This window comes from Agrococcus jejuensis, from assembly GCF_007679035.1.
Classification (GTDB): domain Bacteria; phylum Actinomycetota; class Actinomycetes; order Actinomycetales; family Microbacteriaceae; genus Agrococcus; species Agrococcus jejuensis_A.
The window spans coordinates 399365-457035 of record NZ_VEFR01000001.1; the positions used below are offsets into that span (position 1 = coordinate 399365).

Annotated in this window: 52 protein-coding genes (2 of these 52 running past the window's edge); 39 read left to right on the forward strand and 13 right to left on the reverse strand. The window is 71.9% G+C overall.

What is annotated here, in order from left to right; all coding sequences use genetic code 11:
• The 7 genes from FS793_RS01825 to rpsA form a co-directional block, all read left to right on the forward strand.
• Positions 1–413 carry the end of a TIGR03560 family F420-dependent LLM class oxidoreductase gene (locus tag FS793_RS01825; protein WP_260979975.1) on the forward strand. Its footprint begins 592 nt before the window's first position, so the window shows 413 of its 1005 coding nt (coding positions 593–1005); the start codon falls outside the window, past its left edge; it ends in the stop codon at positions 411–413.
• Positions 414–458: 45 nt separating this feature from the next.
• On the forward strand, positions 459–2141 hold the full coding sequence (locus FS793_RS01830; protein ID WP_144717958.1) for a DUF885 domain-containing protein: 1683 nt from the start codon (positions 459–461) through the stop codon (positions 2139–2141).
• Positions 2142–2478: 337 nt separating this feature from the next.
• Positions 2479–2973 (forward strand): hypothetical protein, encoded by a 495-nt coding sequence (locus tag FS793_RS01835; protein WP_144717960.1) that lies wholly within the window; start codon positions 2479–2481, stop codon positions 2971–2973.
• 72 nt (positions 2974–3045) lie between these two features.
• Positions 3046–3579, forward strand: coding sequence for a hypothetical protein (locus FS793_RS01840; RefSeq protein ID WP_144717962.1), 534 nt, complete (start codon positions 3046–3048; stop codon positions 3577–3579).
• Positions 3576–4142 (forward strand): hypothetical protein, encoded by a 567-nt coding sequence (locus FS793_RS16060; RefSeq protein ID WP_186329275.1) that lies wholly within the window; start codon positions 3576–3578, stop codon positions 4140–4142. Before FS793_RS01840 ends, FS793_RS16060 begins: the two co-directional genes overlap by 4 nt.
• Complete coding sequence (locus FS793_RS01845; RefSeq protein WP_186329276.1) at positions 4142–5968, forward strand: LamG domain-containing protein; 1827 nt, start codon at positions 4142–4144, stop codon at positions 5966–5968. Before FS793_RS16060 ends, FS793_RS01845 begins: the two co-directional genes overlap by 1 nt.
• A gap of 156 nt (positions 5969–6124) precedes the next feature.
• A complete protein-coding gene (rpsA, locus tag FS793_RS01850) occupies positions 6125–7582 on the forward strand; it encodes a 30S ribosomal protein S1 (RefSeq protein ID WP_144717966.1) in 1458 nt (485 codons plus the stop codon).
• A 73-nt stretch (positions 7583–7655) separates the two neighbouring features.
• Here rpsA and FS793_RS01855 read toward each other — a convergent pair whose 3' ends face one another.
• Entirely contained in the window at positions 7656–8276 is a 621-nt protein-coding gene (locus FS793_RS01855) for a DUF4126 domain-containing protein (RefSeq protein ID WP_144717968.1), read from the reverse strand.
• Positions 8277–8358: 82 nt separating this feature from the next.
• Here FS793_RS01855 and coaE point away from each other — a divergent pair, with 82 nt between their 5' ends.
• The 3 genes from coaE to uvrB are packed head-to-tail and all read left to right on the forward strand — an operon-like array spanning position 8359 to position 12489.
• The gene (gene coaE / locus FS793_RS01860; protein WP_144717970.1) at positions 8359–8961 is read left to right on the forward strand and encodes a dephospho-CoA kinase; all 603 of its coding nucleotides are present in this window, start codon (positions 8359–8361) and stop codon (positions 8959–8961) included.
• Complete coding sequence (locus FS793_RS01865) at positions 8955–10427, forward strand: serine hydrolase domain-containing protein (RefSeq protein ID WP_144717972.1); 1473 nt, start codon at positions 8955–8957, stop codon at positions 10425–10427. Before coaE ends, FS793_RS01865 begins: the two co-directional genes overlap by 7 nt.
• Positions 10428–10437: 10 nt before the next feature.
• Entirely contained in the window at positions 10438–12489 is a 2052-nt protein-coding gene (gene uvrB, locus FS793_RS01870; protein ID WP_144717974.1) for an excinuclease ABC subunit UvrB, read from the forward strand.
• Between the two features lie 19 nt (positions 12490–12508).
• Here uvrB and FS793_RS01875 read toward each other — a convergent pair whose 3' ends face one another.
• Positions 12509–13144 carry a GntR family transcriptional regulator gene (locus FS793_RS01875; RefSeq protein ID WP_144717976.1) on the reverse strand — a complete coding sequence of 212 codons (636 nt, stop codon included), beginning with the start codon at positions 13142–13144 and terminating at the stop codon, positions 12509–12511.
• 159 nt (positions 13145–13303) lie between these two features.
• Here FS793_RS01875 and FS793_RS01880 point away from each other — a divergent pair, with 159 nt between their 5' ends.
• From FS793_RS01880 to FS793_RS01955, 16 genes are all read left to right on the forward strand, one after another.
• A complete protein-coding gene (locus FS793_RS01880) occupies positions 13304–14584 on the forward strand; it encodes an NRAMP family divalent metal transporter (RefSeq protein WP_144717978.1) in 1281 nt (426 codons plus the stop codon).
• Between the two features lie 9 nt (positions 14585–14593).
• A complete protein-coding gene (locus tag FS793_RS01885) occupies positions 14594–15361 on the forward strand; it encodes a LamB/YcsF family protein (RefSeq protein WP_144717980.1) in 768 nt (255 codons plus the stop codon).
• Positions 15358–16152, forward strand: coding sequence for a putative hydro-lyase (locus FS793_RS01890; protein ID WP_144717982.1), 795 nt, complete (start codon positions 15358–15360; stop codon positions 16150–16152). Before FS793_RS01885 ends, FS793_RS01890 begins: the two co-directional genes overlap by 4 nt.
• Positions 16149–17708 (forward strand): urea amidolyase family protein, encoded by a 1560-nt coding sequence (locus tag FS793_RS01895; RefSeq protein WP_144717984.1) that lies wholly within the window; start codon positions 16149–16151, stop codon positions 17706–17708. Before FS793_RS01890 ends, FS793_RS01895 begins: the two co-directional genes overlap by 4 nt.
• Before the next feature lie 2 nt (positions 17709–17710).
• On the forward strand, positions 17711–19426 hold the full coding sequence (locus FS793_RS01900) for an acetyl/propionyl/methylcrotonyl-CoA carboxylase subunit alpha (protein ID WP_144719718.1): 1716 nt from the start codon (positions 17711–17713) through the stop codon (positions 19424–19426).
• 100 nt (positions 19427–19526) lie between these two features.
• Complete coding sequence (locus FS793_RS01905; RefSeq protein ID WP_144717986.1) at positions 19527–20105, forward strand: Dps family protein; 579 nt, start codon at positions 19527–19529, stop codon at positions 20103–20105.
• A gap of 139 nt (positions 20106–20244) precedes the next feature.
• Positions 20245–23103 carry an excinuclease ABC subunit UvrA gene (gene uvrA / locus FS793_RS01910; protein ID WP_144719719.1) on the forward strand — a complete coding sequence of 953 codons (2859 nt, stop codon included), beginning with the start codon at positions 20245–20247 and terminating at the stop codon, positions 23101–23103.
• Between the two features lie 48 nt (positions 23104–23151).
• The gene (gene uvrC / locus FS793_RS01915; RefSeq protein ID WP_144717988.1) at positions 23152–25044 is read left to right on the forward strand and encodes an excinuclease ABC subunit UvrC; all 1893 of its coding nucleotides are present in this window, start codon (positions 23152–23154) and stop codon (positions 25042–25044) included.
• Positions 25041–25901, forward strand: a complete 861-nt coding sequence (gene rapZ / locus FS793_RS01920; protein ID WP_260979977.1) for an RNase adapter RapZ — start codon at positions 25041–25043, stop codon at positions 25899–25901. Before uvrC ends, rapZ begins: the two co-directional genes overlap by 4 nt.
• 1 nt (position 25902) lies before the next feature.
• Positions 25903–26868, forward strand: coding sequence for a DNA-binding protein WhiA (gene whiA, locus FS793_RS01925; protein ID WP_092501428.1), 966 nt, complete (start codon positions 25903–25905; stop codon positions 26866–26868).
• Between the two features lie 95 nt (positions 26869–26963).
• Positions 26964–27587 carry a superoxide dismutase gene (locus tag FS793_RS01930; protein WP_144717990.1) on the forward strand — a complete coding sequence of 208 codons (624 nt, stop codon included), beginning with the start codon at positions 26964–26966 and terminating at the stop codon, positions 27585–27587.
• A 78-nt stretch (positions 27588–27665) separates the two neighbouring features.
• On the forward strand, positions 27666–28670 hold the full coding sequence (gene gap / locus FS793_RS01935) for a type I glyceraldehyde-3-phosphate dehydrogenase (protein WP_144717992.1): 1005 nt from the start codon (positions 27666–27668) through the stop codon (positions 28668–28670).
• On the forward strand, positions 28670–29881 hold the full coding sequence (locus FS793_RS01940; RefSeq protein WP_144717994.1) for a phosphoglycerate kinase: 1212 nt from the start codon (positions 28670–28672) through the stop codon (positions 29879–29881). The genes gap and FS793_RS01940 overlap by 1 nt, the downstream gene beginning before the upstream one ends.
• The gene (tpiA, locus tag FS793_RS01945) at positions 29875–30657 is read left to right on the forward strand and encodes a triose-phosphate isomerase (RefSeq protein ID WP_144717996.1); all 783 of its coding nucleotides are present in this window, start codon (positions 29875–29877) and stop codon (positions 30655–30657) included. Before FS793_RS01940 ends, tpiA begins: the two co-directional genes overlap by 7 nt.
• A 78-nt stretch (positions 30658–30735) precedes the next feature.
• A complete protein-coding gene (gene secG / locus FS793_RS01950) occupies positions 30736–30987 on the forward strand; it encodes a preprotein translocase subunit SecG (RefSeq protein ID WP_092501423.1) in 252 nt (83 codons plus the stop codon).
• On the forward strand, positions 30987–31346 hold the full coding sequence (locus FS793_RS01955; RefSeq protein ID WP_092501422.1) for an RNA polymerase-binding protein RbpA: 360 nt from the start codon (positions 30987–30989) through the stop codon (positions 31344–31346). The genes secG and FS793_RS01955 overlap by 1 nt, the downstream gene beginning before the upstream one ends.
• Positions 31347–31429: 83 nt before the next feature.
• Here the strand turns inward: FS793_RS01955 and pgl are convergent, their stop codons facing one another.
• Genes pgl through tkt form a run of 6 tightly spaced genes read right to left on the reverse strand, consistent with a single transcriptional unit; the run spans position 31430 to position 39491 of the window.
• Positions 31430–32149, reverse strand: coding sequence for a 6-phosphogluconolactonase (gene pgl / locus FS793_RS01960; protein WP_144717998.1), 720 nt, complete (start codon positions 32147–32149; stop codon positions 31430–31432).
• Positions 32146–33123 carry a glucose-6-phosphate dehydrogenase assembly protein OpcA gene (locus FS793_RS01965; protein ID WP_144718000.1) on the reverse strand — a complete coding sequence of 326 codons (978 nt, stop codon included), beginning with the start codon at positions 33121–33123 and terminating at the stop codon, positions 32146–32148. The genes pgl and FS793_RS01965 overlap by 4 nt, the downstream gene beginning before the upstream one ends.
• Entirely contained in the window at positions 33120–34655 is a 1536-nt protein-coding gene (gene zwf / locus FS793_RS01970) for a glucose-6-phosphate dehydrogenase (protein ID WP_144718002.1), read from the reverse strand. The genes FS793_RS01965 and zwf overlap by 4 nt, the downstream gene beginning before the upstream one ends.
• Positions 34652–36241, reverse strand: coding sequence for a glucose-6-phosphate isomerase (locus tag FS793_RS01975; protein WP_144718004.1), 1590 nt, complete (start codon positions 36239–36241; stop codon positions 34652–34654). Before FS793_RS01975 ends, zwf begins: the two co-directional genes overlap by 4 nt.
• Positions 36238–37359, reverse strand: coding sequence for a transaldolase (tal, locus tag FS793_RS01980; RefSeq protein WP_144718006.1), 1122 nt, complete (start codon positions 37357–37359; stop codon positions 36238–36240). The genes FS793_RS01975 and tal overlap by 4 nt, the downstream gene beginning before the upstream one ends.
• Complete coding sequence (gene tkt, locus FS793_RS01985; protein ID WP_144718008.1) at positions 37356–39491, reverse strand: transketolase; 2136 nt, start codon at positions 39489–39491, stop codon at positions 37356–37358. Before tkt ends, tal begins: the two co-directional genes overlap by 4 nt.
• Before the next feature lie 147 nt (positions 39492–39638).
• On the opposite strand from tkt, the gene FS793_RS01990 reads away from it, so the two are divergent.
• Both FS793_RS01990 and FS793_RS01995 read left to right on the forward strand, forming a co-directional pair.
• Positions 39639–40550, forward strand: coding sequence for a heme o synthase (locus tag FS793_RS01990; protein WP_144718009.1), 912 nt, complete (start codon positions 39639–39641; stop codon positions 40548–40550).
• A gap of 38 nt (positions 40551–40588) precedes the next feature.
• Positions 40589–41407: an SDR family NAD(P)-dependent oxidoreductase gene (locus tag FS793_RS01995; RefSeq protein WP_144718011.1), complete on the forward strand. Its 819-nt coding sequence runs from the start codon at positions 40589–40591 to the stop codon at positions 41405–41407.
• Position 41408: 1 nt separating this feature from the next.
• On the opposite strand, the gene FS793_RS02000 is transcribed toward FS793_RS01995, so the two are convergent.
• A complete protein-coding gene (locus tag FS793_RS02000) occupies positions 41409–42329 on the reverse strand; it encodes a Ppx/GppA phosphatase family protein (RefSeq protein WP_144719721.1) in 921 nt (306 codons plus the stop codon).
• 44 nt (positions 42330–42373) lie between these two features.
• Positions 42374–43270, reverse strand: a complete 897-nt coding sequence (locus tag FS793_RS02005) for a COX15/CtaA family protein (RefSeq protein WP_186329277.1) — start codon at positions 43268–43270, stop codon at positions 42374–42376.
• A 183-nt stretch (positions 43271–43453) separates the two neighbouring features.
• Here FS793_RS02005 and sufB point away from each other — a divergent pair, with 183 nt between their 5' ends.
• The 5 genes from sufB to FS793_RS02030 are packed head-to-tail and all read left to right on the forward strand — an operon-like array spanning position 43454 to position 47562.
• Positions 43454–44872 (forward strand): Fe-S cluster assembly protein SufB, encoded by a 1419-nt coding sequence (gene sufB, locus FS793_RS02010; RefSeq protein WP_144718013.1) that lies wholly within the window; start codon positions 43454–43456, stop codon positions 44870–44872.
• On the forward strand, positions 44872–46119 hold the full coding sequence (gene sufD, locus FS793_RS02015; protein WP_144718015.1) for a Fe-S cluster assembly protein SufD: 1248 nt from the start codon (positions 44872–44874) through the stop codon (positions 46117–46119). The genes sufB and sufD overlap by 1 nt, the downstream gene beginning before the upstream one ends.
• Positions 46116–46475, forward strand: a complete 360-nt coding sequence (locus FS793_RS02020; RefSeq protein ID WP_144718017.1) for a non-heme iron oxygenase ferredoxin subunit — start codon at positions 46116–46118, stop codon at positions 46473–46475. The genes sufD and FS793_RS02020 overlap by 4 nt, the downstream gene beginning before the upstream one ends.
• Entirely contained in the window at positions 46472–47230 is a 759-nt protein-coding gene (gene sufC, locus FS793_RS02025; protein WP_144718019.1) for a Fe-S cluster assembly ATPase SufC, read from the forward strand. Before FS793_RS02020 ends, sufC begins: the two co-directional genes overlap by 4 nt.
• Entirely contained in the window at positions 47230–47562 is a 333-nt protein-coding gene (locus FS793_RS02030; RefSeq protein WP_144718021.1) for a metal-sulfur cluster assembly factor, read from the forward strand. The genes sufC and FS793_RS02030 overlap by 1 nt, the downstream gene beginning before the upstream one ends.
• Before the next feature lie 88 nt (positions 47563–47650).
• Here the strand turns inward: FS793_RS02030 and FS793_RS02035 are convergent, their stop codons facing one another.
• Positions 47651–48007, reverse strand: coding sequence for a tryptophan synthase subunit alpha (locus FS793_RS02035; RefSeq protein ID WP_144718023.1), 357 nt, complete (start codon positions 48005–48007; stop codon positions 47651–47653).
• A gap of 92 nt (positions 48008–48099) precedes the next feature.
• On the opposite strand from FS793_RS02035, the gene FS793_RS02040 reads away from it, so the two are divergent.
• The 6 genes from FS793_RS02040 (at position 48100) to FS793_RS02065 (ending at position 55176) form a co-directional block, all read left to right on the forward strand.
• The gene (locus tag FS793_RS02040) at positions 48100–49242 is read left to right on the forward strand and encodes an ROK family transcriptional regulator (RefSeq protein ID WP_186329278.1); all 1143 of its coding nucleotides are present in this window, start codon (positions 48100–48102) and stop codon (positions 49240–49242) included.
• A 126-nt stretch (positions 49243–49368) separates the two neighbouring features.
• On the forward strand, positions 49369–50439 hold the full coding sequence (locus tag FS793_RS02045) for a substrate-binding domain-containing protein (protein ID WP_144718027.1): 1071 nt from the start codon (positions 49369–49371) through the stop codon (positions 50437–50439).
• Between the two features lie 3 nt (positions 50440–50442).
• Entirely contained in the window at positions 50443–51978 is a 1536-nt protein-coding gene (locus FS793_RS02050; protein ID WP_144718029.1) for a sugar ABC transporter ATP-binding protein, read from the forward strand.
• The gene (locus FS793_RS02055) at positions 51975–52955 is read left to right on the forward strand and encodes an ABC transporter permease (protein ID WP_144718031.1); all 981 of its coding nucleotides are present in this window, start codon (positions 51975–51977) and stop codon (positions 52953–52955) included. Before FS793_RS02050 ends, FS793_RS02055 begins: the two co-directional genes overlap by 4 nt.
• Positions 52952–53908 carry an ABC transporter permease gene (locus FS793_RS02060; protein ID WP_144718033.1) on the forward strand — a complete coding sequence of 319 codons (957 nt, stop codon included), beginning with the start codon at positions 52952–52954 and terminating at the stop codon, positions 53906–53908. Before FS793_RS02055 ends, FS793_RS02060 begins: the two co-directional genes overlap by 4 nt.
• Before the next feature lie 17 nt (positions 53909–53925).
• Complete coding sequence (locus tag FS793_RS02065; RefSeq protein WP_144718035.1) at positions 53926–55176, forward strand: Gfo/Idh/MocA family protein; 1251 nt, start codon at positions 53926–53928, stop codon at positions 55174–55176.
• An 18-nt stretch (positions 55177–55194) separates the two neighbouring features.
• Here FS793_RS02065 and FS793_RS02070 read toward each other — a convergent pair whose 3' ends face one another.
• Positions 55195–57024, reverse strand: a complete 1830-nt coding sequence (locus tag FS793_RS02070; protein ID WP_144718037.1) for a DEAD/DEAH box helicase — start codon at positions 57022–57024, stop codon at positions 55195–55197.
• Between the two features lie 47 nt (positions 57025–57071).
• Positions 57072–57671, reverse strand: partial view of an alpha/beta hydrolase gene (locus FS793_RS02075; RefSeq protein WP_144718039.1) — the 3' portion only. Its footprint extends 315 nt past the window's final position; 600 of the gene's 915 nt are visible here — the last part of the coding sequence; its start codon lies beyond the right edge, outside the window; the stop codon is at positions 57072–57074.

The following is a 57671-nucleotide window of genomic DNA, read 5'->3' on the forward strand; positions in this document are numbered from 1 at the left end:
CGCTGCGGTACGTCGCACGCTGGGGCGACGCGTCGAACTTCGGCGGCACGCCCGAGCAGTTCGCACGCAAGCGCGACATCCTGCACCGGCACTGCGACGACGTGGGCCGCGACCCGGGCACGATCACGAACTCGACGAACCTCAACGTCGTCGTGCGGGCGACGGAGGCCGAGGCGCGTCGCGTCGTCGACGACGTGCACGCGCGCACCGATCGCGCGCTGCCCGCCGACCAGGCGGGCGCGGCGTTCAAGGCCGAGGGCGCGGCGGTCGGCAGCCCCGAGCAGGTCGCCGAGCGCATCCGCGCGCTGCAGGCGGCGGGCTGCGACTACCTCGTCGTCTACATGCCCGACGTCGCGTACGGGCACGAGGGCATCGACGCCTTCGAGGAGGCCGTGCGGCCGCTCCTCGACTGAGCGAACGCCCGGCGACGGGGCCGCACCCGCGAGTAGGGTCGGAGCATGACGGAGACCCCGCAGGAACGCACCCCCACGCCCATCGATGCGATCGCCGAGGCGGTCGTGCAGAAGGAGATCGAGCTCGAGCCGCGCACGCGCGTCTGGCTCGGCGCCGAGGGCGACAAGACCCAGTACGGCGACCTCTCGCGCGAGGGCATCGAGCCCCGTCTCGAGGCCGCTCGCGGCACGCTCGCGGCGCTCGCCGCAGAGGAGCCGGTCGACGACGTCGACTGGGTCACGAAGACCGACCTCACCCGTGAGCTCGAGCTCGAGGTCGAGACGATCGAGTCGGGCTGGTGGCAGCGCGACCTCAACAACCTCGCCTCCGAGGCGCAGGGCATCCGCGACATCTTCGACATGATGCCGACGGCGACCGAGGAGCACTGGAGCGACATCTCCGGTCGCATGCGCACGGTGCGCGGCGCGATCGAGGGCTACGTCGACTCGCTCCGCGCCGGCATCGAGGCCGGCAACACGCCCGCGCGCCGCCAGGTCGAGCAGGTGCTCGACCAGCTCGAGGACTTCGGCGACGGCGCCGGCTTCTTCCACGAGCTCGCGAACGACGCGAAGGCCGACGACCAGGACCTCAGCCAGGGCCTGCGCAGCGACCTGCAGGGCGGCGCGCAGTCGGCGACGCTCGCGTACGGCGTGCTGCGCGACTTCCTGCGCGACGAGCTGCTGCCCGCCGCGCGCGAGGAGGACGCGGTGGGCCGGGAGTTCTACTCGCTCATGTCGCGCCGCTTCCTGGGCGCGACGGTCGACCTCGACGAGACGTACGAGTGGGGCATCGAGGAGCTCGCCCGCATGCGCGAAGAGCAGGAGCGCATCGCGAACGAGATCCTGCCCGGTGCGTCCGTCGCGGAGGCGATCGCGCATCTCGACGGCGACGCGTCGCGCAAGCTGCACGGCACGGATGCGCTCAAGGCGTGGATGCAGGCGACGAGCGACGCGGCGATCGCCGAGCTCGGCAAGACGCACTTCGACATCGCGGAGCCGATCGAGGCCCTCGAGTGCATGATCGCGCCGACGCAGACGGGCGGCATCTACTACACGGGTCCCGCCGACGACTTCTCGCGTCCCGGCCGCATGTGGTGGTCGGTGCCGAAGGGCGTCACGGAGTTCGACACGTGGCGCGAGCTCACGACGGTCTACCACGAGGGCGTGCCCGGCCATCACCTGCAGATCGCGCAGGCGACGTACAACCGCGCGCAGCTCAACACGTGGCGCCGCCTCGCGGGCACGTCGGGCCACGCCGAGGGCTGGGCGCTCTACGCGGAGCGCCTCATGGAGTCGCTCGGCTACCTCGACGACCCGGCCGACCGTCTGGGCATGCTCGACGGGCAACGGATGCGCGCGGCGCGCGTCGTGCTCGACATCGGCGTGCACCTGGGCAAGCCGCGCCTCGACGGCACCGGCTCGTGGGACTTCGACTACGCGTTCGACTTCCTGCGTCAGAACGTCAACATGAACGAGCCGTTCGTGCGCTTCGAGGTCAACCGCTACTTCGGCTGGCCGGGCCAGGCGCCGTCGTACAAGATCGGCCAGCGCATCTTCGAGCAGATCCGCGACGAGGCGAAGGCGGCGGAGGGCGACGCGTTCGACCTCAAGGACTTCCACATGCGCGTGCTGAACATCGGTGGCGTCGGTCTCGACACGCTGAAGGGCGCCGTGCTGCGCGGCCGCTGAGCGCGTCCGGGCGGCGACGCGCAGCACACGGACGCGTCGAGCGCTCCGCGACGATCGAGGCCGCGGCGACGGGGGATCCCATCGCCGCGGCCTTCGCGGTCTCACGTCGGCCGGTGCGCTCGACTGCGCTGCCGAGCCACGACACGCGCGTCGTGTGAGACTTCCTCACGCCAGACACGAGTTGCGCGTCGCGCATTTGTACCCCATCTGCACATCTTCTTGATGAAGATTGCTCGGATCTGTATGGTCGGGCCTCGGGATCACGCACGCGACGAGCAGCTCGATGCGCCGCGCGGGCCGGACCCCGACCCCACCTCTCAGAGCTCGGAGCCTCGCCATGTCCTCGACCGCGCCCACCCGCCGCACGCACCGCACGAAGCTGATCGCGATCGTCACGGCCGCATTCGTCCTCGCAGGCGGCGGCGCCGCCTTCGCCTACTGGACCACGATGGGCACCGGCTCGGGCTCGGCGACGACCGGCACGTCGGGCACCGTCACGGTCGTGCAGACCTCGACCGTGTCGAACCTGCGTCCGGGCGCCGCGGCGCAGCCGCTGTCCGGCACCTTCACGAACAACAGCGGCGGCTCGCAGTACGTGCGCACCGTGACCGCCTCGATCGGCTCGGTCACCGTCGCCCAGGGCGTGACCGGCTCGTGCACCGCAGCGGACTACACGATCGCGAACGCGACGATGACGGTCAACCAGAACGTCGCCGCCGGCAGCTCCCAGGGCTCGTGGTCGGGCGCGACGATCGCGTTCGCGAACGACAACGCACGCAACCAGGACGCGTGCCAGGGCGCGACGGTCAGCATCAGCTACACGTCGAACTGACTCGGCTGGGCGGCTCCCTCGCGGAGCCGCCCGCACCTGACGACCCTTCGATCGAGAGCCGGAGCCACGAGCATGACGAGCGAGCGCACCCGACGTCGCCGCGCCTTCCTCCTGGGAGCCGCCGCGATGCTCGTGCTGTGGTCGGGCACGCTCGTGGCGTGGGCGGTCGTCGGTCCGGAGCGCACCGACGTCATCGTCGTGGGCGGCGGCACGGAGCAGGAGGCGCTGCACGCCCCCTCGGGCGCGCTGTCGATCTCGGGCTCGCTGACGGTGCCGCTCCGTCCAGGAGCGGGCGAGCGCCTCGACCTCGTCATCCGCAACGAGACCGACGTCGCACTCGCCGTGAGCGGTCTCACGGTCCGCATCGCCGAGGTCGACGCACCCAATGCGACGTCGGCGCTCGGCTGCTCCGTCGACGACTTCGCCGTCGAGCAGACGACGTTCGGATTCGAGGTCGCCGGCACGGCGTCGACCTCGCTCACGGGGGCAGGGGCCGGCGACGACGAGCTGCCGCTGCTGTCGATGCGCGACACCGACGTCGACCAGGCCGGATGCCTCGGAGCGACGCTCGCGCTCGAGTACGCAGCCGTCGGCACGCCCGCATGAGCGTGCGGACGGGCGCGCGCGCCGCATCCGACGCCGGGCGCCACGGCGCCGGAGTCGGACGGCATCGTCGCGTCGCTGGGAGCGTCGGCATCGGGGCTCGCACGAGGTCGTGGCTCGTCGCCGCGGTCGCCGTGGCGGCGATCGTCGGCGTCGGCGGCACGGCGCACGCCGTCTGGAGCTCGCGAGGAGCGGGCTCCGGCACCTCGTCCACGGGCTCAGCGACCGCGTCCGTGACGCTCTCGGCGGGCACGGCGACGGGCGCGCTGCGACCCGGCAGCGCGGTGACGCTCTCGACGACCGCGACGAACCCGAACGCCGCACCACTGCGCATCACGTCGCTCGTGCTCGACACGACGCGCGGCACGAACGGCGTCGCGGTCAGCGGTGCCACGGGCACGTGCGCAGCGTCGTGGTTCACGTACACGGCGAGCACCACGGGATGGACCGTGCCCGCGAACGGGTCGACGAGCATCAGCCTCCCCGGAGCGCTCGCCATGGCGACCGCAGCGCCGACGGGGTGCCAGGGCGCGACCGTCACCGTCTACCTGCAGGCAGGCGCGTGATGCGCCGCCTCGCTGCTGCGCCGCTCGTCGTGGGCGCGCTCGTCGCAGCCCTCGTGGGGACGCTCGTCATGCCGAGCCCGAGCAGCGAGGCGTTCTGGAGCGCGCGCACCACGGGCGGCTCGAGCGCGGCGCAGGCGACGACGGTGCAGCGGGTCGGCACTCCCACGGCCACGGTCGCGACGCAGAACGACGTCACGGTCTCGTGGTCCGCGACGACCCTCTCCGACGGCACCGCCGTGAGCGGCTACACGGTCGCGCGTACCGACGGGAGCGGCACGACGGTGGCCGCGACCGGGAGCTGCGGCGGCACCGTGGTCGCGACCTCGTGCACCGAGGCCGACGTGCCGGACGGTCGATGGACCTACACGGTGGTCGCGCGCTTCGCCGCGAGCTGGGTCGGGCCAGCGAGCGCAGCGAGTGCGACCGTCGTCGCCGACACCGTCGCTCCGACGAACGCGTTCACCGTCTCGGTGACGACGGGACGCGCCTCGCTGCAGGGCACCACCCTCTGGTATCGGGGAGCCGGCAACGGCGAGCTGCGCATCGTCAACGCGGTGTCGGACGCGCTGTCGGGACCGGGGAGCAGCTCGACGGGCGCCCTCGCCGGCACGGCGACCGGCTGGTCGCACATCCCGACGAACGTCTCGGCGCCCGCCGGCGGCCCCTTCGCGTCGGCGCCGTTCACCTGGGAGCCGGGCACCTCGACGGCACCGACGACCGACATCGTCGGCTTCGACGTCGCAGGCAACCAGGTCGCCACCAGGATCCAGCTGCGCGACGACAGCACGCCCCCGAGCGGTGGCGCCATCGGATATCCGGCCGGCACGGTGCGACCGTCCTCGCCCGGATCGTCCGCATCGGTGCCGGTGAACGCCGCGAGCGTCGCAGACGCCGGAGGCTCCGGCGTCGTCGACCGCGTGTTCCAGCGTCGCACGGCGACGCTCACGGGCGACACGTGCGGCGCCTTCGGCGGGTGGTCCCAGATCGCGTCCACCGCCGTCACCTTCGACGTCGCGTTCAACGACACGGTCGGCACGGGCACGTGCGTGCAGTACCGACACCTGGTCGAGGACGCCGTCGGCAACGTGCGCGAGGCCGCGAGCAGCAACGTGGTGAAGGTCAAGCCCACGTCGCAGAGCGTCGTGGCGGGCACCGCGAACCTCGTCGACTCGTTCCGCTTCGACTCGTCGAACCTGCTCGCGAACTCCGCGAGCGGCGCGAGCGGCCGCCCGGGCACGACGACGTCGTCGTCCACGCGTCCCAGCGCGAGCAGCGACGTGCCGTTCGTCGCCGAGCCCGGCACCTCCGCCTTCTTCGACGGCACCGATGACTTCGTCCGCACCCAGCGCACCATCCAGGACTCGTTCACGATCGAGCTCTGGTTCCGCTCCGACAACGGCGGCAAGGGAATCGGGTCGCAGTGGTACAACGGGGCCGGCCTCGTCGATGCCGAGGTGGGCGGCGTCGCCAACGACTTCGGCATCGCGCTCATGGCGGACGGCCGCGTGCTGGCGGGGGTGGGCAACCACAACGGCACCGACCGCACCATCGCCTCGCAGGCGGGGCTGGCGAACAACGTCTGGCACCACGTCGTGATGACCCGCAACCAGACGAACGGGGTGGTCGAGCTCTGGATCGACGGGGTCTCGGTCGGAACGGTCACCGCGGGCACGCAGTCGCTGACCGCGTCGGCGAGCATCGACCTCGGTCGTCTGCAGACGAACGTGGCGGGGCAGTACTACCGCGGGAACCTCGACGAGGTCGCGATGTACAGCCGCGTGCTCTCCGCCTCCGAGATCCAGACGCACTTCGCCAACGCGCGCTAGGCGGGCCGCTGGCACGCGGCTGCACGATCCGGTGGGGATGCGGTAGCCTGGACCGTCGCCATTGGCGGCACTCTCTTCCGCATGCTCGCGGAGCGATCCATCCAGGAACGACTTCACGGGCCCGACTCTGTCCGAACCGAAGGCAACCAACACCACATGACCACTGCAACGACCAAGGCCCCGAAGCAGGTCGCCGTGAACGACATCGGCAGCGCCGACGACTTCATGGCCGCCGTCGAGAAGACCCTGAAGTTCTTCAACGATGGCGACCTGATCGAGGGCACCGTCGTCAAGATCGACCGCGATGAGGTCCTTCTCGACGTGGGCTACAAGACCGAGGGCGTCATCCCCTCGCGCGAGCTCTCCATCAAGCACGACGTCGACCCCACCGAGGTCGTCGAGGTCGGCGACGCCGTCGAGGCGCTCGTCCTCCAGAAGGAGGACAAGGAGGGTCGTCTGATCCTCTCCAAGAAGCGTGCCCAGTACGAGCGTGCATGGGGCGACGTCGAGAAGATCAAGGAGACCGACGGCGTCGTGACCGGCTCGGTCATCGAGGTCGTCAAGGGCGGCCTCATCGTCGACATCGGCCTCCGCGGCTTCCTCCCGGCATCGCTCATCGAGCTGCGCCGCGTCCGCGACCTCACGCCGTACCTCGGCCAGGAGATCGAGGCGAAGATCCTCGAGCTCGACAAGAACCGCAACAACGTGGTGCTCTCGCGCCGTGCGCTGCTCGAGCAGACGCAGTCGGAGTCGCGCAGCCAGTTCCTCGACGGGCTCCAGAAGGGCCAGATCCGCAAGGGCGTCGTCTCGTCGATCGTCAACTTCGGCGCATTCGTCGACCTCGGCGGCGTCGACGGCCTCGTGCACGTCTCGGAGCTCTCGTGGAAGCACATCGAGCACGCCTCCGAGGTCGTCGAGGTCGGCCAGGAGGTCACGGTCGAGGTCCTCACCGTCGAGCGCGACCGCGAGCGCGTCTCGCTGTCGCTCAAGGCGACGCAGGAGGACCCGTGGCAGGTCTTCGCCCGCACCCACGCGATCGGTCAGCTCGCACCGGGCAAGGTCACGAAGCTCGTCACGTTCGGTGCGTTCGTGCGCGTCGCAGACGGCATCGAGGGTCTCGTGCACATCTCGGAGCTCTCCGAGAAGCACGTCGAGACCGCCGACCAGGTCGTGTCGGTCAACGACGAGGTCTTCGTCAAGATCATCGACATCGACCTCGAGCGTCGTCGCATCTCGCTGTCGCTCAAGCAGGCGAACTTCGACGTCGACCCCGAGGCCACGGAGTTCGACCCCGCGCTCTACGGCATGCTCGCCGAGTACGACGAGCAGGGCAACTACAAGTTCCCCGAGGGCTTCGACGCCGAGACCAACGAGTGGCGCGAGGGCTTCGACGCCCAGCGCGAGGCATGGGAGGCCGAGTACGCGGCTGCCCAGGCTCGCTGGGAGTCGCACAAGGAGCAGGTCAAGAACGCTCGCGAGGTCGAGGCCGCAGACGTCGCCGCTGGCGCGTCGACGGGCTCGAGCTACTCGTCCGAGTCGAACGGCGGCGGCACGCTGGCCGACGACGAGGCGCTCGCAGCGCTCCGCGAGAAGCTCACGGGTCGCACCGACTGACGCTTCTCCGCCCAACGTTCGAGGGCCGCATCCCCACGGGGATGCGGCCCTCGTCGCATGCGCGGACGGCGCGCTAGGCGGTCGACGGAGCCGGTGGCTCCTGCAGCGGCACGCCGGAGCCGCGCCGGCCTCGGCGCACGATCGCGATCGCGATCGCGACGAGCACGACGATGCCGACGACGACGAGCACGGGCATCACGATCGCCAGCACGGTCATGCCCACGGCGCCGACGTCCTCGAACGTGGAGATGACGGGTGCGGCGGTGCCGCCGGTCGCGACGTTCGCGATCGGACGCACGGCCATCTTCGTGCCGTGGACCGCGAGCGCGATGACGGCGCCGACCACGATCGGCACCCACTGGTTCGAGGCGAAGAACTCGGCGGGGTCGGTGACGGCGAGGGTCGATGCGGTCGACGACGAGCCGAACACGAGGCCGCCGGCCGTGGGTCGCACGATCGTCTGCAGCACGTCGTTGACGGTGTCGACGGCGGGGATCTTGTCTGCGACGATCTCGACGACGAGCAGCACGGCGACGATGCCGAGCACCCACTCGTTCGACAGCCACTGCCATCCGGCGGGCAGCTGCATGAGGCCGGGCAGGAATCGATTCGCCACGCCGATCGCCAGCAGCGGGATGTAGGCGTTCATGCCGGCTGCCGCGGCCAGTCCGGAGCCGGTGAGGAGCTCGAGCATGGCAGGCCTCCCATCGGGGGTGCGTCCCCCTCGATCGCGATGCTAGCCCCGCGTCGTCCTCGAGACCTGGGATGATGGGTCGATGCGACTCATCGGCCTCACCGGCGGCATCGCCGCGGGCAAGTCCACCGTCGCCGCTCGGCTGGCCGAGCACGGCGCCATCGTCATCGACGCGGATCGCGTGGCACGCGAGGTCGTCGAGCCGGGGGAGCCGGCGCTCGCGAGCATCGCGTCGCGATTCGGCGACCACGTCGTCGTCGACGGAGCGCTCGACCGGCCGGCGCTCGGCGCCATCGTCTTCGCGGATCCCGAGGCGCGCCGCGACCTCGAGCGCATCACGCATCCGGCGATCCAGGCGCGCGTCGCCGAGCGCATCGCCGCGCACGCCGACGATCCGGGCGCCGTCGTGGTCTACGACGTGCCGCTGCTCGTCGAGGCGCGCGTGCCGCACGCGTTCGACGCGATCGTCGTCGCGCACGCACCCGCCGAGCAGCGCATCGCGCGCCTCGTCGAGCTGCGCGGCATCGCGCAGGAGGAGGCCGAGCGACGCGTGCGCTCGCAGGCGACCGACGACGAGCGGCTCGCGGTCGCCGACGTCGTCGTCGACACGTCGGGCACGATGGACGAGACGGTCGCGCAGGTCGACGCGCTGTGGCGGGCGATCGAGGAGGGGACGGCATGGTGAAGGAGTCCGACGCGTCGATCGCTGCGAGGGCGGCGCTCGACTACCTCGTGAGCTGGATCGAGTACCGCGTCTGGCGCACGCGCGTGCCCGGTGCGCAGGTCGCGATCTGGTTCGGCGGCGGGCTGCGGATGTCGAAGGCGTTCGGCGTCGCCGACGTCACGACGGGGGAGCGCCTCACGGCGACCCACCAGTTCCGCGTCGCGAGCCACTCCAAGATGCTCGCGGCGACGGTCGTGCTGCAGCTCGTCGAGCAGGGTCGCCTGCGCCTCGACGACCTCGCGAGCGCGCACGTGCCCCAGCTGCTCGGCACGGGCGCCGAGCACGTCACGATCCGCGAGCTGCTGAGCCACGGCTCCGGCATCACGCGCGACTCGGCCGACACGACGTTCTGGTCGCTGCAGAAGCCGTTCCCCGACGCGCTCGAGCTCGACGCGATCCTCGCCGAGCCGCTCGACGTCCTGCCGTCGGCGACCAGCTTCAAGTACTCGAACGTCGGCTTCGGCATCCTCGGGCTCGTCGTCGAGGCCGTCACGGGCGGCCGGTACGAGGATGCGGTGCGCGAGGGCGTCGTGAAGCCGCTGGGCCTCACCCGCACGGTGCCCGACGTCGACGTGCGCAAGAGCGCGAAGCACGTGTCGTCGCACTCGGGCCTCCACACGAGCATGACGCGAGCGGTGCTCGAGAGCCCCTCCTCGGGCTCGCTCGCGGCGGCGACGGGCGTGACGTCGACCGCCGCGGAGCTCGTGCGGTTCGCCGCCGCGCACTTCCTCGGGTCGGGCGAGCTGCTCGACGACCGCTCGAAGCGATGGATGGGCCAGCAGCAGTGGTCCACGGTCGATCGCGACGGCGTGCCCGCCGGCTACGGCCTCGGCATGCAGCTGCGCCAGGTCGCCGGCCGCACGTGGCTCGGCCACGGTGGCGGCTGGCCGGGCCAGATCACGCGCACGCTCTTCGAGCCGCGGCTCGGCATCGCCGTGAGCGTGCTGACGAACGCGATCGACGGCCCTGCCGCCGAGCTCGCGGAGGGCATCGTCGAGATCCTCATGGCGACGCAGCGGCGCGAGGCCGACGACCTGGCGATGCCGTCCGGCCACGACGTGCCCGAGCACGGCTCGGCGTCCATGGAGCCCGTGCGCGGCGCGCGCCGCGTCGACCTCATGCGCTTCACGGGACGCTTCCAGAGCCCGTGGCAGCTCGTCGACGTCGTGCGGCTCGGCGACGCGCTCTACGCGATCCCGCCGGGTGCCGCGCGTCCGATGGCGGAGGCGCAGCGCCTCACGGTGCTCGACGAGTCGACGCTGCGCGCGGACGACGCCGGCGGCTACGGCACGGTGGGCGAGCCCATCCGCTACGAGTTCGGCCCGCGCGGCTCGGTGCAGCGCATCACGGGCGGCTGGCGGCTCGAGCCCGCCCGATCGCTGGAGGCGTACCGCCAGGATGCAGGCTCTGTCGGAGGTCGCTCCTAGGCTCGAGAGCATGGAACCGACGCGCGCCGTGCGGCCCTTCAAGGTCGAGTCCGAGTACCAGCCCTCCGGCGACCAGCCGAAGGCGATCGCCGAGCTCGCGGCTGCCGTGAACCGTGGCGAGACCGACATCGTGCTGCTCGGCGCGACCGGCACGGGCAAGTCGGCGACGACCGCGTGGCTCGTCGAGGAGGTGCAGCGGCCGACGCTCGTGCTCGCGCACAACAAGACGCTCGCCGCGCAGCTCGCGAACGAGTTCCGCGAGCTGCTGCCGAACAACGCCGTCGAGTACTTCGTCTCGTACTACGACTACTACCAGCCCGAGGCGTACGTGCCGCAGACGGACACCTTCATCGAGAAGGACTCGTCGCTGAACGCCGAGGTCGAGCGCCTGCGCCACTCGGCCACGAACGCGCTGCTGTCGCGCCGCGACGTCATCGTCGTCTCGACCGTGTCGTGCATCTACGGCCTCGGCTCGCCCGCCGAGTACCTCGAGGCCATGATCGCGCTGCAGGTCGGCATGCGCATCGACCGGCAGGAGCTGCTGCGCCGCTTCGTGAGCATGCAGTACCAGCGCAACGACGTGGCCTTCCAGCGCGGCACCTTCCGCGTGCGCGGCGACACCATCGAGATCATCCCCATGTACGAGGAGCATGCGATCCGCATCGAGCTCTTCGGCGACGAGATCGAGTCGATCTCGACCCTGCACCCGCTCACGGGCGAGGTCATCCAGCGGCTCGACGCCGTGTCGGTCTTCCCCGGCAGCCACTACGTGTCGGGCACCGACCGCATGCACCGCGCGATGGAGCGCATCCGCCTCGAGCTCGACGAGCGCCTCGCCGACCTCGAGCGCCAGGGCAGGCTGCTCGAGGCGCAGCGCCTGCGCATGCGCACGACGTTCGACCTCGAGATGATGGAGCAGATCGGATTCTGCTCGGGCATCGAGAACTACTCGCGCCACATCGACGGCCGCGAGCCAGGCGAGGCGCCCGACTGCCTGCTCGACTACTTCCCCGACGACTTCCTCGTCGTCATCGACGAGAGCCACGTGACCGTGCCGCAGATCGGCGCGATGTACGAGGGCGACGCGAGCCGCAAGCGCACGCTCGTCGAGCACGGCTTCCGCCTGCCGTCCGCGCTCGACAACCGGCCGCTGAAGTTCGACGAGTTCCTCGACCGCGTCGGCCAGACCGTGTACCTGTCCGCGACGCCCGCCCGCTACGAGCGCGAGCGCGCCGACACGATCGTCGAGCAGATCATCCGCCCCACGGGCCTCGTCGACCCCAAGCTGGTCGTCAAGCCCGTCGAGGGGCAGATCGACGACCTGCTCGAGGAGATCCGCGTGCGTGCCGAGCGCGACGAGCGCGTGCTCGTCACGACGCTCACGAAGCGCATGGCCGAGGAGCTCACCGAGTACCTCACCGACGCGGGCGTGCGGGTGCGCTACCTGCACTCCGACGTCGACACGCTTCGCCGCGTCGAGCTGCTCACGCAGCTGCGCGCCGGCGTCTTCGACGTGCTCGTCGGCATCAACCTGCTGCGCGAGGGCCTCGACCTGCCCGAGGTGTCGCTCGTCGCGATCCTCGACGCCGACAAGGAGGGCTTCCTGCGCTCGTCGACGTCGCTCATCCAGACGATCGGTCGCGCCGCGCGCAACGTCTCGGGCGAGGTGCACATGTACGCCTCGAAGATCACCGACTCGATGGCGCTGGCGATGGAGGAGACGGAGCGCCGTCGCGAGATCCAGCAGGCGTACAACGTCGAGCACGGCATCGACCCGCAGCCGCTGCGCAAGAAGATCGGCGACATCACGGCCATGCTCGCGCGCGAGGAGGCCGACACCGCCGAGCTGCTCTCGGGCGCGAAGCGCGGTGCGCCGACGCCGCGGCTCGCGAACGACCGGTCCAGCCTCGACGGCCCGGCGCAGCTGGAGCAGATCATCGCCGACCTGTCGGCGCAGATGTCGGAGGCGGCGGGCGAGCTGAAGTTCGAGCTCGCCGCGCGCATCCGCGACGAGCTGCACGACCTGAAGCGCGACCTGCGGCAGCTGCGCGAGGCGGGCTGATCCGCGGCCGCTGCGCGGATCAGCCGCGACCGAGTCGCGCGTAGGCCCCGAGCACGCGGCGCTCGGACTCCGTCAGGTAGTCCTCGAGCTCGTCGGCGGCGGCCTGCGGGCCACGGTCGACGAGCGCGTCGAGCACGGCGCGATTGCGGGTCACGAACGGGCGATGCAGCGACTCGAAGTCGGCGATCGCGAGGAACGCGAGGCGCAGCTCGGCGAGCAGCTGCTCGTGCGTGCGCTCGAGCCGCGGGCTGTCGGACAGCGCGACGAGCGCGCGATGGAAGCCCATGTTCGCGGCGGCGACCACGGGCCAGTCGCCGGCCTCGACGCCGGCCTCGGCCCGCTCGAGCTCCTCGCGCATCACGGCGACGCTCGGGTGCAGGGCCGACGCGTCGCGCAGGATGCCGCACTCGATCTGCCTGCGTGCACGGTAGATGTCGACGACGTCGGCGGTCGTGGGGGAGGCGACCGAGACGCCGCGATTCGGCACGTGCTCGACGAGCCCGTGCTGCGCGAGCACCCGGAACGCCTCGCGCAGCGTGTTGCGCGAGACGTCGAGCCGAGCAGCGAGGCTCGTCTCCGAGAGCCGCTCGCCGGGCGCGAACTCGCCCGCGATGATGCGCGCGCGCAGGGCGTCGGCGAGGGTCGTGTCGCTCATGCCCCGATGCTACGCGCGGCTTCCTCGGATCGTCGGAGCATCTGCAACAGGATCGAAACATGATCGACCCACATTGTTGAACAATCATTGCGATGCTGTCCTACGAACCGTAGGCTCTGCCCAGCGACGCACCCGCATCGCCAGAGCCCACCGACGACGATGGGAACGCTCGTGACCGATTCGCAGCAGTCCGCCGAGGCGACGCCCGCCGAGACGGCGAAGGCCTTCGCCAAGCGTCGCCGAGGTCCAATCCTCGGCGCGATCTTCCTCATGGCGACCTCGGCGATCGGGCCGGGCTTCATCACCCAGACCGCCACCTTCACCGCGACGCTCGGTGCCGCCTTCGCCTTCGCGATCCTCGTGTCGATCCTCATCGACCTCGCGGTGCAGATGAACATCTGGCGCATGATCACGGTCTCGGGCAAGCGCGCAGGCGACCTCGCGAACAGCGCCGTGCCCTTCTCCGGCCATGTGCTCGCGGTGCTCATCGTCATCGGCGGCCTCGCGTTCAACATCGGCAACATCGCCGGCGGCGGCCTCGGTCTCAACGCGCTGCTCGGCATCGATGCGAAGATCGGCGGGCTCCTCACCGGTCTGCTGGCGATCTGCATCTTCCTGTTCAAGCGGGCGGGACGCGTCGTCGACGTCGTCGTCATGGTGCTCGGCGTCGGCATGATCCTCATGACGATCGTCGTCGCGATCGTCTCGAACCCGCCGATCGGCGACGCGTTCCGCCAGACGTTCGTGCCCGACGAGCTGAACTTCGCCACGATCACGACCATCGTCGGCGGCACCGTCGGCGGCTACATCACCTACGCGGGTGCGCATCGCTACCTCGAGTCGGGCCTCACGGGCCCCGCGCACGTGCGGGACGTGCATCGCGCGTCGTTCCAGGGCATCCTCGTCACCGGCGTCATGCGCTACGTGCTCTTCCTCGCCATCCTCGGCGTCGTCGCCTCGGGCGTCGTCATCGACGTGTCGGGGCAGGGTGCCAACCCGGCCGGCGCAGCGTTCGCCGCCGTGCTCGGCGACGCGGGCTTCCGCATCTTCGGCTTCATCTTCTGGGCCGCGGCCATCACGTCGGTCATCGGTGCCGCGTACACGTCGGCGACGTTCCTGTCGGTGTTCTCGAGGACGCTCAGGGGCGGCTGGCCGCTCCAGCTCGCGACCGTCGCGTTCATCGTCGTCTCGCTCATCGTGTACCTGCTCATCGGCACGGCCCCGGCGGCGCTGCTCGTCTTCGTCGGCGGGTTCAACGGCCTCATCCTCCCCATCGGCCTCACGATCTTCATGTACATCGGCTGGTTCCGGCAGAAGGACGTGCTCGGCGGCTACCGGTACCCGGTGTGGCTGCTCGTCATCGGCACGCTCGCGACGGCGCTCACCTGGTACATGGGCGCCGTGTCGGTCGGCCCGATCTTCGCCTTCCTCACCGCGTAAGGAGCACGCATGCCCGCCATCGACCTGAACTCCGACCTCGGCGAGAACGTCCCCGAACGGATCGTCGGCGACGACGCGGCCATGCTGCGCGTCGTGACGAGCGCGAACGTGGCGTGCGGCTTCCACGCGGGCAGCCCCGAGGGCATCCGCGCGACGCTCGTCGAGGCCGTCCGGCGCGGCGTCGCGATCGGCGCCCACCCGGGCTACCGCGACTACGAGGGCTTCGGACGCCGGGACATGGACGTCGACGACGCGACGCTGCAGGCGCACGTCGAGTACCAGCTCGGCGCCCTCGGCGCGCTCGCATCGTCGGCGGGCGGGCGCATGGTCTACGTCAAGCCGCACGGCGCGCTCTACAACGCGATCGCGCGCGACGAGCGGCAGGCGAGGGTCGTCGTCGCCGCCGTGCGGGCCATCGATCCGTCGCTCGCGCTGCTGGGCCTCGCCGGCGGCGTCGTGCTCGACGTCGCCGAGGCCGCGGGGCTCGCGACGGCGGCCGAGGCGTTCGCCGACCGCGCCTACGCGCCCGACGGCCATCTCGTCGCGCGGACGCAGGAGGGATCGGTGCTGCACGACGCGGATGCGGTCGCTGCGCGCATGGTCCGGCTCGCGCAGGAGGGCGTCGTGCAGGCGATCGACGGCTCCGACGTCGCGGTGCGCGCCGAGTCGATCTGCGTGCATGGCGACAGCCCGGGCGCCATCGCCATGGCCGAGGCCACCCGTGCCGCGCTCGAGGCGGCGGGCGTGACGATCGCACCGTTCGCGGGCATGCGATGAGCGCCGTCGCGACGGCGGTGCAGCTCGCCCAGGCGCGCGAGGCGCGCTCCTCGTACCGCGGCGGGCTCGTCGCGCCGACGAGCGGCGTCGCCCACGGCCTGGTGCAGGCGAACCTCATCGCGGTGCCCGAGGACTGGGCCTTCGACATGCTGCTGTTCGCGCAGCGCAACCCGAAGCCGTGCCCCGTGCTCGAGGTGGTCGAGGCGGGAGCGTACGAGCCGCGACTGGCCCCGGGAGCCGACCTCCGCACCGACATCCCCGCCTACCGGGTCTGGCGCGACGGCGAGCTCGTCGAGGAGGTCGCCGACGCGACGACCGCCTGGGCCGAGCAGCCGCTCGTCGCCTTCCTCATCGGCTGCTCGTTCACGTTCGAGGCCGGCCTCGCCGACGCGGGCATCCCCATCCGCCATCAGGAGCTCGGTCGCAACGTGCCGATGTACCGCACGAACCGCGACTGCGCGCCTGCCGGGCGCCTCTCCGGCGAGCTCGTCGTGTCCATGCGCCCCATCCCCGCCGACCGCGTCGCGGATGCCGTGACGATCTCGGGCCGCTTCCCGGCCGTGCACGGCGCGCCCGTGCACGTGGGGGAGCCGGCTGCGCTCGGCATCGACCTCGACCACCCCGACTTCGGCGACGCCCCCGTCGTGCGCGACGGCGAGGTGCCGGTCTTCTGGGCGTGCGGCGTGACGCCGCAGGCGGCGATCATGGCGTCGCGTCCGCCGTTCGCGATCACGCACGCGCCCGGGCACATGCTGCTGCTCGACGTGCCCGACGCGGCGTACGCGGCATGACCCGCATCCTCGCCGCCGCCGACACGGCGCTCATGCTCGAGGCCGCCGACCTCGACGAGTCGATGCGGCTGCTGCCGCGACTGCGCGATGCGGCCCTCCCCGGCGTCACCGAGCTCGTGCCCGCCGCCCGCACGATCCTCGTGCGCTTCGATCCGCGCGTCGTCGATGCCGACGCGCTGTCGGAGCGCCTGCTCGCCGTCGAGCCCGCCGACGAGCGCGTCGCGAGCGATGTCGTCGTCACGATCCCCGTGCGCTACGACGGCCAGGACCTCGACGAGGTCGCCGGCCTGCTGTCGGTCTCGGTCGACGAGGTCGTCGCGCGGCACCGGTCGGCGACATGGACGGTCGCGTTCACGGGCTACGCGCCCGGCTTCGGCTACCTCGTGGGCGACGACGACCTCTTCCAGGTGCCGCGCCGGTCGAGCCCGCGCACGCGCATCCCCGCGGGCTCCGTCGGCCTGGCCGGGGCGTTCTCGGGCGTCTACCCGCGCGAGAGCCCTGGCGGCTGGCAGCTCATCGGCACGACGGACGCGCGGATGTGGGACCTCGAGCGCGACGAGCCCGCCCTGCTGTCGCCCGGCGCGACAGTGCGCTTCGAGCGCGTCGCGCGCGAGCTCGTCGTCGCGGCTCCCGCCGAGCGCCCCGCGGTCGAGGCGACGCATGCGCTCGAGGTCGTGCGACCCGGCCTGCAACTGCTCGTGCAGGACCTCGGCCGTCCGGCGATGGCCGCGACGGGCGTGAGCCAGTCGGGCGTCGCCGATCGCACGGCGATGCGCGACGCCAACAGGGCCGTCGGCAACGACGCCGACGCCGCGGTGCTCGAGCTCGCCGGCGGCGGTGCCCTGCTGCGTGCGCGCGGCGCGGCGGTCGTCGCGCTCGCGGGCAGCGTCGCCGACGCGACGGTCGAGGGTGCCGCGGGCACCGCGACGCCGACGCACGGCACGCCGTTCGCGCTCGACGACGGCGACGAGCTGCGCATCGGCGCCGTGCGCGCTGGCCTCCGCGCCATCGTCGCCATCCGCGGCGGCATCGCCCTCGAGCCCGTGCTGGGCAGCCTCGCGACCGACACGCTGGCCGGGCTCGGCCCCGAGCCGCTCGTCGCGGGTGCCGTGCTGCCGCTGCGCGGCGCCGCGGCGGCCCCGCACGCCGTCGAGCCCATCGCAGCGCCGGCGCGCGACCTGCCCGCCCCCGGCGACGAGGCGGTGCTGCGCATCGTGCTCGGTCCTCGCGACGACTGGTTCGCGCCGGCCGCGCTCCACACGCTCGTGGGCCAGGCATGGGAGGTCACGCCGCGCTCCGACCGCGTCGGCGTGCGCCTCGCAGGAGCGCCGCTCGAGCGGGCCGTCGACGGCGAGCTGCCCAGCGAGGGCGCCGTCACGGGCGCCATCCAGGTGCCGCCCGACGGCCAGCCCGTGCTCTTCCTCGCCGACCATCCGCTCACGGGCGGCTACCCGATCGTCGGCGCCGTCGTCGACGCCGACCTCGACCTCGCGGGGCAGCTGCCACCCGGCGCGCGCATCCGATTCCGCATCGTCCACGCAGGAGACCAGGCATGACCATCCAGACCGTGCTCATCGCCAACCGCGGCGAGATCGCCGTGCGCGTCGCGCGCGCGTGCGCCGAGGCCGGCATCCGATCGGTCGCCGTGTACGCCGACCAGGACGTCGACGCCATGCACGTGCGCGTCGCCGACGCGGCGGTGGCGCTCGACGGCACGACGGCCGCGGCGACGTACCTCGACATCCCCTCGCTGCTCGCCGCCGCGCGCGCCGCGGGCGCCGATGCCGTGCATCCCGGCTACGGCTTCCTCTCCGAGAGCGCCGACTTCGCGCGCGCCGTCGAGGAGGCGGGGCTCACGTGGATCGGGCCGACGCCCGAGAGCATCGAGCGGCTCGGCGACAAGGTGTCGGCGCGACGCATCGCGATCGCCGCCGGCGCACCGCTCGCGCCCGGCATCGATCGCCCGCTCGAGGACGCGGACGAGGCGGTCGCGTTCGCGAGGCAGCACGGCCTGCCGGTCGTCGTGAAGGCGGCGTTCGGCGGCGGCGGGCGCGGCATGCGCATCGCACGCACGCTCGAGGAGGTGCCGGACGCCTTCGAGGCGGCGTCGCGCGAGGCCGTCGGCGCCTTCGGCCGCGGCGAGTGCTTCGTCGAGCGCTACCTCGAGCACCCGCGGCACGTCGAGGCGCAGGTGCTCGGCGACGGTCGTGGCACCGTCGTCGTCGTGGGCGACCGCGACTGCTCGCTGCAGCGCCGGAGCCAGAAGCTCGTCGAGGAGGCGCCGGCGCCGGGCCTCACGGCCGAGCAGCGCACCCGCATCCACGAGGCCGCGCGCGACATCTGCGCCGCCGTCGACTACCGGGGAGCTGGCACGGTCGAGTTCCTGCTCGCGAGCGACGGCACGATCGCGTTCCTCGAGGTCAACACGCGCCTGCAGGTCGAGCACCCCGTCACCGAGATGGTCACGGGCACCGACCTCGTGCGCGAGCAGCTGCGCATCGCCGAGGGACGGGGCATCTCGTTCGCCGAGACCCCGGAGCCCGTCGGCCACGCGATCGAGCTGCGTGTCAACGCCGAGGACCCCGGGCGGGGCTTCCTGCCGAGCCCCGGCCGCATCGAGCGACTGCGCGTGCCCGGCGGGCCCGGCGTGCGGTGGGATGCGGGCGTCGAGGCGGGCGACCGCGTCGAGGCCGCCTTCGACTCGCTCGCCGCGAAGCTCGTCGTGCACGCGCCCGATCGCGACGCCGCCCTCGTGCGCCTGCGTCGCGCGATCGGCGAGCTCGAGGTCGAGGGCGTCGCGACCGTCGCGCCGTTCGCCCTCGCGGTGCTCGACGAGCCCGCCTTCTCGACCGACGCGTTCGCGGTGTCGACGCAGTGGATCGAGGCGGAGCTCATGCCGCGGCTCGAGCCGCAGCTGCGCCCGGCACCCGCACCGCAGGAAGCGCTGCGCCGCATCGCGATCGAGGTCGACGGCCGACGGGTGGTGCTGGGGCTGCCGGATGCGCTGCTCGCCGCCGCGGCCGGCGCGGGCGGCGGGGGAGCACCCGCATCCGCCGCGCGCGACGAGGCCGTGCTCGAGGCCCCCGTGCCCGGCACGCTCGTGCGATGGCTCGTCGACGACGGCGCGACGGTCGCCGAGGGCGACGCCGTCGCCGTGCTCGACGCCATGAAGATGGAGACGACGGTCGTCGCGCACCGCGCGGGCGCGCTGGCGCGCGGGATCGAGGAGGGTGCGACGACCGCGATCGGCGATGCGCTGGGCCGCATCGCCTGAGCCGGCTGCGCCATGGGTGCAGCGCTCGGTCTCGTCAAGGCCCCGCGGAAGCCGCGCCGTGCTGGCAGCGTTGAGCACGACGAGATGGAAGGAGCCTCCCATGACGAACGTCACCAGCTCGAAGCTCGATGAGGCCGCGTACACGGTGCCCGGTCTGTCGCTCAGCGAGGGCCACGAGGCGGCGCGCCTCCTGCAGGACCGCCTGCACGCGCTCAACGATCTGCAGCTCACGCTGAAGCACGCCCACTGGAACGTGGTCGGCCCGCAGTTCATCGGGGTGCACGAGATGCTCGACCCGCAGATCGAGCTCGTGCGGGGATGGGTCGACGACCTCGCCGAGCGCATCGCCACCCTCGGCCTGTCGCCGAACGGCCTGCCGGGCGCGATCGTCGCGGATCGCACGTGGGACGACTACTCCGTCCACCGCGCACCCACGCAGGCGCACATCGCTGCGCTGAACCTCGTGTACGACGGCGTCATCGCCGACTACCGCACGGTGCAGGCACGGCTCGGCGAGATCGATGCGATGTCCGAGGACCTCGCGGTCGAGCAGATCCGCGGGCTCGAGCAGTTCCAGTGGTTCCTGCGCGCGCACCTCGAGGACGCGTCCGGCACCATCGCCGCGGAGTCGGCCGACACCGAGCTCGAGGCTGCCGAGGCGGCCGAGGCGGCATCCTGACCGCGCAGCGCGCGACGACGCTCGACGGGGCCGGCCGAGTGCCGGCCCCGTCGCTGCGCCCGGCGCGAACCCGTCGGATCGTGTCGGTGGTCGGTCGTAGGCTCGACTGGTGACCGTCGACATCGCCTCCCACCGCGCCGTGGCGTCCTCGCTGGACCCCGACACGCCGCAGCTGAGCGTCAAGGGCGCCCGCGTCCACAACCTCAAGGACGTCGACCTCGCCATCCCGCGCGACGCCCTCGTCGTGTTCACGGGGCTGTCGGGATCGGGCAAGTCGTCGCTCGCGTTCGACACGATCTTCGCCGAGGGCCAGCGCCGCTACGTCGAGTCCCTCTCCGCCTACGCGCGCCAGTTCCTCGGCCAGGTCGACCGCCCCGACGTCGACTTCATCGAGGGGCTCAGCCCCGCGGTCTCGATCGACCAGAAGTCGACGAACCGCAATCCCCGCTCGACCGTCGGCACCATCACCGAGGTGTACGACTACATGCGCCTGCTCTGGGCGCGCATCGGCATCCCGCACTGCGCCGTCTGCGGCGAGCGCATCCAGCGCCAGACGGTGCAGCAGATCGCCGACGAGCTCATGGAGCTCGGCGAGCGCACGCGCTACCAGCTGCTCGCGCCCGTCGTGCAGCAGAAGAAGGGCGAGTTCGCCGACCTCATCCGCAACCTCGTGGCGACCGGCTACTCGCGCGCCGTCATCGACGGCGAGGTCGTGCAGCTCGCCGAGGCGCCCGCGCTCAAGAAGCAGGTCAAGCACGACATCGCGGTCGTGGTCGACCGCCTCGTCGCAGGCCCCGACATCCTCACGCGCCTCACCGACTCGCTCGAGACGGCGCTGCGCCTGGCCGACGGCCTGGTCACGGTCGACTTCGTCGACGACGACTCCGCGGCCGGCACGCGCACGTTCAGCGAGAAGCTGTCGTGCCCCAACCGCCATCCCGTCACGCTCACCGAGATCGAGCCGCGCACGTTCTCGTTCAACGCGCCGTTCGGCTCCTGCAAGACGTGCGACGGCCTCGGCACGAAGATGGCCGTCGACGAGGACCTCGTGCTCGGCGACCCCGAGCTGTCGATCGCCGAGGGCGTGCTGCTGCCGTGGACGCAGACGGGCAAGGGCCTGTACACGTACTTCGAGCGCCTCATGAAGGGGCTCGCGAAGGAGCTCGACTTCTCGCTCGACACCCCGTGGGCCGACCTCGGGGAGGACGTGCGCGAGGTCGTGCTGCGCGGCTCCGAGGGCAACGTCACGGTCAAGTGGCGCAACCGCTACGGTCGCACGCTCTCCTACAACTCCGGCTACGAGGGCCTCATGCCCTACGTGCACCGCAAGTTCATGGAGGCGGACAGCGACTGGTCGCGCTCGAAGCACGGCGAGTACCTGCGCGAGGTGCCGTGCCCCGACTGCGGCGGCGCGCGCCTCATGCCCGAGGTGCTCTCGGTGCTCGTGCACGGCCACTCGATCTCGTCGGTGACCGACATGAGCCTCGCCGACGCGGCGGAGTTCATGGACACGCTCGACCTCACCGACCGCGAGACCAAGATCGCCGCGGCCGTGCTGCGCGAGATCCGCGCGCGCCTGTCGTTCCTCATCCAGGTCGGGCTGCAGTACCTCTCGCTCGCGCGCGCCGCTGGCACGCTCTCGGGTGGCGAGGCGCAGCGCATCCGCCTCGCGACGCAGATCGGCTCGGGCCTCACGGGCGTGCTCTACGTGCTCGACGAGCCGTCGATCGGCCTGCACCAGCGCGACAACCGTCGCCTCATCGAGTCGCTCGTGAACCTGCGCGACCTCGGCAACACGCTCATCGTCGTCGAGCACGACGAGGACACGATCCGCACGGCCGACTGGATCGTCGACGTCGGTCCGCGCGCCGGCGAGCACGGCGGCGAGATCGTGCACTCGGGCACCTACGACGAGCTGCTCGCCAACCCGCGGTCGATCACGGGCGACTTCCTCGCGGGTCGCGAGTCGATCGCGGTGCCCGCGAAGCGCCGTGCCGTCGACCCCGCGCGCATGCTGCGCATCGAGGGCGCGCGGGCGAACAACCTGCAGGGCATCGACGTCGACGTGCCGCTGGGCATGTTCGTCGCGGTGACGGGCGTCTCGGGCTCCGGCAAGTCCTCGCTCATCAACGACATCCTCTACAAGGTGCTCGCCAACGGCCTCAACGGCGCCAAGCAGGTGCCCGCGAGGCACCGCCGCGTCACGGGCCTCGAGCACCTCGACAAGGTCGTGCACGTCGACCAGGCGCCCATCGGGCGCACGCCCCGTTCGAACCCCGCGACGTACACGGGCGTCTTCGACAAGATCCGCGTGCTGTTCTCCGAGACGACCGAGGCGAAGACGCGCGGCTACCTGCCCGGGCGCTTCTCGTTCAACGTCAAGGGCGGTCGCTGCGAGCACTGCCAGGGCGACGGCACGATCAAGATCGAGATGAACTTCCTGCCCGACGTCTACGTCGCGTGCGAGGTCTGCGAGGGCGCGCGCTACAACCGCGACACGCTCTCGGTGCACTACAAGGGCAAGTCGATCGCCGAGGTGCTCGACATGCCGATCGAGGAGGCCGCGGACTTCTTCGAGGCGATCTCGTCGATCCACCGCTACCTGAAGACGCTCGTCGACGTCGGCCTCGGCTACGTGCGGCTGGGCCAGTCGGCCACCACGCTGTCGGGCGGCGAGGCGCAGCGCGTCAAGCTCGCGACCGAGCTGCAGAAGCGCTCGAACGGTCGCTCGATCTACGTGCTCGACGAGCCCACCACCGGCCTGCACTTCGAGGACGTGCGCAAGCTGCTCGCGGTGCTCGAGAGCCTCGTCGAGAAGGGCAACACCGTGCTGACGATCGAGCACTCGCTCGACGTCATCAAGTCGGCGGACTGGCTCATCGACCTCGGCCCCGAGGGCGGCTCGGGCGGTGGCACCCTCGTGGGCCAGGGCACGCCCGAGCACCTCGCGACGATCGAGGCGAGCCACACGGGCAGGTTCCTGGCAGAGATCCTGTGATGGCGCGGTTCCTGTGACGTCGAGCATCTGATGGCGAGCGTCCTCTAGATGGCCGACACCGTCCCGTACAAGCCACGGCCGGGGGAGATCCCCACTCGGCCGGGCGTGTACCGGTTCCGCGACGAGCACGAGCGCGTCCTCTACGTCGGCAAGGCGAAGAACCTCCGTCAGCGGCTCTCGAACTACTTCCAGCCGCTGCGATCGCTGCACGAGCGCACGCGACGCATGGTGCTCTCGGCGGCGCGCGTCGAGTGGACGATCGTGGGCTCCGAGCTCGAGGCGCTCGAGCTCGAGTACACGTGGATCAAGGAGTTCGAGCCGCCGTTCAACGTGCAGTTCCGCGACGACAAGTCGTACCCGTACCTCGCGGTCACCTTCGGCGACGAGGTGCCGCGTGCGATGGTCACGCGCAACCACGACATCCGCGGCGCCCGCTACTTCGGGCCGTACGCGAAGACGTGGGCGATCCGCGAGACGCTCGACGTGCTGCTCAAGGCCTTCCCGGTGCGCACGTGCTCGTCGACGATCTATCGCAAGGCCGAGCGCTCGAACCGCCCGTGCCTGCTCGGCGACATCGGCAAGTGCTCGGCGCCGTGCGTCGGCCGCGTCACGAAGGACGAGCACCGCGAGATCGCCGAGGGGCTCGCCGAGTTCATGGGCGGTCGCGACGAGCGCGTCGTCGACGACGTGCGCCAGCGGATGCAGCAGGCGAGCGCGAGGCACGAGTTCGAGCGCGCCGCGACGCTGCGCGACCAGATGCTGGCGCTCGAGAACGTGCTGTCGAAGACGTCGGTCGTGCTCTCCGACGGCATCGACGCCGACGTGTTCGGCACGGTGCAGGACGAGCTCTCGGCGGCGGTGCACCTGTTCTCGGTGCGCGGCGGTCGCATCCGCGGCACGCGCTCCTGGGTCGTCGACACCGAGCTCGACATGACGCCGGCGGAGCTGTCGAGCCAGATGCTGCGCGTCGCGTACCAGGGCAGCGACGCCCCGCCGCGCGACGTGCTCGTGCCCACGCTGCCCGAGAGCGCCGACGAGGTCGAGACGTGGCTCGGCGAGCGTCGCGAGGCGCACGGCCTGCGGGGCGCCGTGCGACTGCGGGTGCCGCAGCGCGGCGACCGCAAGCAGCTCGCCGACTCCGCGTTGGCCAACGCGTCCCACGCGCTGCAGGTCGCGAAGACGCGCCGCACGAGCGACTACGGCTCGCGGTCGGCGGCGCTCGCCGACCTGCAGGAGGCGATCGGGATGACCGAGGCGCCGCTGCGCATCGAATGCTTCGACGTCTCGCATCTCGGCGGCACGGGCATCGTCGCGTCGATGGTCGTCTTCGAGGACGGGCTGCCGCGCAAGGACCAGTACCGCAAGTTCAAGGTCGCCCAGGCGGCCGACGACACCGACGCGATGCACCAGGTGCTGTCGCGGCGTCTGCGCTACCTCGTCGAGGGCGATCCCGAGGCGTCCGAGGGGCGTTCGCGGTTCGCGTATCCGCCGCAGCTGCTGCTCGTCGACGGCGGCCAGCCGCAGGTCGCCGCCGCTGCGCGCGCCGTGCGCGAGGCGGGTGCGTCGATCGCGATCGCCGGCATCGCGAAGCGCCTCGAGGAGCTGTGGCTGCCCGGCGACGACCACCCCGTGATCCTGCCGCGCACCAGCGAGTCGCTCTACCTCGTGCAGCGCCTGCGCGACGAGGCGCACCGCTTCGCCATCACCTTCCAGCGCCAGCAGCGCTCGAGCGCGATCCAGAGCGAGCTCTCGGCGATCCCGGGTCTCGGCGAGGAGCGCGTGCGCAGGCTGCTCAAGCACTTCGGCTCCGCGAAGCGGGTGCGCGCGGCGTCGCCCGACGAGATCGCCGAGGTCCAGGGCATCGGCGCCAAGCTCGCCGAGCAGGTCTTCGCCTCCCTGAGAACCGATACGGTGGAGGACGAAGGACGAGGGGGATCGTGACTGCGCGCGAGGTGCTCATCATCACCGGCATGTCGGGTGCTGGTCGATCCACTGTCGCGAACGCACTCGAGGATCTCGGCTACTACGTGGTCGACAACCTGCCGCCCATCATGCTGCGCCAGCTGGTCGACCTCGTGCCGGCCGCGTCCGAGCAGCTGCAGCGCCTCGCGATCGTCGTCGACGTGCGCGGCGGCGTGCTGTTCGACGACGCCATGCGCCTCATCGAGACGCTGCGCACCGAGATGCCCATCACGGTCGTCTACCTCGAGGCCTCCGACGCGACGCTCGTGCGCCGCTTCGAGGCCGTGCGTCGCCCGCATCCGCTGCAGGGCGACGGCACGATCCTCGACGGCATCCGCACGGAGCGCGCGCGCCTGTCCGGCATCCGCGACGTGGCCGACGTGCTGCTCGACACGAGCGACATCAACGTGCACGAGCTCACGAACCGCGTCCGCGACCGCTTCTCGCGCGAGCGCGAGGATCAGGTGCGCCTGACCGTGCTCTCCTTCGGGTTCAAGTACGGCACGCCGCCGGACGCCGACCTCATCGCCGACATGCGCTTCCTGCCGAACCCGTTCTGGCAGCCGGAGCTCAAGGCGCACACGGGCCTCGACGAGGCGGTCCGCGACTACGTGCTCGCGCAGGAGGGCGCGTCGGAGTTCGCCGACGCGTACCTCGAGGCGCTCAAGCCGGTCCTGGCCGGCTACGCCAGAGAGAACAAGCGATACGCCGTGCTCGGCATCGGATGCACGGGCGGCAAGCACCGCTCCGTCGCGATGTCCGAGCATCTCGCCGCCCGCCTCGCCGACTCCGGCGTGTCGGTGACGGTGCAGCACCGAGACCTGGGAAGGGAGTGACGTGACCCTGACGCACGACGTCAAGGAGGAGCTCGCACGCGTGCGCGTGCAGCGACCGCAAGCGAGAGCAGCGGAGGTCGCCTCGCTGCTGCGCTTCTCGGGCGGGCTCCACGTCATCTCCGGCCGCGTGGCGGTGGAGAGCGAGGTCGAGTCCGCCGCGATCGCGCGCCGCCTGGGACGCGACCTGCTCGACCTCTACGGGGTGCGCGCCGAGATCGCGGTGATCTCGGGCGGCTCCCGGCAGCGCGCATACCTCGTGCGCGTCGTCGCGCAGGGCGAGACACTCGCGCGCCAGACCGGCCTGCTCGACGCTCGTCGCCGCCCGGTGCGGGGCCTGCCGAACCGCCTCACGACGGGATCCCTCGAGGACCTCGCCGCCGTGTGGCGCGGCGCGTTCCTCGCGCACGGCTCGCTCACCGACCCCGGTCGGTCCGCAGCGCTCGAGATCGCGAGCCCCGGCAGCGAGGCCGCCATGGCGATCGTCGGCGCCGCGCAGCGGCTCGGCGTGCCCGCGAAGTCGCGCGAGGTGCGCGGCGTGCACCGCGTCATCGTGCGCGACACCGAGCCGATCTCGCGCCTGCTCTCGGCCATGGGCGCCAGCGACACCGTCGAGTCGTGGATGCAGCTGCGGCAGCAGCGCGAGGTGCGCGCGAACGCGAACCGCCTCGTGAACTTCGACGACGCCAACCTGCGCCGCAGCGCGCAGGCGGCCGTCGCCGCGTGCGCCAGGGTCGAGCGCGCCCTCGAGATCCTCGGGGACGAGACGCCCGAGCACCTCGCGTACGCCGGGAGGCTCCGCCTCGACCACCGCGACGCGTCGCTCGACGACCTCGGTCGCCGCGCCGACCCGCCCATGACGAAGGACGCCGTCGCAGGCCGCATCCGACGCCTGCTCGCGCTCGCCGACAAGACGGCCGAGGATCGCGGCATCCCCGACACCGAGGCGAGCGTCCCCGAGCTCGACTGAGTCCCGCGCAACGCCCCGTCGCGGGAACATCTGCGCGGCTAGGATCGCAGTACGAGACGTCCGCGAATGCCCATCGACGATCGAAGGAGACACGCATGACCGTCTACACCCTGCCCGAGCTGCCGTACGACTACGCAGCCCTCGAGCCCCACATCAGCGCCAAGATCATGGAGCTGCACCACGACAAGCACCACAAGACGTACGTCGACGGTGCGAACACCGCGCTCGAGCAGCTCGCCGCCGCCCGCGACGCCGGCGAGTTCGGTGCCATCACGAAGCTCGAGAAGGACCTCGCGTTCCACCTCGGCGGCCACACGAACCACACGATCTTCTGGAACAACCTGTCGGGCGACGGCGGCGGCGAGCCCGAGGGCGAGCTCTCGGCGGCGATCGCGGAGTTCTTCGGCGACCACGCCAAGTTCCAGGCCCACTTCACCGCGAACGCCACGGCCATCCAGGGCTCGGGCTGGTCGGTGCTCGCCTGGGACTCGATCGCGGAGCGACTGAACATCTTCCAGCTGTTCGACCAGCAGGGCAACGTGCCCGTCGGCACGCAGCCCATCCTCATGCTCGACATGTGGGAGCACGCGTTCTACCTCGACTACCTCAACGTCAAGGCGGACTACGTGAAGGCGTTCTGGAACATCGTGAACTGGCAGGACGCGCAGGCGCGCTTCGACGCCGCGCGCACGAAGACCCAGGGCCTCATCACCCTCTGAACCACCCCCGCGGGAGGCCCGACGAGCGAGAGAGCGCCGGGCTTCCCGCATCCACCCCCACCCCACCAGGGAGCAGGAATGACCACCAAGGTTGGCATCAACGGCTTCGGCCGCATCGGTCGCAACTTCCTCCGCGCGGCGCTCGAGCAGGGCGCCGACATCGAGATCGTCGGCGTGAACGACCTCACCGACAACGCGACGCTCGCGCACCTCCTCAAGTACGACTCCGTGGGCGGCGTGCTCGACGTCCCCGTCCACAGCGACGGCTCGTCGATCACGGTCGGCGACCAGACGTTCCAGGCGCTCGCCGAGCGCGACCCGAAGGCGCTGCCGTGGGGCGACCTCGGCGCCGACGTCGTCATCGAGTCGACCGGCATCTTCACGAAGGTCGCGCAGGCCAGCCAGCACATCGAGGCCGGCGCGAAGAAGGTCATCATCTCGGCCCCCGCCTCCGACCCGGCGCCGACGTTCGTCATGGGCATCAACGAGGGCGACTACGACCCCGCCAACGACCACGTCATCTCGAACGCGTCGTGCACGACGAACTGCCTCGCACCCCTCGCGGGCGTCTTCCACGAGGCGTTCGGCATCGAGCGCGGCTTCATGATGACGGCCCACGCCTACACGGCCGACCAGAACCTGCAGGACGGCCCGCACAAGGACCTCCGTCGTGCGCGCGGCGCAGCGATCAACATCGTGCCCACCTCGACTGGTGCTGCGAAGGCCATCGGCCTCGTGCTGCCGCAGCTCAACGGCCTGCTCGACGGCTCGTCGTACCGCGTGCCCGTGCCCACGGGCTCGATCGTCGACCTGACGCTCGTCACGCGCGACGGCCTCACGGTCGAGGAGATCAACGACGCGTACCGCGCGGCCGCCGAGGGTCCGCTCAAGGGCATCCTGCAGTACTCCGACGAGCCGCTCGTCTCGAGCGACATCCAGGGCAACCCGCACTCGTCGATCTTCGACTCGGGCCTGACGTCGGTCATCGGCAACCTCGTCAAGGTGTCGTCCTGGTACGACAACGAGTGGGGCTACTCGAACCGCCTCGTCGACCTGACGAGCTACGTCGGCGCGAAGCTCTGATGCCGGTCCGGACGCTCGAGTCCCTCGGGGACCTCGCCGGCCGCACCGTGCTGGTGCGGTGCGACCTCAACGTGCCGCTCAAGGACGGCGTCATCGGCGACGAGGGTCGCATCGCGGCCTCGGTGCCGACGCTGCGCCGTCTGCTGGATGCGGGTGCGAAGGTCGTCGCGATGTCCCACCTCGGGCGTCCGGACGGCTCGCCGAACCCGGCGTTCTCGCTCGGCCCGGTCGCGGAGCGCCTCGGCGAGCTGCTCGGCACGGAGGTCGCGTTCGCGACCGACACCGTCGGCGAGGACGCTGCCGCCAAGCGCGCCGCGCTCGCCGACGGCGGGATCCTGCTGCTCGAGAACCTGCGCTTCGACGCGCGGGAGACGAGCAAGGACGAGACGGAGCGCGCAGCGTTCGCCGCCCAGCTCGTCGAGGGTGCCGACGCGTTCGTGTCCGACGGCTTCGGCGTCGTGCACCGCAAGCAGGCGAGCGTCTACGAGGTCGCGAGCCTCGTGCCGAGCGCCGCCGGCCTGCTCGTCGCAGGCGAGCTCGACGTGCTCGCTCGGCTCACGGACTCGCCCGAGCACCCGTACACGGTCGTGCTCGGCGGCTCGAAGGTCTCCGACAAGCTCGGCGTCATCGAGCACCTGCTGCCGCGCGTCGACCAGCTGCTCGTCGGCGGCGGCATGCTCTTCACGTTCCTCGCGGCCCAGGGCCACGGCGTCGGCAAGAGCCTGCTCGAGGCCGACCAGCTCGAGACCGTGCGCGGCTACCTCCACCAGGCCGAGGCCTCGGGCGTCGAGATCGTGCTGCCGACGGACGTCGTCGTCGCGGAGGCGTTCGACGCCGACGCCGCGCACGAGACCGTCGCAGCCGACGCCATCGAGTCGAGCGCCTTCGGCGCCGACGGCATCGGCCTCGACATCGGCCCCGCCACGGCCGCAGACTTCGCCGCCCGCATCGCGGCATCCCGCACGGTGTTCTGGAACGGGCCGATGGGCGTGTTCGAGATGCCGGCGTTCGCAGCGGGCACGAAGGCCGTCGCGCAGGCGCTCACCGAGGTCGATGGCCTCGGGGTCGTCGGCGGCGGGGATTCCGCGGCCGCGGTGCGCAGGCTCGGCTTCGCAGACTCCGACTTCGACCACATCTCGACCGGCGGCGGTGCGAGCCTCGAGTTCCTCGAGGGCAAGCGGCTGCCAGGACTGGAGGCACTCGGATGGTGACCCGTACCCCGCTCATCGCAGGCAACTGGAAGATGAACCTCGACCACCTGGACGCGATCCGGGTGGTGCAGAAGCTCGCCTGGACGCTGCAGGACGCGAAGCACGACGCGAAGGACGCGGAGGTCGCGGTGTTCCCGCCCTTCACCGACCTGCGCAGCGTGCAGTCGCTCGTCGCGGCCGAGCGCTTCGACCTCGCCTACGGCGGCCAGGACGTGTCCGAGCACGACTCGGGCGCCTACACGGGCGAGATCAGCCCCGTCTTCCTCGCGCGCCTCGACTGCCGATACGTGCTCGTGGGCCACTCGGAGCGTCGCCAGATCCACGGCGAGACCGACGAGCTCATCGGCCGCAAGTCGGCTGCTGCGCTGCGGCACGGCGTCACGCCGGTCATCTGCATCGGCGAGACGGCCGAGGACCTCGAGCAGCACGGCGCGTCCGCGGTGCCCGTGCAGCAGATCCGCACGATCCTCGCCGACCTGCCCGCAGGCGAGGTCGTCGTGGCGTACGAGCCCGTGTGGGCCATCGGCTCCGGCCAGGCCGCGACGGCCGAGCAGGCGCAGGAGGTGTGCGCCGCGATCCGCGCCGCCATCGCCGACGTCCGCGGCGCCGAGGCGGCAGCGTCGACCCGCATCCTCTACGGCGGATCGGTGAAGTCGGGCAACATCGCCGGCTTCATGCGCCAGCCCGACGTCGACGGCGCGCTCGTCGGCGGTGCGAGCCTCGACCCGGTGGAGTTCGCCGCCATCAGCCGCTTCACGCATCACGTCGGCACGTGACGCGCGCCGCGGTGCCGGGGGAGACCTCGGCACTGCGGTAGACTGACCGATCGTCCAGACTTCCCACGAGAGGTGAACGTGGAGATCCTCCAGATCATCATGCAGGTGATCCTCGGCATCACGTCGGTGCTGCTGACGCTGCTCATCCTGCTGCACAAGGGCCGCGGTGGCGGCCTGTCCGACATGTTCGGCGGCGGCATCTCGTCGTCGATGGGCTCGTCGGGCGTCGCCGAGCGCAACCTGAACATCCTCACGGTGACGTTCGTCCTCACCTGGATCACGTCGATCACGGTGCTCGGCGTCATCACGCGCTTCAACGGAGCCGGCTGATGGCCTCCGGCGGCAGCGCCATCCGCGGCTCGCGCGTCGGCGCGGGCCCCATGGGCGAGCAGGATCGAGGCTTCCACGCCGAGCGCGTGGCGGTGTCCTACTGGGACGCCGCGGGCAACGAGACGGTGCGCTACTTCGCGGCCGATCTGCCCGAGGACGAGATCCCCGAGGTCATCGACTCTCCGTCGACGGGTCTTCCCGCCGGCCGCGACAAGGATGCACCCCCGCAGGTCTCGAAGGCCGAGCCCTACAAGACGCATCTCGCGTACGTGAAGGAGCGCCGCACGCCCGAGGAGGCGGAGCAGCTGCTCGAGGAGGCGCTGCAGAAGCTGCGCGCCCGCCGCGGTCAGGCGTCCTGACCCGCGTCGCGCACGACGACGAAGGCCCCGCATCCATCCGGATGCGGGGCCTTCCTCGTGCTCGGGGCGAGCCGGGAGCGTCGTCAGTCGAGCATGCCGTCGGGCAGGAGCGATGCCGCGGCGCGGTCGACGAGGTAGCGCGTCTCGCGCGTGCCGTGGACGCCGGCAGCCGGCACCTCGTGCCGGTCGGCGGTCGACATGGCGAGGGCGAGCGCCGACGCCTTGTCGTCGCCGGCGACGACGAGCCACACGCGCGGCGCGCGGTTGAGCGCGTCGAAGGTGAGGCTCAGGCGCTCGGGCGGCGGCTTGGGGGAGTCGCGCACGGCGATGACCGCCGCGCCCTCGACGTCGGTGCCGTCGTGGCCGGGGAAGAGCGACGCGACGTGCGCGTCGGGCCCCATGCCCAGCAGCACGAGGTCGAGCACGCGGTCGCCGAGCTCGGCCGTCGCTGCGGCAGCGGCGGCGTCGAGGTCGAGCCCCGCATCCGACGCGGGCAGCTCGTGCACGTTCGCCGCGGGGACGTCGACGTGGTCGAGCAGGGCCTCGCGCGCCTGGAGCGCGTTCCGGTCGCCGTCCGCGGCGGCCACGAAGCGCTCGTCGCCCCACCAGCAGTGGATGCGCGACCAGTCGAGCGCGCGGCCGCGCAGCGCGGCGAGCAGCTCGGTGCCGACGGAGCCGCCCGTGAGGGCGACGTGGCACTCGTCCTGCTCGGCGAGCACGACCGAGATCGTCGTGACGAGCCGGTCGGCGGTCTCGGCGACGAGCGCGGCGCGGTCGGCGTGGATCACGAGCTCGCGGCTCATCGGCTGCCTCCCTCGGGCGCCGGCACGCTCGTGCCGGCCGTGCCCGAGATGCGGATCGCCTCGAGCACCTGGTGGTACATCTCGTCGGGGTCGAGCCTGCGGAGCTCCTCCGCGAGCTGGTCGCGCAGCTGCCGGTGCGAGAGCGCGACCTCGTGGTCGGGCTGGCCGGGGATCTGCAGCAGTCCCGTCGACGGGCGGATCCGCGTGAGGGTCGCGTCGCCCGACGCACGCGTGAGCGTGACCGACGACAGGCCGCTCGAGCCGAGCGGGCCGTCGGCACGCGACGACACGTCGACGTCCACGCCGAGGCGCAGACGCAGCCACGCGGCCATGAGGTGCACCGACGGGCTGCGCAGCGCGCCGGTGACCCGAGCGTGGAGCACGGGCTCGTACGGCGGCTGGTCGAGCACGGCAGCGAGCTGGGCGCGCCAGTTCGTGACGCGCGTCCACGCCAGGTCGGTGTCGCCGGGCGCGTAGCCCTCGGCGAGGCCACGGAGCACCGAGCGCGGGTCCTCCTGGCGTGCGGAGTCGGTGATGCGGCGCTGCGCGAGCGCACCGAGCTGCGCGGAGGCGGGGTGCTCGGGCATGCGGTGCGGCCACCAGGCGACGACGGGCGCATCGGGCAGCAGGAGGCCCTGCACGACGCCGATGAGGTGCGCGCCGACCTCGCCGTAGCACTGCAGCAGCACGACCTCGCTCGCGCCGGCGTCGCCGCCGACGCGGATCTCGGCGTCGAGCCGCGGCTCCTCGGTCGCGGCGATCTCGTCCATCGACCGCGACACGACGAGCACGCGCATGGGGTGCTCGCGGCTCGCCTCGTTGGCGGCCGCGATCGCGTCCTCCTCCTCGCCGAGATGGGTGTGGATGACGAGCGTCAGCACGCGCCCGAGGGCGAGCACGCCGCCCTCCTCGCGGATCTCGATGAGTCGGCGCTGGATCGCGCTCGTCGTCGTGCCCTCGAGCGTGACGATCACGGGCGCCTCCAATGACGATCGGTGCGCCGCAGCATCGCGTCGGCGCTCGCGGGGCCCCAGGACCCCGGTGCGTACTGCTCGAGCGGGCTGCCCACGGCGGCCCAGTGCTCCTCGACGGGGTCGAGGATGGCCCACGACAGCTCGACCTCGCGCGCCTGCGGGAACAGGGGCGGGTCGCCGAGCAGCACGTCGAGGATGAGGCGCTCGTAGGCCTCGGGCGACTCCTCGGTGAACGCGTGGCCGTAGCCGAAGTCCATCGTGACGTCGCGCACGTGCATGCCGGATCCCGGCACCTTCGAGCCGAAGCGCAGCGACGTGCCCTCGTCGGGCTGCACGCGGATGACGAGGGCGTTCTCGCCCATCGACTGCGTCGCCGTCTCGGGGAACAGGTACTGCGACGCGCGCTTGAAGACGATCGCGATCTCGGTGACGCGACGTCCCAGTCGCTTGCCGGCGCGCAGGTAGAAGGGCACGCCCGCCCAGCGGCGGTTGTCGACCTCGAGCGTGATGGCGGCGTAGGTCTCGGTGGCCGAGTCCTCGGCCATGCCGTCCTCGTCGAGGAAGCCCGTGACCTGCGTGCCGCCCTGCCAGCCGCCCTCGTACTGCCCGCGCGCCGTCGAGGCGTCGAGGTCGCCCGGGATGCGGGCGGCCGAGAGCACCTTCTCCTTCTCGGTGCGCAGGTCGACGGCGTCGAACGACACCGGCTCCTCCATCGCCGTGAGGGCGAAGAGCTGCAGCAGGTGGTTCTGGATGACGTCGCGTGCGGCGCCGATGCCGTCGTAGTAGCCGGCACGGCCGCCCACGCCGATGTCCTCGGCCATCGTGATCTGCACGTGGTCGATGTAGTTGGCGTTCCAGATCGGCTCCCACAGGTTGTTCGCGAACCTGAGGGCGAGGATGTTCTGGACCGTCTCCTTGCCGAGGTAGTGGTCGATGCGGAAGACGCTGTCGGGCGGGAAGACGGAGTCGACGACGGTCGCGAGCTCCTTGGCGGAGGCGAGGTCGTGGCCGAACGGCTTCTCGATGACGACCCGGCGCCACGACTCGTCGCTCGTCGCCACGCCCGACCGCTTCAGCTGCTGCGTCACGACCGGGAACTGCCCGGGCGGGATCGACAGGTAGAAGGCGTAGTTGCCCATCGTGCCGCGGGCGTCGTCGAGCTCGCGGAGCGTCTCGGCGAGCCGGTCGAAGGCCGCGTCGTCGTCGAAGTCGCCCTGCACGAAGCGGAACCCCTCGGCGAGCTGCGCGAACACGTCGTCGCGGAAGGGCGTGCGCGCGTGGGCGCGCACGGCCTTCTCGACGACGTCGCGGAACGCCGCGGCATCCCACTCGCGACGGCCGTAGCCGACGAGCGAGAAGCCGGGCGGCAGCAGGCCGCGGTTGGCGAGGTCGTAGATCGCCGGCAGCAGCTTCTTCTGCGCGAGGTCGCCCGTGACGCCGAACAGCACGAGGGCGTTCGGCTCGGGGATGCGCGTCAGACGCAGGTCCGACGCGTCGCGCAGCGGATTCGACCAGCTCGCCGGAGCGCTCATGCGGCGGCTGCGGCGGCCAGGCGGCGGTACCCGTCGTCGAGGTCGGTCAGCGTGAGCGTGAGCACGGGCCGGTCGTGGCCCGCCAGCACGGCGGCGTCGCCGCCGGCCTGCGCCTGCAGCAGCTGGCCGAACGTGAACGGACGCTCGGGGATCTCGAGGTCCTCTGCGGGGGTGCCGAGGATCTGCAGGAACACGCCGACGGGCTTGCCGCCCTTGTGGTACTGGCCCGTGGAGTGCAGGAATCGGGGGCCCCAGCCGAACGTGACGGGACGCTGCGTGCGCGCCGCGAGGAGGTCGCGGAGCGTCGCGAAGCGCTCCTCGCCGAGCCGGTCGAGGTACGTGTGCACCGCGAGGTAGCCGTCGGCGGGGATGGCGGCGAGCAGCGCGTCGAGCGACGACTCGAGCGTGTCGCCCGAGACGGAGCCGCGCAGCTCGATCGAGCCGTCGACGACCGTCGCGGGGGCCGGGGGAGCGAGGTCCTCGAGCAGGCCGCGCGCGGCGTCCTTCGCCGACTCCACGTCGGGCTGGTCGAACGGGTCGATGCCCAGCAGGCGTCCGGCGACGGCCGTCGCGAACTCCCACACGAGCAGCTGGGCCCCGAGGGTGCCTGCGACCTCGACCTCGCCGGCCGCGACGTCGCGTGCCTCGGCGCGCGAGCCGACGACCCGGATGACCTGCAGGTCCGCGAGGTCCTCGTCGAGCTCGGCCGCGTCGACGTCGAGCACGACGGGCAGCACGCCCGTGCCCTGCTTGCCCGTCGACTCGGCGATGAGCTGCTCGGCCCAGTCGGCGAAGCCGACGATGTGCGTGCCGTCGGCGACGATCCCGACGTAGTCCTTGCGCGGCTTCGTGCCGGCGAGCACCGCACCCAGCTGGAGGCCCGGGTTCGACTCGTCGTCCTCGGAGACGAGCGGCAGCGCCGCCTCGGCCTCGTCGAGCAGCTCGGCGACGTCGACGCCGGCGAGCGCGGAGGGGACGATGCCGAACGCCGTGAGCGCCGAGTAGCGGCCGCCGACGTTCGGGTCGGCGTTGAAGACGCGGTAGCCGTCGGCGCGCGCGGCGCCGTCGAGCGGGCTGCCCGGGTCGGTCACGACGATGATGCGCTCGGTCGGGTCGATGCCCGCGTCGCGGTACCACTGCTCGAAGACGCGCTTCGCCGAGTCGGTCTCGAGCGTCGAGCCCGACTTCGAGGAGACGACGATCGCGGTGCGCTCGAGCTCGTCGCGCAGGGCCGTGAGCACCTGGCCGGGCTCGGTGGAGTCGAGCACCGTCAGGTGCACGCCGAACGTGCGGGTGATGACCTCGGGGGCCAGCGACGAGCCGCCCATGCCCGCGAGCGCGAAGCGGTCGACGCCCTTCGCGGCCAGGTCGGCCTTGAGCTCGAGCACGTCGTCGACGATGCCGCGCGTGTTCGACGCCGCGTCGATCCAGCCGAGGCGCTTGGCGGCCTCGGCCTCCGCGGCCTCGCCCCAGAGGGTCGAGTCCTTGGCGGCGATGCGGCCCGCGACGCCGTCGGCCACGAGCTGCGGCACGACGCGGTCGATGGCCTCCTGGGCGGCGCCGGTGGCGTGGAGCACGAAGCTCATGCCGCACCTCCTGCCTGCGCGAGCTGTCCGCGGACGGTCTCGACGAGCTCGTCCCACGAGGCGATGAACTTGTCGACGCCCTCGCGCTCGAGCAGCTCGGTGACCTCGACGTACGAGATGCCCTGCGCCTCGACCGCGTCGAGCACGCCCTGGGCGGACTCGACGTTCGCCGTGATCTCGTCGCCCGTGACGACGCCGTGGTCGGCGAGCGCCTCGAGCGTCTTCTCGGGCATGGTGTTGACCGTCTCGGGCGCTGCGAGCTCCGTGACGTACAGCGTGTCGGGCAGCGACGGGTCCTTGACGCCCGTCGAGGCCCACAGCGCGCGCTGCGCGTTGGCGCCGGCGGCGAGCAGCGTCTGCGCGCGCTCCGACGAGAACGCCTCCTGCCACACGCCGTAGGCGAGGCGCGCGTTCGCGATGCCGGCCTTCGACTTGAGGGCCGTGGCCTCGTCGGTGCCGATCGCGTCGAGGCGCTTGTCGATCTCGGTGTCGACGCGGGACACGAAGAACGAGGCGACGGAGTGGATCGTCGAGAGGTCGTGGCCGGCCTCCTGCGCGCGCTCGAGGCCCGTGAGGTAGGCGTTGATGACGTCGCGGTAGCGGTCGAGCGAGAAGATCAGCGTGACGTTGACGCTGATGCCGGCGCCGATCGTCGCGGCGATGGCCTCGAGGCCGTCCTTCGTCGCGGGGATCTTGATGAGCACGTTCTCGCGGTCGACGCGCTCGTGGAGCGCCTTCGCCTCGTCGATCGTGCCCTGCGTGTCGAACGCGAGGCCGGGGGAGACCTCGATCGACACGCGGCCGTCGATGCCGCTCGTGGCGGCGTAGATCGGCTGGAAGATGTCGCATGCGGCGGCGACGTCCTCGGTCGTGAGGGTGCGGATGACCTCGTGGACGTCCGCACCGTCGGCCTTGAGCTCGACGAGGCGAGCCTCGTAGCGCTCGCCGTTCGCGAGGGCGGCGGCGAAGATCGACGGGTTCGTCGTGACGCCGACGACGTCGCGCGTCTCGATGAGCTCCTGCAGGTTGCCGGTCTCGATGCGCTCGCGCGACAGGTCGTCGAGCCAGATGCTGACGCCGACGTCGCTGAGGGCCTTCGTGGATTCGGTCATGGTCATGCCTCCTTCGTCGCGGCGATCGACTCGCGCGCAGCGGCCACGACGGCCTCGTGCGTGAGTCCGAACTCGCGGAACAGGGTCTGGTAGTCGGCGCTCGCGCCGAAGTGGTCGATGCCCACCGAGCGACCGGCGTCGCCGACGATGCCCGCCCAGGTGAGCACGGAGCCGGCCTCGACCGACACGCGCGCCTTGACGGCCTTCGGCAGCACCGACTCGCGGTACTCGGCCGACTGCTCGGCGAACCACTCGAGGCTCGGTGCGGCGACGACGCGCACGCCGATGCCCTCGGCCTCGAGCACCTCGCGGGCTGCGACCGCGATCTGCACCTCGGAGCCCGTGCCGATGAGGATGAGCTCGGGCGTCTCGGTCGACGCGTCGACGAGCGTGTACGCGCCCTTCGCCACGTTCGACGCCGCCGCGAACGTGTCGGCGGTCGCCGCACCCTCGCCGCGCTCGAACGTGGGGATCGGCTGGCGCGTGAGCGCGATGCCGACGGGCTTGTGCTTGCGCTCGAGGATCGTCTTCCACGCCCACGCCGTCTCGTTGGCGTCCGAGGGACGCACGACGTCGAAGCCGGGGATCGCGCGCAGCGTCGCGAGCTGCTCGATCGGCTGGTGCGTGGGGCCGTCCTCGCCGAGGGCGACGGAGTCGTGCGTCCACACGTGGATGGGGTGCACGCCCATGAGGGCCGCGAGGCGCAGCGCGGGACGCTGGTAGTCGCTGAAGATCAGGAAGGTGCCGCCGAACGGACGCGTCGGGCCGTGCAGCACGATGCCGTTGAGGATCGCGGCCATCGCGTGCTCGCGGATGCCGAAGTGCAGCGTGCGACCGGCGAACGACGCCGTCGGGAACTCCTTGGTGCCGGAGCCCGCGGGCAGGAACGAGCCGCCGCCCTCGATGGTCGTGTTGTTCGACTCGGCGAGGTCTGCGGAGCCGCCCCACAGCTCGGGGATCACGCCGGCGAGGGCGTTGATGACCTTGCCGCTCGCCGCGCGCGTCGCGAGGTCCTTGCCGGCCTCGAACACGGGCAGCGCCTCCTCGATGCCGTCGGGCAGCGCGCCGGACTCGAGGCGCTCGAGCAGCGCCTTGCCCTCCGGGTTCGCAGCGGCCCACGCGTCGAAGCGCGGCTGCCATGCGGCGCGTGCCGTCGTCGCGCGCTCGGCGGCGTTCGTGCGGGTGTGGTCGAGCACGCCCTCGGGCAGCGCGAAGTGCTCCTCGGGGTCGAAGCCCACGAGCTCCTTCGTCGCCGCGAGCTCCTCGGCGCCGAGCTTCGATCCGTGGATCTTGCCCGTGTTGCGCTTCGTGGGGGCCGGCCAGCCGATGATCGTGCGCAGCACGATGAGCGTCGGCTTCGTCGTCTCGGCCTTGCCGGCCTCGATGGCGGCGTGGAGGGCCGGGAGGTCCTCGTGGTAGTCGGCGTCGTCGGCCGGGTCGCCAGAGCGCCAGTCGACCTCGAGCACCTGCCAGCCGTAGGCCTCGTAGCGGGCCTTGACGTCCTCGGTGAACGCGACGTCGGTGTCGTCCTCGATCGAGATCTGGTTGGAGTCGTAGATCGCGATGAGGCGACCGAGCTCCTGACGGCCCGCGAGCGAGCCGGCCTCGCTCGTGACGCCCTCCTGCAGGTCGCCGTCGCCGGCGATCACGTAGGTGTAGTGATCGAAGGGGCTCTCGCCGTCGGCCGTGTCGGGGTCGAGCAGCGCGCGCTCGAAGCGCTGCGCGTACGCGAAGCCGACCGCGGACGCGAGGCCCTGGCCCAGCGGTCCGGTCGTGATCTCGACGCCGTCGGTGTGGCCGAACTCGGGGTGGCCGGGGGTCTTCGAGCCCCACGTGCGCAGCGCCTGCAGGTCGGTCAGCTCGAGGCCGTCGCCTGCGAGGAACAGCTGCACGTACTGCGTGATCGACGAGTGGCCGGCCGAGAGGACGAAGCGATCGCGACCGAGCCAGGCGTGGTCGGCGGGATCGCGCTCCATGACCTTCTGGAACAGCAGGTACGCAGCCGGTGCGAGGCTCATCGCCGTGCCGGGGTGGCCGTGACCGGCCTTCTCCACGGCGTCCGCGGCGAGGATGCGGGCCGTGTCCACGGCCTTCGCGTCGGTCTCAGTCCATTCGAGCGTCAATGCGGGCCCTTCCATGCGGGAGCGGCCCCACTCACGTGGCAGGGCCGATGCTTCTGGTGGTGCGACGTGTTCGAGCATAGTGACCGCGGCATGCTCACGAGCGGGCCTTGCGGCCCGGTAGACTCGGACCGTCACATGCCGCCTGCGACGCATCCGAGGGTCATGACCGCCACCGCCCACCGCTCCGATCGAGCGCGTCTCGCCGACCGCGCGAAGGCATACGTGGCACTCACGAAGCCGCGGGTCATCGAGCTGCTGCTCGTGACCGCGCTGCCGACGATGTTCCTCGCAGCCGACGGCATCCCGAACCCCGTGGCGCTCGTCGCGACGCTCGTCGGCGGCTTCCTCTCGGCAGGCGCCGCGAACGCGTTCAACATGATCATCGACCGCGACATCGACGCGGTCATGCAGCGCACGCAGGGCCGCCCGCTCGTGACCGGCGCGCTGACGCCGCGCCAGGCGACGGTCTTCGCCTGGACGCTCACGGTCGTCTCGACCGTCGTGCTCGCCGTCTTCGCCCACTGGCTCGCCGCCGTGCTGTCGCTCGCGGCCATCGGCTTCTACGTCTTCGTCTACACGCTGCTGCTCAAGCGCCGCACCGAGCAGAACATCGTGTGGGGCGGCATCGCAGGATGCTTCCCCGTGCTCATCGGCTGGGCCGGCGTCACCGGCACGCTCGACTGGCCCGCATGGATCCTCTTCACGCTCATCTTCCTCTGGACGCCGGCGCACTACTGGCCGCTGTCGATGAAGTACCGCAAGGACTACGAGGCGGCCGACGTGCCGATGCTCGCCGTCGTGCGCGGTCGCGCGACCGTCGGCATCCAGGTCGTGCTCTACGCGTGGGCGTCGCTCGCCTGCACGCTGCTGCTCATCCCGGTGGCCGGCATGGGCATCGTGTACGTCGTCGTGGCGCTCGGCGCCGGCATCTGGTTCGTCGCCGAGGCGCACGGCCTGCACGCCCGTGCCGTGCGCGGCGCGGAGGCGCGTGCGATGCGCGTGTTCCACGCCTCGAACACCTACCTCACGCTCGTGTTCGTCGCCGTCGCGGTCGACACGCTGCTGCCCTTCTGAGGCTCGCCGCCGCCGACGCGGCTGCTTGACTGGGTCGCATGAGCGACTCCGACGTCTGGCTGGTGACGGGTGCCTCGCGCGGCCTCGGACGCGCGATCGTGCTCGCGGCGCTCGACGCGGGCCATCGCGTCGTCGCGACCGTCCGCGGCGCCCACGACCTCCCCGCGCACCCGCGGCTGCTCGTCACGACCCTCGACGTGCGCGATCGCGACCGTGCGGTCGCCGTCGTCGCCGAGGCGACCGCTGCCTTCGGCGGCGTCGACGTGCTCGTGTCGAACGCCGGGTACGGACTCATCGGTGCCGCCGAGGAGGTCTCGGAGGACGAGGCCCGTGCGATCGTGGACACGAACCTGCTCGGGGCGTTGTGGATCACGCAGGCGGTGCTGCCGGCCATGCGGGAGCGCGGCGCGGGCCACGTCGTGCACGTCTCGACCGTCGGCGCCGTCGGCACGATGCCGACCCTCGGGCTCTACAACGCGTCGAAGTGGGGCCTCGAGGGCTTCGCCGAGGCGCTCGCCGCGGAGGTCGCGGACCTCGGCGTGCGCGTCACGATCGCGGAGCTCGGCGCGCTCGACACCGAGTGGGGCACCGGCAGCATGCGCTTCGCGACGCCGCTGCGCGCGTACGACGCCCTTCGGGAGCGCCTGTTCGGCACGTCGGACGTGCCGTGGCCAGCGGAGGGCACCGGTGGTGGCACGTCGCCCGCCGACGCAGCGGCCGTGCTGCTCGCGCACGTCGCCACGCCCGACCACCGGCTGCGCGTGCTCGTGGGCGACGACGCGCCCGCCCAGGCGCACGCCGCGATGCGGATCCGCCTCGCCGACTACGCGCGAGACGCGCGCTGGCCGGCCGACTGACTCACAGCCGTTCGAGGTGCCGCAGCAGGCGGCCCTCGCGCAGCGCCCACGGCGACACGTCGAGCTCGCGCACGCCGAACGCGCGCATGGCCTCCGACAGCACGATGCCGCCCGCGACGATCTGGAACGTGCGGTCGGGCGTGATGCCCGGCAGCGCGTGCCGCGAGTCGGCATCCATGCGCGCGATGCGCGGCACCCAGTCGTCGAGGTCCTTGCGGCGCAGCACGACGCGATCCTCGCCGCCGAGGCCGGGCACGACGCTGCCGGCGAGGCGGGCGAGCGAGCGGATGGTCTTCGACGACCCGACGACGTGGTCGGGACGGCCCGCGCCGCGCACCGTGCCGACGACGTCGTCGAGCACGGCCTTGGCGTAGGTGCGCAGCGCGCGCTGCTGCGCCGCGGTCGGCGGGTCGTCGGTGAGGAACGAGACGGTCGAGCGGCCGGCGCCCAGCGGCACGGAGAGCGCGACCTGCGGCTCCTCGTCGGCGCCGACGGCGATCTCGAGCGAGCCGCCGCCGATGTCGAGCAGCAGGATGCGGCCGGCGGCCCATCCGAACCAGCGGCGCACGGCGAGGAACGTGAGTCGCGCCTCGTCCTCGCCCGAGAGGATGTCGAGCTCGACGCCCGTCTCGGCCTCGATGCGCGCGATGACGGCCTCGCCGTTCTCGGCCTCGCGCACCGCCGACGTCGCGACGACGAGCAGCTGCTCGAGCCCGACGGACTCCGCCACCTCGACGCACTCGCGGATCGCGCCGATGAGCGCCTCCTGGCCCTCGTCGCTGATCGCGCCGTCGACGAGGTAGCGCATGAGGCGCATCGTCACCTTGTGCGACTGGTGGGGGATCGGGCGGCCACCTGGGCCTGCGTCGACGACGAGCAGGTGCACGGTGTTGGAGCCGACGTCGAGGACGCCCAGTCGCATGCTCATGCGGTCGATCCTGCCCGATGCGGGCCTCGCACGTGCGCTCAGACGGCGACGGACTCGCGCACGTCGTCGACCTCGACGCCCGCGGCCGCGGGCACGCGCAGCGAGAGCGCCGCGAGGACGGTCGTGGCCACGATCATGACCGACAGCACCATGTGCGAGCCGACGAGCGCGATCGGCAGGCCGAGGTTCGACTGCACGATGCCGATGGTCGCCTGCGTGACGAGCAGGGCGAGCAGCGTGCCCGCCCAGATGCCGAACGGCCGCAGGCGCCAGCCGACGAGCACGAGCCCGATGGCGAGGGCGAGCAGCGCGTAGGCCGGGAACGCGTGCACGTGCTGCATGAGCGCCGGGTCGAGGCCGTTGCGCGCCGCACCGCCGTCGCCCGCGTGGGGTCCGGAGCCCGTCGTGAGGATGCCGACGTAGACGACGACGGGCACCATGACGGCCGTCGCGAGCATGAGGGCGCGCTGCGCGAGCGTGCCGCCCCAGCGCGCGCGTCGGCCGCGGAACACGCGCCACGCCATCCAGGCGGACACGCCCACGAGCACCGCGGAGAGGGAGAAGTGGATGCCGACCGTGTCGGGGCGCAGGTGCAGGAAGACGACGACGGCGCCGATGAGCGCCTGCGCGATCGTGCCGACGACGACGGCGATCGCGAGCGGGAGCACGCCGGGATGGCGCCGACGGTGCACGATCGCGAGCACGAGCATGATCGCGGCGACGAGCAGCACGACGCCACCCATGACGCGGTTCGAGAACTCGATGACGCCGTGGATGCCCTGCTCGGGCACGGGCACGAACGACTCGGGCGTGCAGTAGGGCCACGTCGTGCAGCCGAGCCCCGAGCCGGTGAGGCGCACCGCGCCACCGGTGCCGACGATGAGGATCTGCGTCACGAGGGTGGCGACGCTGGCGATGCGGATGCCGCGGGTCACGGTGCTCTCTCTCAGCGCAATGGGTTCCCGTGCGCATGGGCGGGTCACGATAGGCTGGAGGCACGGATGACGCCCAGAAGGGCTGCGCCCACAGCCCTCCCAGTCTGCCACCGTTCGCCGGTGCGCGCGGAATGGCGAGGTGGGCCCATCCGCTTGCAGACTTCGAAGAGGTGAGGGGGAGCGATGGCTGATGTGCTGATCGACCGACCGGAGCTGGAGGGGCTCGGCCAGTACGAGTTCGGCTGGCACGACTCGGATGCGGCGGGTGCGATCGCCAAGCGCGGCATCAACCCGCAGGTCGTCGAGGAGATCTCCGACCTGAAGAGCGAGCCGACGTGGATGCGCGAGCGCAGGCTCAAGGCGCTGCAGCTCTTCGAGCGCAAGCCCATGCCCACGTGGGGCGCCGACCTGTCGGGCATCGACTTCGACAACATCAAGTACTTCGTGCGCTCGAGCGAGAAGCAGGCGCAGACGTGGGAGGACCTCCCCGAGGACATCCGCAACACGTACGACCGCCTCGGCATCCCCGAGGCCGAGCGCGCCCGCCTCGTCGCCGGCGTCGCCGCGCAGTACGAGTCCGAGGTCGTCTACCACTCCATCCAGAAGGAGCTCGAGGACCAGGGCGTCATCTTCATGGACACCGACACGGCGCTCAAGGAGCACCCGGAGTTCTTCGAGGAGTACTTCGGCTCGGTCATCCCGTCGGGCGACAACAAGTTCGCGGCGCTGAACACGGCCGTGTGGTCGGGCGGCTCGTTCGTGTACGTGCCGAAGGGCGTGCACGTCGAGATCCCGCTGCAGGCCTACTTCCGCATCAACACCGAGAACATGGGCCAGTTCGAGCGCACGCTCATCATCGCCGACGAGGGCTCGTACGTGCACTACATCGAGGGCTGCACGGCGCCGATCTACTCGTCGGACTCGCTGCACTCGGCCGTCGTCGAGATCATCGTGAAGAAGGACGCGCGCGTCCGCTACACGACGATCCAGAACTGGTCGAACAACGTCTACAACCTCGTCACCAAGCGCGCGATCGCGCACGAGGGCGCGACGATGGAGTGGATCGACGGCAACATCGGCTCCAAGGTCACGATGAAGTACCCGTCGATCTACCTCGCCGGCGAGCGCGCGAAGGGCGAGACGCTCTCGGTCGCGTTCGCGGGCCCCGGCCAGCACCAGGACGCCGGCGCGAAGATGATCCACATGGCGCCGCACACGACGTCGTCGATCGTCTCGAAGTCGATCGCTCGTGGTGGCGGTCGCGCGGGCTACCGCGGCGAGGTGCGGGTGGATGCCAACGCGCACCACTCGGCGAACACCGTCCGCTGCGACGCGCTGCTCGTCGACACGATCTCGCGCTCCGACACGTACCCGGCGATCGACATCCGCGTCGACGACGTCGTGCTCGGCCACGAGGCCACCGTGTCGAAGGTCTCCGAGGAGCAGCTGTTCTACCTCATGAGCCGCGGCATGCCCGAGGACGAGGCCATGGCGATGATCGTCCGCGGCTTCATCGAGCCCATCGCTCGCGAGCTGCCCATGGAGTACGCGCTCGAGCTCAACAAGCTCATCGAGATGAGCATGGAAGGATCCGTCGGCTGATGACCACGGCTGAGACCAGCACCGTAGACACCACCGAGCGCGCAGCAGGCGCAGCGTCGACCGGCCCCGCGCCGCGCGAGCGCAGCACCGTGCCCGTCCAGACGCGCAGCGAGCGACCCACGTCGTTCGAGCCCGCGGACTTCGGCACGCCCACGGGACGCGAGGTCAACTGGAAGCTCTCCGACGTGCGGCGCCTCGCGCCGCTCTTCGTGGACGAGGCGACCGAGGAGGGCGACGAGTCCGCCGTCTCCTACGACGTCGCGGGCCTCGAGTCGTACCTCGTCGAGTCGACGGGTCACGACGTGGCCCCGCGCGGCGAGATCTTCGAGCCCGAGGACGTCGTCGCCGCCATCGCGTGGAAGCGCTGCGCGAACGCGCTGCACGTGCGCATCCCCGAGGGCGAGACCGTCGCCGAGCCGCTCGTCGCCCGCATCGCGGGACAGGGCGAGGGCCGCCACGCGAACGCGCACATCGTGCTCGAGGCCCTGCCGGGCAGCGACGCCACGATCGTGCTCGAGCACTCCGGCTCGGCCGCGTACGCGCAGAACGTCGAGATCCTCGTGCGCGACGGCGCCCGCCTCACCGTCGTGTCGGTGCAGGAGTGGGACGACACCGCCGTGCACGCCGCCGCCCATCAGGCGGTCGTCGGCACCGGCGCGTACCTCAAGCACGTCGTCGTCACGTTCGGCGGCGGCGTCGTGCGCGTCAACCCGTCGATGCGCCTCGCGGGCGAGGGCTCGGAGGGCGACATGCTCGGCCTCGCGTTCGCCGACGCCGGCCAGCACCTCGAGTCGCAGGTGTACATGCACCACGAGGGCGTCTCGACGAAGGGCGACGTGCTCTACAAGGGCGCGCTGCAGGGCGAGGGCGCACGCACGGTCTGGATCGGCGACGTGCTCATCGGCCAGGACGCCACGGGCACCGACTCGTACGAGAAGAACCAGAACCTCGTCCTCACGGACGGCACGCGCGCCGACTCGATCCCGAACCTCGAGATCGAGACCGGCGACATCGCCGGTGCCGGTCACGCCTCGGCGACCGGTCGCTTCGACGACGAGCAGCTGTTCTACCTGCAGGCTCGCGGCATCCCCGAGGAGCAGGCGCGACGCCTCGTCGTCGTCGGCTTCCTCATGGAGATCGTGCAGCGCATCGGCATCCCCGACCTCGAGGAGCGGCTCGCCGCCGACATCGAGGCCGAGATCGCACGCGGTGCCGGCCTCGCGCCCGCGTCGCGGGCGGGGGCATGACCGCGACGCGCGCCTGCTCGGCGAGCGAGATCTCCACGTCCGAGCCGCGCAAGGTCGAGATCGACGGTATCGCCGTGTCGATCGTGCGCGACTCGGCGGGGACGATCCACGCGCTGGGCGATCGCTGCACCCACGGCGACATCTCGCTCTCCGAGGGGTTCGTCGAGGACGACACCCTCGAGTGCTGGGCCCACGGCTCGCAGTTCTCGCTGCACACGGGCCGACCCCTGAACCTCCCGGCGTACGAGCCGGTGCCGGTGTATCCGGTGATCATCGACGGCGACGACGTGCTCGTCGACGTGACGAACCCCATCGACGTGTCCGGCCTCATGGCCGACGGTAAGGAGCTGACGTGAGCACCCTGGAGATCAAGGACCTGCAGGTCTCGATCGAGACGCAGGAGGGCTCGAAGCCCATCCTCAAGGGCGTCGACCTGACGATCCGGTCGGGCGAGATCCACGCGGTCATGGGCCCGAACGGCTCGGGCAAGTCGACCCTCGCGTACACGATCGCCGGCCACCCGCGGTATCAGGTCGACGGCGGCTCGATCACGTTCGACGGTCAGGACGTGCTCGCGATGAGCGTCGACGAGCGTGCACGCGCCGGCGTCTTCCTCGCCATGCAGTACCCGGTCGAGATCCCCGGCGTCACGGTGTCGAACTTCCTCCGCACCGCGAAGACGGCGATCGACGGCGAGGCGCCCCAGCTGCGCCCGTGGATCACGTCGGTGCGCGAGGCCATGGGTGACCTGCGCATGGACTCGTCGTTCTCGGAGCGCAACGTCAACGAGGGCTTCTCGGGCGGCGAGAAGAAGCGCCACGAGATCCTCCAGCTCGAGCTGCTGCAGCCGAAGCTCGCCGTGCTCGACGAGACCGACTCGGGCCTCGACGTCGATGCGCTGCGCATCGTCAGCGAGGGCGTGAACCGCGTCAAGGGCAAGACCGACATGGGCGTGCTGCTCATCACGCACTACACGCGCATCCTCCGCTACATCCAGCCCGACTTCGTGCACGTCTTCGTCGACGGCAAGGTCGCCGAGCAGGGCGGCAAGGAGCTCGCGGAGCGCCTGGAGGACGAGGGCTACGATCGGTACCTGAAGGCAGGAGTCTGATGGCAGTCACCGAGCTCGCACCAGAGCTGTTCGACGAGGCGAGCGAGGCCCTCAAGGGCGTCGTCGACCCCGAGCTCGACGTCAACATCGTCGACCTGGGCCTCATCTACGACCTGGCATGGGACGACGAGCAGGACGCGCTCGTGATCTCGATGACGCTGACGAGCGCGGGATGCCCGCTCACCGACGTCATCGAGCAGGAGATCGCCGACAAGCTCGACGGCATCGTCGCCCGATTCCGCATCAACTGGGTGTGGATGCCGCCGTGGGGTCCCGAGCGGATCACGGAGGACGGTCGCGAGATGATGCGCGCGTTGGGCTTCACGATCTGAGCACCGCTCCGACGTCACGAACGGCGCAGCACCTCCGGGTGCTGCGCCGTTCCGCGTGCTCGGGCCTCGCTGCCGGTCGGCAGCGCCGTCAGCGTCCGACGCGACGGATCCTGGGCGCCCAGACGCGCACGGACTCCGCCTCCGACAGCATCGTCCACACCGTGGTGGCGAGCGGCGGGTAGTCGGCGGCGATGCGACGCAGCACGACGTCGCTCACGTCCTCGTCGGGGCGCACGGCGCCGGGCGGCAGGATGCGCTCCGAGCGCAGCAGGAGCACGACGAGCTCGTCGACCGTCGGCAGGTCGGCCATGAAGTCCCACGGGTCCTCGCCGGCGCGGAGCCGCTCGTCGACGAGCACCGAGCGCTCGTCGGCGGCCTCTGCGCGCAGCACCTCGAGGCTCGCGCGTCGCTGCGGCGACGGGTGCGGGGCGGGCTGCTGGGTCACCGATCCAGCCTACGACGCGCGCCGAGCGGTGCCCGGCGTGTCCGCGGTGCGCGAATCCGTCGGCGCGTCGACCGGGTGCCAGGATGGCCGATGTGAGCTCCGAGGCGACGACCCACCGCAACCGGGCGGCGGTGCTGCAGGCGGTGCGCGACGCGCACGGCGCCTCCCGCGCCGAGCTCGCCGAGCGGACGGGCCTGAGCGTCGCGACCGTCTCGCGGGCAGCCGCAGCGCTCATCGATGCGGGCCTGCTGCTCGAGGAGAGCGCCGTCGGCCCCAGCGGCGGCCGTCCGCTCGGCCGCCTGCAGGTCGACGAGCGGGCCGCGACGGTGCTGGCGGTCGACGTCGCAGACCGGCACACGACGATCGCGCTCGTCGACCTCGGCGGCACGGTGCGCAGCAGCGAGCGCATCCCGGCGAGCAGCACGGATCCCGACGAGCGGCTCGCCCACACGCTCGAGGCCGTCGAGGCGGCGTGGCGCGCCGCGGTGCCGACGCCCGTCGCCATCGGCGTCGCGATCCCCGGTCCGGTGCAGCCCGACGGCGAGATCGACTTCGCGCCCGCGCTGCGCTGGCGCGGCATCCGCATCGCCGACCTGCTGCGGGCGCGCATCGGCGCGCCGGTCGCGGTCGCCAACGACGCGAACCTCATCGCGCTCGCCGAGTCCCGCTGGGGCGTGCACCGGGATGCGTCGACGCTCGTCGCCCTCGCGGTGTTCGAGGGCGTCGGCTCGGGGATCGTGGAGGCGGGCCGCGTCGTCGAGGGCTCGCGAGGGTTCGCCGGCCAGATCGGCCGCATGCTCCTCGACGTGCGTCCCATCGAGCGACGCGACGACGACTTCGGCGACCTCGAGACGCAGCTGGGATCGATCGGTCTCGAGCGCCGGGCGCGGGACGGCGGCATCGCGCTCGTCGGCGACGAGCCGTTCGCAGCGCTGTTCGCGCGACTCGACGACGGCGATGCCGCCGCACGGCTCGCCCATCGCGTGCTGGACGAGTTCGCGGTCGCGATCGCGAACCTCTGCGCGATCCTCGATCCAGAGGTCGTCGTGCTCGCCGGCCGCTTCGCACCGCTCGTCGACACGATCGTGCCGCAGCTCGAGGAGCGCCTCGCGGGGCGCATCCTGCATCTGCCGCGGCTCGTGCCGCCGTCGACGCCGGCGGACGGCGCGCTGCTGGGGGCCGCCGCCGTCGCGATCGACGCCTTCGGGCCGCTCGAGCGCCTGCTCGCGCCCTGACGCGAGCGCATCCGGGTCACGATCTCGTCACGCCTCTGGCCAGACGAGGACTCCTCGTGCCACACTGACCGCACAGTTTCTCGCAGTCTGCGCGAAAGTGCGGCTGCTGATGCAAGGAGGCATCGAATGCGTACGCGTCTTCTCTCGGTCGCAGCGCTGGCGGCGACGGCTCTCGTCGCCACCGGCTGCTCCACCGTCTCCAACGAACCGGCTGCGTCCGGCGACGGCGACGGTGCTGGACCCTTCACCATCGGCATCTCGAACGGCTTCGTCGGCTCCGAGTACCGCACCCAGATGATCTCGGACATCGAGGATGCCGCGTCCTCGTACCAGGACGAGGGCCTGCTCGAGGACCTCGTGCTCGAGAACGCCGACACTGACGTCAACGGGCAGATCCAGCAGGTCCGCAATCTCATCAACGCCGGCGTCGACGCCATCATCGCCGACCCGAACTCCGGCTCCGCGCTCGACCAGGTGTTCCAGGAGGCCACCGACCAGGGCATCCTCGTCTTCGCCATCGACCAGGCCGTCACGGCCGATTCGGTCATCAACGTCGGCATCGACCAGGCGGAGTGGGCTGCGACGAGCGCCGAGTGGCTCGCCGAGCAGGTCGGCGAGGGTGGCCAGATCGTCGCCGTCAACGGCATCTCCGGCCACCCGGCCAACGAGGCTCGCTACGGTGCCGCGCAGGAGGTCTTCGACGAGGCCGGCGTCGAGGTGCTCACGACCGCCGACGGCGGCTGGGACCAGGCGACGGGGCAGCAGCAGATGGGCAACCTGCTCGCGACCTACCCCGAGATCGACGGCGTGTGGACGCAGGACGGCATGGCGCTCGGCGTGCTGCAGGCCGTCGTCGCGGCGGGCCGCGAGGACGAGATCGTCGTGACGGGCGAGGCCCGCAACGGCTTCCTGCAGCTCTGGAACGAGCAGTCGGACGACTTCGAGTCCATCGGCGTCACGAACCCTCCCGGCACGGGAGCCACGGCGCTGCACCTCGCGATGGCGATGCTGCAGGGTGCCGAGATCGACGAGTCGCAGCTCGTCGACGGCAACACGCTCGTGCTCGCCCTCGAGGAGCCCGTCACGAACGAGAACCTCGACGCGGTGTGGGCCGAGACCGAGGGCGAGGGCGAGTCGTACGTGCTCGACTCGATCCTCTCGGCCGACGACGTCCAGCAGTTCCTCGTCCAGGACTGATCGATGACCGTGACCTCGCCGCTCGTGCGGCTCTCGGGCGTGCACAAGCGCTACGGCGGCGTGCAGGCGCTCCGCGACGCGAGCCTCACGGCAGCGGGCGGCGAGGTCCACGGACTCCTGGGGCCCAACGGCTCCGGCAAGTCCACCCTCGGCAAGGTGCTGGCCGGATCCGTCCGCCCGGATGCCGCCGAGATCGTGCTCGCGGGGGAGTCGGTCCGCATCGGCTCCCCGCGGGCCGCCGCACGCCTCGGCGTCGCGGCCGTCTACCAGCAGCTGAGCCTCGTCCCCGACCTCTCCGTCGGCCAGAACCTCGTGCTCGGCAGCGAGCCGGGCAGGCTCGGCTTCCTCTCCGACCGCGCCGCGGCGCGCCGCGTCGCGCCCGTGCTCGAGCGGCTCACGCCCGCCCTCGGCGACGTGCGCTTCGACGACGCCGTGCGCGACCTCGCCCCCGGCCAGCAGCAGCTCGTCGAGATCGGCAAGGCGCTGCTGCGCGAGCCCCGCGTGCTCATCCTCGACGAGGCCACCGCGTCGCTGCACCGCGACCAGGTCGCGCTCGTCTTCGACATCGTGCGCGAGCTGCGCGAGGGCGGCGCCGCCATCCTCTTCGTCTCCCACCGTCTCGACGAGATCACCGAGCTGTGCGATCGCGCGACGATCCTGCGCTCCGGCGTCACGGTCGCCGAGACGTCGGTGCCCGACACGACGCCCGACGAGATCGTGCGCCTCATGGTGGGCGACGTGCAGCAGGTCGAGCGCGAGCATCGCGACGCTGCCGGCGGCCCCGTGCGACTGCGCGTGCGCGGCCTCGCAGGGGGAGCGCTGCACGGCGTGGACCTCGACGCGCGCGGTGGCGAGATCGTGGGCCTCGGCGGCCTGCAGGGCCAGGGCCAGTCGGAGCTGCTGCTCGCGCTCTTCGGTGCCATCGCGGCGGCCGGCGACGTGGAGGTCGACGGCGAGCCCGTGCGGCTCGCGTCGCCCCGCTCGGCCGCCCGCCGCGGCATCGCGCTCGTACCCGGCGACCGCGGCACGCAGGGCACGCTGCCCGCGCGTCCGATCCAGGAGAACCTCGCCATCGCGAGCATCGCCGGCCGCGCGCGCGTCGGCGTGCTGTCGACGCGGCGCGAGCGCGAGGCGGCGCAGTCGATGGTCGATGCGCTCGCCATCAAGATCGGCTCGCTCGCGGACCCCATCTCGAGCCTCTCGGGCGGCAACGCCCAGAAGGTCGTGTTCGGCAAGTGGCTGCTCACCGAGCCGAGCGTCGTGCTGCTCGACGATCCGACGAAGGGCGTCGACGTCGGCGCCAAGGCCGAGATCTACCGCATCGTGCGCGGGCTCGCCGAGCAGGGCGCCACCGTCGTCATCAACTCGAGCGAGGATCGCGAGCTCGTCACCGTGTGCGATCGCGTGCTCGTGCTGTTCGAGGGCGCGGTGCGTGCGACGCTCGTCGGCGACGAGATCACCGAGGAGCGCCTCGTGCAGGCCGCCCTGCGCATCGGCGAGGGCACGCAGGGCGCTGCCACCGGAGAGGACGCGGCATGACCGCCGCGACGCAGGCACCCCCTGCGCCCACGGTCGTCGACCGCGTGCGCAGCGTGCGCGTCGCCTCGTGGGCGACCGCAGCGCTGCTCGTCGTCGCCGTCGTCGCGGCCATCGCGCTGCAGCCGAACCTGCTGACGCCCTACGGCGTCGCGTCGACGTTCGCGACCTTCCTGCCCCTCGTCCTCGTCGCCGTCGCGCAGGCCATCGTCGTGATCGGCGGCGGGCTCGACCTGTCGGCGGGCGCGATCGTCGCGCTCTCGAGCGTCGTCGCCGTGCAGGTCATGCGCGGCGAGGACGGCCTCGCCGCCGTCGGCCTCGCCGCCGCCGTCGGCACCGGCGTCGCCTGCGGCATGCTCAACGGCCTCGTGGTGTCGCGGCTGCGACTCCAGCCGCTCATCGCGACCTTCGCATCGGCGTCGATCTTCTCGGGGCTCGCGCTGCTCGTGCTGCCGACGCCGGGCGGCACGGTGCCCGCGATCCTCACCGGCACGTTCCGCCAGGCGATCGCCACCGTGCCGATGTCGGTGCTGCTCGTCGTCGCCGTCGCCCTCGGATGGCTCGTGCTGCGCCGCACCCGCGTGCTGCGCCACATCCGCGCCACGGGCGGCGACCCGGCCGCCGCCTACGCCTCGCTCGTGCCCGTGCAGACGAGCCAGTTCGCCTCGTACGTCCTCAGCGGCGCGATCAGCGGGCTCGCGGGCCTCGCGGTGCTCGGCAACGCCGGCTCGGGCGACCCGTTCATCGGTGGCGACCTCGCGCTCGGCAGCGTCGCGGCCGTCGTCGTCGGCGGCATCGCGCTGCGCGGCGGCATCGGCTCTCCGATCGGCGCGATCGCCGGCGCGATCATCCTCGCCCTCTCGTCGACGATCCTCTTCTCGATCGGGCTGCCCACCTCGTGGCGCGCCCTCGCAGCCGGCGTCGTCGTCATCCTCGCGCTCGCGCTGAGCGCGCTCGGAGCACCCAGGAGGCGCCGATGAGCCGCGTCGTGCCGATCCTCAAGGATCCCGTCGTCGTCGCGGCGCTCATCGCGGTGCTGCTCATCGCGATCGGCGGCATCCTGCGGCCCGGCTTCGCGTCGCCCGACCAGATCGTCGACATGCTGCGCGTCGCCTCGTTCCTCGGCATCATCGCCATCGGGCAGACGATCGTCGTGCTCTCGGGCGGCGAGGGCATCGACCTCTCGGTCGGCACCGTCGCGACGCTCGGCGCGATCCTCGCCAGTCGCACGATGGCGGGCGACGACGCGATGATCGTGCCCGGCGTGCTGCTGGCGCTCGGCGTCGCGGCCCTCATCGGACTCGCGAACGGGCTCGGCATCGTGGCGCTGAAGATCCCGCCGTTCGTCATGACGCTCGGGATGCTCGGCGTGGTCGGCGGCCTCATCCTCGTCGTCACCGGGGGCCGCGCCGACGGCCGCGCCGCGCCGGCGCTCGTGTCGCTCGTGAACGGTCGCGACGTGCTCGGGCTGCCCGGCATCCTCATCGTCTGGCTCGTGCTCGGCGGCGCGGTGACGCTCGTGCTGCGCCGCACGGTCTTCGGCGCGCGGCTCTACGCGATCGGCACGAGCCGCGAGGCCGCACGCCTGTCGGGCGTGCCCGTGCGGCGCGTGACCGTGTCTGCCTACGTGCTGTCGTCGCTCTTCGCCGCCCTCGGAGGCATCGCGATGGTGGGGTACTCGCAGCAGGTGTTCCTCAACCTCGCCGACGACCTCACGCTGCCGTCGATCGCCGCCGTCGTCATCGGCGGCACGCTCGTGGCCGGCGGCGTCGGCGGCTACCTCGGCAGCGCCGTCGGCGCCATCGTGCTCACCGTGCTCACGAGCCTGCTCACGACCCTCGCGATGCCCGAGTGGGCTCGCATCGTCGTGCAGGGCGTCGTGCTCATCGCGCTGCTCGCCGTGTACGGCAGGCAGCGCAGGCTCCGCGCCTGAACCCCTAGGGAGGACCCATGGCAGATCGCAGCGTGCTCGGCGTCGGCATCGTCGGCGCCGGCTTCATCGGCGAGTTCCACGTGCGCTCGTGGACGGGCGTGCGCGACGCCGACGTCGTCGCCGTCGCCTCGCGCACGCGCGAGAGCGCCGCGCGCGTCGCAGCCCTCGCCGAGGAGCTCGCCGTCGGCGTCGACGTCGCCGTGCACGACGACGTGCGCGCGCTCGTGCGCGACCCGCGCGTCGACGCGGTCTGGGTGCTCACGCCCAACGACACCCGCGTCGACGTCATCGAGGCCATCTGCGAGGAGGTGCGCGCCGGCGCGACGCTCACGGGCATCGCGATCGAGAAGCCGCTCGGCCGCACGGTCGCGGAGGCGCAGCGCATCCTCGGGCTCGTCGAGGAGGCCGGCCTGCTGCACGCCTACCTCGAGAACCAGGTCTACGCCCCCGCCATCACGCGTGCGCACGAGCTCGTGTGGCGCCGCGGCGCGTCCGAGGCGGGCTCGCCGTACCTCGCCCGCTGCGCCGAGGAGCACTCCGGACCGCACAAGGCGTGGTTCTGGGACGGGATCCGACAGGGCGGGGGCGTGCTGTCGGACATGATGTGCCACTCGGTCGAGGCGGGCAGGTACCTGCTGACCCCGCCGGGCGTCGACCCCGCCGACTGGCTGCGCCCCGTGTCGGTGACCGCCAGCATCCAGTCGCTCAAGTGGGGCAGGCCCGCGTACGCGGAACGCCTGCTGGAGCTCTACCCGGGTGCGCCCGACTATCGCGAGCGTCCGAGCGAGGACTACGCACGAGCGGCGTGGGAGTTCGTGAACGGCGACGGCGAGATCGTGATCGCCGAGGGCACGACGTCGTGGAGCCACGTCGGCGCAGGCCTGCGGCTCTCGTTCGAGCTGCTCGGCCCCGAGTACTCGATGCAGTCGGACACGCTGCAGACGGAGTCGCGCGTCTTCCTGTCCCGTGCCCTCGGTCAGGGACAGGGCGAGGACATGCTCGAGAAGCAGAACGCCGAGCAGGGCCTCATGCCCGTCGTCGCCGACGAGGCCGCGACCTACGGCTACACGGGGGAGAACCGGCACGTCGCCGCGTGCTTCCTGCGCGGCGAGCAGCCCGCCGAGTCGCTGCGCAACGGCGTCGCGGTCGCCGAGCTGCTCATGGCCGCGTACCTGTCGGCGCAGACGGGCGAGACGGTGCGCTGGCCCGTCGACCTCGCGGACTTCGTGCCCGACGTCGCCCAGGGCACCTGGAACCCGCGCCGCTGACGCGACGCGGGTCCGGCGTCAGTCGCGGTGGCGCGGCTTGCGTCCGCCGTCGCGGTCGTCGCGACGCGGACGGTCGTCGCCGCGCCGGTCGTCACGACGCGGGCGGTCGGAGCCGCCGCGGTCGTCGCGGTCGCGACGCGGTCCACCGCGCTCCGGACGACCACCCGTGTCGGGGCGGATGTCGATCGGCTTGCCGAGGATGCGCGTCTCGGCGAGGCGACCGAGCTGCTCGCCCGAGAGCTCGGGGAGCTCCACGAGCGTGAAGTCGAAGCGGATCTGGATGCGACCGAAGTCGTCGCGACCCAGGCCGCCCTCGTTCGCGAGCGCGCCGACGATCTGCCGCGGCTCGACGCGATTGCGCGAGCCGACCGCGAGCCGGTACGTCGTCGCGCCCTCGGGCGTGCGACGCTCGCGACGCGGACCGCGGTCCTCGCCGCCTCGCTCGTCGTCGCGGTCGCGCGGCCCGCGCTTCGGCGCACGCAGCGCCAGGTCGTCCTGCTCGTCGAGCAGCATCGGCGTCGGCCCCTGCGCGACCACTGCCAGGGCGGCGGCGACGTCGTTGTAGGGCACGTCGTGGTGCTCGACGTAGTGGGCGACGATGTCGCGGAAGCGCTCGACGCGGGCCGACTCGGCGTCGAGCGCCGTCGTGATCGCGTCGTCGAACTTCGACAGTCGCGACGCGTTGACCTCGCCGGCCGACGGCATCGGGATCTCCTCGACCGTGCCGCCCGTCGTGCGCTCGATCGCGCCGAGCATGCGGCGCTCTCGCGGCGTGACGAAGCTGATGGCATCGCCCGTGCGGCCCGCTCGACCCGTGCGGCCGATGCGGTGCACGTACGACTCGGTGTCGATCGGCAGGTCGTAGTTCACGACGTGGCTGATGCGCTCGACGTCGAGGCCGCGCGCGGCGACGTCGGTCGCGACGAGCACGTCGAGCGCGCCCGAGCGCAGCTGCTCGATGGTCTTCTCGCGCTGCGGCTGCGCGACGTCGCCGGAGATGGCCGCGGCGGTGTAGCCGCGGGCGCGCAGACGCTCGGCGACCGTCTCCGTCTCGGACCGCGTGCGCACGAACACGATGGCGCCGTCGAAGGGCTCGACCTCCAGCACGCGCGTGAGCGCCTCGAGCTTCTGCTGGTACGACACGAGGATCGCGCGCTGACGGATGCTCGCCGACGTCTTCGCGCCGCCCTGCACCGAGATCTCCTGCGGGTCGCGCAGGTGCTTCTTCGAGATCGCGAGGATCTGGCGCGGCATCGTCGCCGAGAACAGCGCGACCTGCTTGTCCTCCGGCGTCGAGGCGAGGATCTGGTCGACGTCCTCGGCGAAGCCCATGCGCAGCATCTCGTCGGCCTCGTCGAGCACGACGTGCGTGAGGCCCGAGAGGTCGAGCGTGCCCTTGTCGAGGTGGTCCATGATGCGGCCGGGCGTGCCGACGACGACGTGGACGCCGCGGCGCAGCGCCGACAGCTGCACGCCGTAGCCCTGGCCGCCGTAGATCGGCAGCACCGTGACGCCGCCGAGGTGGGCCGCGTAGCGCTCGAACGCCTCGCACACCTGCACGGCGAGCTCGCGCGTCGGCGTGAGCACGAGCGCCTGCGGCTCCCGACGCTCGACCTCGACGGCAGCGAGCACGGGCAGCGCGAACGCGGCGGTCTTGCCCGTGCCGGTCTGCGCGAGGCCGATGATGTCGCGACCCTGCATGAGGGTGGGGATCGTGGCGGCCTGGATGCTCGAGGGGGTCTCGTAGCCGACGTCGGCGAGCGCCTGGAGGAGGGCGGGCGGCAGGCCCAGGTCTGCGAACGTCGTGCGCTCGGCGTCAGCAGCCTCGGTGGGCTCGGAGTCGGTCATGGCATCAACGGTACGCGGCCCCGGGGTCCGCGCGCGCCACATGCCCGTCAGGCGCGGGCAGGATCCACGAGCGTGGCGGCCAGGAAGGCGAGGATCGCGTCGCGCACGTCGGGCTCCTCGAGCAGGCCGATCGAGTGGCGCTGCGACGGCACGACGGCGAGCTGCACGGGCGTGCCGGCGTCCTCGAGGGCCGCGACGAAGCCCTCGGCCTGCTCGAGCGGGATCATCTCGTCGTCGCCGTGGACGACGAGGAACGGCGGATCCGTCTCGTCGGCGAACGTCGCGGGGCTCGCGAGCGCTGCCGCGTCGCAGTCGACGAAGTCGTCGCAGCCGAGGTAGGCCAGCTGCCGCTCGACGAAGTCGTCGCGCACGTCCGCGCCCGTGAGGTCGAGCGGCGCCGACATCGTGACGACGGCGGCGACGCGAGCGCCGGCATCCCAGTCTCCCGTGCCCGCCGTCGCCAGCAGCGAGGCGAGGTTGCCGCCCGCCGAGCCGCCGAAGGCGCCGATGCGCTCGGGATCGATCGCGTACGTCGCGAGCGTCTCGGGGGAGCGGAGCCACGCGAGGGCAGCGGTGACGTCCTCGACGCCCGCGGGGAACGGATGCGCGGGTGCGAGGCGGTAGTCGACGTTCGCGACGACGTAGCC

Coding starts and splice junctions, on each gene's coding strand:
- FS793_RS02045 (WP_144718027.1), top strand. CDS start 49,369: ATGCGTACGCGTCTTCTCTCGGTCGCAGCGCTGGCGGCGACGGCTCTC.
- FS793_RS01895 (WP_144717984.1), top strand. CDS start 16,149: ATGACCCGCATCCTCGCCGCCGCCGACACGGCGCTCATGCTCGAGGCC.
- FS793_RS01890 (WP_144717982.1), top strand. CDS start 15,358: ATGAGCGCCGTCGCGACGGCGGTGCAGCTCGCCCAGGCGCGCGAGGCG.
- FS793_RS01865 (WP_144717972.1), top strand. CDS start 8,955: ATGGTGAAGGAGTCCGACGCGTCGATCGCTGCGAGGGCGGCGCTCGAC.
- FS793_RS02030 (WP_144718021.1), top strand. CDS start 47,230: ATGGCAGTCACCGAGCTCGCACCAGAGCTGTTCGACGAGGCGAGCGAG.
- FS793_RS01880 (WP_144717978.1), top strand. CDS start 13,304: ATGGGAACGCTCGTGACCGATTCGCAGCAGTCCGCCGAGGCGACGCCC.
- sufD (WP_144718015.1), top strand. CDS start 44,872: ATGACCACGGCTGAGACCAGCACCGTAGACACCACCGAGCGCGCAGCA.
- FS793_RS02055 (WP_144718031.1), top strand. CDS start 51,975: ATGACCGCCGCGACGCAGGCACCCCCTGCGCCCACGGTCGTCGACCGC.
- FS793_RS01830 (WP_144717958.1), top strand. CDS start 459: ATGACGGAGACCCCGCAGGAACGCACCCCCACGCCCATCGATGCGATC.
- FS793_RS02070 (WP_144718037.1), bottom strand. CDS start 57,024: ATGACCGACTCCGAGCCCACCGAGGCTGCTGACGCCGAGCGCACGACG.
- FS793_RS02060 (WP_144718033.1), top strand. CDS start 52,952: ATGAGCCGCGTCGTGCCGATCCTCAAGGATCCCGTCGTCGTCGCGGCG.
- pgl (WP_144717998.1), bottom strand. CDS start 32,149: ATGAGCCGCGAGCTCGTGATCCACGCCGACCGCGCCGCGCTCGTCGCC.
- coaE (WP_144717970.1), top strand. CDS start 8,359: ATGCGACTCATCGGCCTCACCGGCGGCATCGCCGCGGGCAAGTCCACC.
- FS793_RS01840 (WP_144717962.1), top strand. CDS start 3,046: ATGACGAGCGAGCGCACCCGACGTCGCCGCGCCTTCCTCCTGGGAGCC.
- tpiA (WP_144717996.1), top strand. CDS start 29,875: ATGGTGACCCGTACCCCGCTCATCGCAGGCAACTGGAAGATGAACCTC.
- gap (WP_144717992.1), top strand. CDS start 27,666: ATGACCACCAAGGTTGGCATCAACGGCTTCGGCCGCATCGGTCGCAAC.
- FS793_RS01930 (WP_144717990.1), top strand. CDS start 26,964: ATGACCGTCTACACCCTGCCCGAGCTGCCGTACGACTACGCAGCCCTC.
- FS793_RS01975 (WP_144718004.1), bottom strand. CDS start 36,241: ATGAGCTTCGTGCTCCACGCCACCGGCGCCGCCCAGGAGGCCATCGAC.
- tal (WP_144718006.1), bottom strand. CDS start 37,359: ATGACCATGACCGAATCCACGAAGGCCCTCAGCGACGTCGGCGTCAGC.
- FS793_RS01905 (WP_144717986.1), top strand. CDS start 19,527: ATGACGAACGTCACCAGCTCGAAGCTCGATGAGGCCGCGTACACGGTG.
- FS793_RS02020 (WP_144718017.1), top strand. CDS start 46,116: ATGACCGCGACGCGCGCCTGCTCGGCGAGCGAGATCTCCACGTCCGAG.
- FS793_RS01940 (WP_144717994.1), top strand. CDS start 28,670: ATGCCGGTCCGGACGCTCGAGTCCCTCGGGGACCTCGCCGGCCGCACC.
- uvrB (WP_144717974.1), top strand. CDS start 10,438: ATGGAACCGACGCGCGCCGTGCGGCCCTTCAAGGTCGAGTCCGAGTAC.
- FS793_RS01845 (WP_186329276.1), top strand. CDS start 4,142: ATGCGCCGCCTCGCTGCTGCGCCGCTCGTCGTGGGCGCGCTCGTCGCA.
- FS793_RS01955 (WP_092501422.1), top strand. CDS start 30,987: ATGGCCTCCGGCGGCAGCGCCATCCGCGGCTCGCGCGTCGGCGCGGGC.
- rpsA (WP_144717966.1), top strand. CDS start 6,125: ATGACCACTGCAACGACCAAGGCCCCGAAGCAGGTCGCCGTGAACGAC.
- tkt (WP_144718008.1), bottom strand. CDS start 39,491: ATGGAAGGGCCCGCATTGACGCTCGAATGGACTGAGACCGACGCGAAG.
- FS793_RS02000 (WP_144719721.1), bottom strand. CDS start 42,329: ATGCGACTGGGCGTCCTCGACGTCGGCTCCAACACCGTGCACCTGCTC.
- FS793_RS01995 (WP_144718011.1), top strand. CDS start 40,589: ATGAGCGACTCCGACGTCTGGCTGGTGACGGGTGCCTCGCGCGGCCTC.
- FS793_RS01835 (WP_144717960.1), top strand. CDS start 2,479: ATGTCCTCGACCGCGCCCACCCGCCGCACGCACCGCACGAAGCTGATC.
- FS793_RS01855 (WP_144717968.1), bottom strand. CDS start 8,276: ATGCTCGAGCTCCTCACCGGCTCCGGACTGGCCGCGGCAGCCGGCATG.
- FS793_RS02050 (WP_144718029.1), top strand. CDS start 50,443: ATGACCGTGACCTCGCCGCTCGTGCGGCTCTCGGGCGTGCACAAGCGC.
- zwf (WP_144718002.1), bottom strand. CDS start 34,655: ATGAGCGCTCCGGCGAGCTGGTCGAATCCGCTGCGCGACGCGTCGGAC.
- sufB (WP_144718013.1), top strand. CDS start 43,454: ATGGCTGATGTGCTGATCGACCGACCGGAGCTGGAGGGGCTCGGCCAG.
- uvrC (WP_144717988.1), top strand. CDS start 23,152: ATGGCCGACACCGTCCCGTACAAGCCACGGCCGGGGGAGATCCCCACT.
- FS793_RS02065 (WP_144718035.1), top strand. CDS start 53,926: ATGGCAGATCGCAGCGTGCTCGGCGTCGGCATCGTCGGCGCCGGCTTC.
- FS793_RS16060 (WP_186329275.1), top strand. CDS start 3,576: ATGAGCGTGCGGACGGGCGCGCGCGCCGCATCCGACGCCGGGCGCCAC.
- FS793_RS01875 (WP_144717976.1), bottom strand. CDS start 13,144: ATGAGCGACACGACCCTCGCCGACGCCCTGCGCGCGCGCATCATCGCG.
- FS793_RS01990 (WP_144718009.1), top strand. CDS start 39,639: ATGACCGCCACCGCCCACCGCTCCGATCGAGCGCGTCTCGCCGACCGC.
- FS793_RS01885 (WP_144717980.1), top strand. CDS start 14,594: ATGCCCGCCATCGACCTGAACTCCGACCTCGGCGAGAACGTCCCCGAA.